This is a genomic window from Sporosarcina contaminans (assembly GCF_042679045.1).
Classification (GTDB): domain Bacteria; phylum Bacillota; class Bacilli; order Bacillales_A; family Planococcaceae; genus Sporosarcina; species Sporosarcina contaminans.
The window spans coordinates 55,229-97,676 of the sequence record NZ_JBHTLT010000047.1; the positions used below are offsets into that span (position 1 = coordinate 55,229).

A 42,448-nucleotide genomic window follows, 5' to 3' on the forward strand; every position below is an offset into this window, starting at 1 on the left:
ATCGAAGTTGAAAGCTTCTACTTTGTTCATTTCCACAGCATGCCTCAGTCGATATGGAACGTGATCGATGGCGATTACACGTTTTGCGCCTTTCATCCAAGAAAATTTTTGGGCCATTAAACCAACTGGTCCACAACCTAAAACAGCTACAGTATCCCCTTGTTTTACACCGGCATTTTCTACACTCCAATAGGCAGTCGGCAAAACATCAGACAAGAACAGAAGGGCTTCATCCGGCAATTCACAAGACTCAGGAATGACAAAAGGTGTGAAATTCCCGTAAGGAACGCGTAAATATTCAGCTTGTCCACCTGAGTAATCCCCGTAGCGCTCCGTGAATCCGAAATAACCACCCGTATCCACATGTGGATTTCGGTTCGAATGATCGCATTGGCTTTCCATTTGATGCTCACAATAAAAACATTGTCCACAAGAAATATTGAACGGAATGACGACACGGTCGCCTTTTTTCACTTTCGTCACATTCGGTCCGATCTCTTCAACGATTCCCATCGGTTCATGGCCGATGACGTAATCTTTATAGGTCGGCAAAGCTCCTAAATAAATATGCAAATCAGATCCGCAAATGGCGGTGGATGTAATTTTGACGATAATATCATCCGGTTTTTCGATTTTCGGAGCATCCACCTTTTTCACTTGGATGTCTTTCACACCTTGGAATGTTACAGCTTTCATTGAATCCCTCCTCATAACTATATCCCTTATAATTCCCCGCAATAGTAGATATAGTCGTGAGAAATGGAAAGAATCATTTTAAATAAAAGTTTTCCGTGTAGTAGGGCTGAGACTTTTCATTGAAAGCAACTCCGATGCCTAAATGGCTATAGTCTTTTATTAAGATATTATCTCGATGGCCTTTTGAGTTCATAAGACCTTCGTGGGCAAAAATACTGCTCGATTGGCCGTATGCTAAGTTTTCCCCAGCTTTGCGGAAGGAAATATGATCCTCTTTCATCCGGTCAAATGGGGATTGTCCTTTCAAATTATCATGGGCGAAATAATCATTGATCGCCATATCCATACTATGCTTGCGTGCTGTTACGGAAATTGTGTCGTCCCATTGCAAAATAGAACGTCCATGCCTAACGCGTGCAGCATTCGTTAAATCGAACAGCTGCTGTTCGAAGCCGTTACGCAAAGAGACGTCTCCTTCCGCGTACATGCCGACTTTTTTATGCTCCAAAGTTGTCGTCACTAACTGGATTGCTGTGACGGTATCTTGCTCGTGAAGATCATAAAACACATAAGCGTATAGATCGCCTAATTTAAATAAGTCCATTCCTTCATTTTCCTGGAATACAAAGACGTTTAACCCTTTTCGGATTTCTTTTAACGGTTCTCCCAATGCTTCCCGTACTTCGGGTTTCGGTGTGCCGTATTGAACGCCGCTTTTTGAAGAAATGAGATCGTCATTCGTATAAATCGCATTCACTTTCCACTTTTCATCAAATGAGATCATAACGAAATTTTGATAGTTTTCATGATAGGTGAACCATTCTGTACCGTATTCATTCATAGAATGACTTTGCGGTTCACCTAATTCGGATTTTACTTGCTCTTCCGTAGAGCCGATTTCAATATTGTGAATGGAAAAAGCTGAGTGATCAGGTGCTGATAAGGAAGGCTTATCCACTTTTTTAGGAATGAATTGTTCCACTTCAGCTGTTTTAGAAGTCAAGAAAGAAAATAGTTTATCCATCGTTGTACGAATCGAGCTCATTGTTTCTGACATCGTTTCTTTAGTAAATGTTTGATCCACTTTATCTTCAACTGAATCTAAGAATGAAAGATCGATGTATTTTGAAACGGGTTCCTCCCATAATGGTTTTGCGATATAGAGTCCTGCTATGAATAAAAGAAATATAAATAGTCTTTTCACGGGATCGCCTCCTCTCTTTCATTGTACCCGCAAAGGCTGCGATGAATACAGCATATGCTTCAGACATCCTATATACGCACGGTTGTCCGTAAGAGTTTCAGGCAGGAGGAAAAGACGGTATACTGATAGGACAATGATGGAACGGAGAATGACTATGACATTATCGAAGAAAATGAAAAATGCGCTTGTAATAGAAGAAAACGAGCCGCTGTTCATCTGCCCGAACTGCGGATTGGATATGAAGCTTATCGATCGGGCAAGCCTCGTTTGCGGGAATGGTCATTCATTTGATTTGTCGAAGAACGGCTATGTCAATCTGTCGCCGCAAGCACATGCGACAAAGTACGATCAATCTTTGTTCGAGGCGAGGACTGAAGTGATGCGGAGCGGATTTTTTGAGCCGGTTATTGAGCAGATCGTTTCCCGGTTGGATGCGCAGTTCGAAAATCGGGAACGGCCACTTCTTTTGGATGCTGGTTGTGGGGAGGGCACGCATTTATCGATCATTCATTCCCGGTTGAAGGGCAATGCAACAGGAGCGGGAATCGACATTTCGAAAGAAGGGATAATCGCCGCAGCAAAAAATTATCCAGGTTATGTATGGAGTGTGGCAGACCTTGCGAATTGTCCATTTCAAGATGGCAAATTCGATGCCGTATTAAATATATTATCTCCTGCGAATTACGCAGAATTTGGACGTATTCTATGTTCGGACGGCTATATGATGAAAGTTGTACCGGAGAGCAAATATTTGGTGGAATTACGTGAAATCTTTCATGACGGTGAGAAAAAGGAGGATACGAATTTTTTAGAATGTTTCAGCCAATATTTCGATGAAGTTGAAACAGAGCAGATCACTTACCGTTTTTCATTGTCAGAATCATTATTAGCTTCGCTTATTCGCATGACGCCGCTAACATGGAATGCTGATGAAGCGAAAATTGGACAGGCAATGCAAGCCGGTTTGCATGAAATGACAGTCGACTTAAGAATTCTTTCTGGCTATAAGAGGCGTCATTGACGAGAGGAGCTGTGTTGGATGTTTGGTGGAATTAGCGCAATTCCAAGTTGGTTTTATATATTGGCGATTGTAGTTGTAATTTTAATTGTCGTTTTTATTGAATTTAAAACGAGATAGGGGAGATTTCATTGGCTGAAAAGAAGGGCAAGCGGCAAAAGCCGAAATTGTCGGCAGAGCATGAACGGATGAACATTGAAGATATTTGGGGAAAGGATCGCTTCGTTGAAAAGGTCCGTTTTGAAGGGGGAACGGTGTATGGGGGAGAAGAGGAACGGTTCGTTTTCGATGATTGCTTATTCAAAGATGTGTCTTTCTCAAGTGCTGAGATGAAAGGTGCAGAATTTGTAGATGTCGTTTTTGAACGATGCGATTTTTCGAATGCGGTATTTGAAAACGCAGTGTTCCGCCGATGCGAAATCATTCATTCCAAACTGACAGGCGCAGATTTTTCAAGTGGAAAATTGGCCCATGTTCTTTTTACGGAATGCGAAGGACGTTATATGAACTTCAATTTCTCGGAGTTGAAGGAAGTGGATTATACAGATTGCAATTTGACGGATTCCGACTTTTACGAGTGTAATTTTGCACAAGTTCGTTTTGAAGGCTGCAAATTAGAGAACAGCAATTTCTCAGAAACGGATTTGGAAGGGGTCGACTTATCCGGAAATACATACGATCGCATCGAAGTGAGCTTGCCGAAAATCGCGGGCTGCATCGTCTCCAAAGAGCAGGCGATCGGGTTTGCACAAGTATTGGGTTTAATGGTGAAAGAAGATTGATGGTATACTAAAATCACTTTGAAACAGAAAGCGTGGCAAAAAATCGATGTTAACATTCGAACAAAAACAAAAAATTATAGAAGAGACATTCCCGGAACTTTCGAAGAAGGAAGTGTCCATGAAACGGCTCAACTACCATTATGAAGAGAGTTTGTACGAAAAAACGGTCGTCGTTCAGCATTTGCATCCGAACGGCAATGGCTTCGTATATGTGGAAGGCATTGAAGGATACGAACCTGATGGACGCGGCCTCGTCAATATCCGGGAAGCGACCGAAGAAGAATTGATTCAAACGATAAATGACGCAATCCATGCATTATCGACTGAAGAAGAGGAAGAGGAACCGCTTGAAGAAATCTGGCAGAACGCCGAAGGACAAAAGCTAACACTGCTTGAGGAAGACGGGTTCTTCAATGTTTACCACGGCTACAACCTCGAAGATGGCTTCGGAGACTACGAAGAAGCGGTTGACTATTTACACGGAGAAAAGTTTGAACGCATCGTAGGCGGAGGTGATAAAGAATGAAAGGCAGAACGCTCGTCATCGGCCTCGTCCTGTTCGTTCTGATTATCGTAGCAGTCATCTACTTCGCCATGATGGCGCAATTTGAAAAAGATGAAAGCGGAACAACAGTGGAGACAGTGATTGTTGATTGAAAGTGGGGTTTCGGCGCGCATTCAGACGTTGAGTCTGGATGCGTTTTTGGATGTGGTGTGATATTGGGCAGTTGTGGTAATACATTGGGGGGCTATAAGGTAGGATCGTGCGGAATGCTGCCTGGGATTGGGCGGTTGAGCAAGATACCTGATCGTATTGAATGATTGTACTGAAGTATCGGGCAGGCACCTCATCAGAGCGGTTGTTATGCAACATCGAGATCGATGAAGATTTTGCCCAGTTGCAACGCTATTTATCGCAATCAATTTCAAGAAGTATTCCAGTACATATAAAAAAACCACTTTCCGAAGAAAGTGGTTTTGGAATGTAAAAGTTAAATTAGTTTTTAACAACGTTAGTTGCTTGAAGTCCACGTTGACCTTGTTCGATTTCGAAAGTCACGTCTTGGCCTTCTTCAAGAGTTTTGAAGCCGTCGCCTTGGATAGCGGAGAAGTGTACGAATACATCGTCGCCATCTTCACGTTCGATGAAGCCATAACCTTTTTCTGCGTTAAACCATTTTACTTTACCTTGTTCCATGTTTGTTTCCTCCTCGTGCACTAATGGCACATTGTGTTACTATCCTTGCTCAAGTCTTGAAGCGGTCAAGCGATGAATCGTGACCATCACGCCGAACAAAAATAATTCTCCTTTATCATAGCAGAGCTCTTTTCTCAATGCAAGCAAAAAGATTTAAAAAAATATGTCTAAGAGCTGATAGATGATCGCAGCTAATGTAGCTGAGATCGGCAATGTAATAATCCATGTCATAACGATTTTTTTTGCGACATCCCACTTTACGCCTTTAACGCGTTGTGCCGTACCAACGCCCATAATGGATGATGAAATGACGTGAGTCGTGCTGACTGGCAGATGGATCAATGTAGCACCGAAAATGATCATTGCTGAGTTCAAATCCGCAGCTGCGCCATTGACAGGCCTGATTTTCATAATCTTTCCGCCGACTGTTTTAATGATCTTATAACCACCGATGGAAGTTCCGAGCCCCATTGCCGTAGCGGCAGCTATGCGGACCCATAGTTGGATGTCATCACCGGTTTGCAAGTTTGCTGCAATCAATGCCATCGTAATAATCCCCATCGCTTTTTGCGCATCATTCGTACCGTGGGTGAATGATTGCAGCGCGGCAGTTCCGATTTGCAAATAGCGGATTCTTTTATTTGCTTTAAACAAATTCCGGTTTTTTAACAAAACCTTGAACAGGGACATCATGAGAAAACCGCCCGCTATTGCGATGAACGGGGATAGTATAAGGGCTTCCATAATTTTCAGGAAACCGCCGTAGTTTAAAATTCCAAATCCGGCTGCAGAAATGGCAGCGCCTGCGATTGAACCGATCAAGGCGTGGGAGGAACTCGAAGGAATTCCGTAATACCAAGTGATTAAATTCCAGGCAATTGCCGAAATGAGTGCAGCTAAAATAACTAACGATCCATTATCCAATACGAACGGATCAACGATATCTTTTGAAATTGTCTTTGCAACACCAGTAAATGTTAAGGCGCCTATGAAATTCATGACGGCAGCCATGTAAATCGCTGTACGTGGTTTTAACGCCCGCGTTGATACGGATGTCGCAATAGCGTTCGCCGTGTCGTGGAAACCATTGATGAAATCAAATGCCAAAGCAAAAACGACAATTGCTATCGTTAAATACAATACCATATCCATAAAAAAGAGCTCCTTACGCGTTCCGCATAATTATCGTTTCAATTGCATTTGCCACGTCTTGACAATGGTCAGCAATGTCTTCTAATAGTTCATAAACGTCTTTGAACTGGATAATCCGAATCGGATCCTTTTCACGGATAAATAGTTGTTTAATGGACGTACGAAGGACTTCATCGCAAATACGTTCATATTCTTTTATCAAAACAGCGTGATCGCGCATCGCAACCAACTTCTTCCGCGAAAGCAATTCCATCGCCTTCACGATTTCATCCGAACTTTTCACGATGTTATCCATGAATTTTTGTACGTATTCATCGATATCAGTAAGCGAAAACATTTCAAGATTTGCGGAAAAATGTTCGATGCCATCAAGGATATCGTCCATTTTAATTGCTAACTGTAAAATATCTTCTCGCTCAATAGGCGTCATAAATGAAGTGTTCAGCTTCGAAATGAGGTCATGGATCATGTCATCTCCAGTCGTCTCATACTCCTTCAGCCGAATGCTTACTTCCTTCAAGTCTGCAACTGAAGTCACTTTAAAATCATTTGCATAATGCATAGCTTCTCTTACATGCTCAGCAATCGACAGCAGTGCAGCGAAAAAAGGATCAGTTTTACGTTGACTAAACATCTTTCTGCCTCCATCCGTTTCCGGAATCAAATTTCAATGTACCTATCATAGCAAAAATCGACAAAGATAAATACAAATTTAAACACATGATTGTAAAGATAATGTGACAAGAATCGTAAAAAAATTTCATAGAAAATTGAAACTTAACCAGAAGCCATTCGTATATAAATTTAGAAGGTAACTTACTTCCTGCGAAGCGCGCTCGTATGGAATTGGAGGTGAAGATATGGAGCTGTTCGGCATGCCGGTTGTGAACGTCTATTTGACAGTTTTGATCATTGCGGGGTTGGCAACGGTATTGTATTTGTTTTTCAGCGACATTACAGAAGGAATTGGCGAAGCTAGCCCGCTGTTGGATCCAGCAGTTATTTTGGCTTTTATTACTTTTACATCTGCGATTGGATATATTTTGGAAATTGCAACGAAATGGAACCATGCACTCATCTTGGTTATAGCAGCAGGGGTTGCAGCCGCATTGGATTTCCTTTTGTACTTCTTCGTACTCCTACCTTTAAAGTCCGCAGAAGTCTCATTGGCCTATACGGATGATTCTTTGACAGGGCAAGTAGGAAAGGTGATTGTTCCGATACCAGCCGATGGTTATGGGGAAATTGTCATTGACACTGTCAATGGAATCATTTCAAAGCGAGCGGCGGGTTATGAGAATCAAGAGATTGATTACGGGAAAGAAGTATTGATCATTGAGGTAAAGGAAGGGACGTTTATTGTAAAAGAATACGAGCCTTTCCGTTTTAAGTAATTATTCAAAAAGGGGGAAATAAAGATGCCAGGAATTTTTATTGTCATCGGGATTGTCGTATTTATTCTGTTAGCAATCGTACTTGTTTATATTTCCAAGTACAAAACAGTTGGCCCGGATGAGGCATTAATCGTTACGGGTAGTTATTTAGGAAGCAAAAATGTACATACGGATGATTCGGGCAATCGGGTGAAAATCATCCGAGGCGGCGGTACATTCGTATTTCCGATTTTCCAACAATCAGAGCCGCTAAGCTTACTTTCAAGCAAATTGGAAGTAACGACGCCCGAAGTGTATACGGAGCAAGGTGTACCGGTTATGGCGGATGGAACTGCCATCATTAAAATCGGTGGATCCATTTCTGAAATTGCAACAGCAGCAGAACAATTTTTAGGCAAATCGAAAGAGGATCGTGAAAACGAAGCAAAAGAAGTTTTGGAAGGTCATTTACGTTCTATTTTAGGATCGATGACAGTAGAAGAAATTTACAAAAATCGTGATAAGTTCTCGCAAGAAGTTCAACGTGTTGCGACACAGGACCTTGCAAAAATGGGATTAGTCATCGTTTCATTTACAATTAAAGATGTTCGGGATAAAAATGGATACCTTGATTCATTAGGTAAGCCTCGAATTGCGCAAGTGAAGCGTGACGCAGACATTGCGACAGCAGAAGCGGAGAAAGAAACACGCATTAAACGGGCGGAAGCAGATAAGGATGCACAGCGTGCCGAATTGGAACGCGCGACAGAAATCGCAGAAGCGGAAAAGGAAAACCAATTGAAGGTTGCCGAATATCGCCGCGAGCAAGATGTCGCAAAAGCGCGCGCAGACCAAGCGTACGAATTGGAATCCGCACGTGCGAAACAAGAAGTAACTGAACAAGAGATGCAAGTTCGAATCATCGAGCGTCAAAAACAAATTGAATTGGAAGAAAAAGAGATACTACGCCGTGAAAAACAATACGATTCAGAAGTGAAGAAAAAGGCGGATGCGGACCGTTATGCAATCGAACAAAATGCAGCTGCTGATAAATCTCGTCAATTGGCGGAAGCAGATGCTGAGAAATACCGTATCGAAGCGCGTGCAGCTGCCGAAGCTGAAAAGATTAGGCTCGATGGTCTAGCGAAAGCCGATTCACAAAGGGCACAAGGTGAATCCGAAGCAGATGTTATCCGCATGAAAGGTCTTGCAGAAGCGGAAGCAAAACGAAAAATTGCGGAAGCCTTCGAACAATACGGCCAAGCTGCTGTGCTCGATATGATCGTCAGGATGATCCCTGAATACGCGAAACAAGTTGCAAGCCCACTTTCCAACATCGACAAAATTACAGTCGTTGACACAGGCGGTGGCGAAGGCGGCGGTGCCAATAAAGTCACTTCCTATGCCACAAACCTGATGTCAACATTGCAAGAATCATTGAAAGCCTCATCAGGTATCGATGTAAAAGAAATGATGGAAAGCTATGTAGGCAAAAACAATTTACGCCCAAGTATCGACAACTTAACAGAAGAAATCCGCGCCTCCAAATCAGAGACGGCTGCTGAAGAAGAATAATAAGCAATCGACACCCAAACCGCTTGGCGGTTTGGGTGTTCAGCTTGTTGACAAACGCTCGCATACTGCGTTGCTCGTCTCGCTCGTCCCCTCATGAACCTAAGTTCTATTCGGGTCTTCGCTCGACTTCGCGCCTTGTCTGACAAGCGTTTTCAAGCCAAGCTGGGCAAACACCTATCTCATGACTACAAACCTTATTTATAGCACTGCAATAAGTTACGCCAGTAAAATGGTCAGTCGCGCTAGTATTCTACGATGCCCCGCCAGAAGGTAAGCTCTTGCGCCAGAAAATCTCCTCATAGCGCCAGTACCCCTTTATTTCGAGCCAGAAACATCGCCCTTCACGCTAGTATCCATCCCCCCAAACACAACATCTTAAGAATATCTTCATTTTTATCCTCACTGTGCCTTAAGATTTTCCGGCTACAATGAATCCATAGATTACGTTATGGAGGGGTTTTGATGATACGGGTTCGTGAGTTGTCCCATTCATTTAAGATTGGAAAGAAAGACAAGGAGAGAAGGGTGCCTGTTTTGAAGGGGCTTTCTTTTGATATACGTGAAGGAGAGGTTGTTTCGATTGTTGGGCGGAGTGGTTCGGGAAAGTCGACTTTGCTGCATATTATGGCGGGGTTTCTGAAGCCGGATGAAGGTGTGATTGAGGTGGATGGAACAAAGACGTCGCTGTTTGATGAGGCGCAGAGTGCGCAGTTTCGCTTAAAACATTTCGGATTTATTTTTCAGAACTTCCAACTGATGCCGGGTTTGACGGCGTTTGAGAATGTGGAGTTGCCGCTGAAGTTGGGTGGGGTGGCAAAAAGGGAGAGGCGCCGAAAAGTGCAGGAGCTTATGGAGCAAGTTGGTTTGCAGGAGGTTCAGGATCATTATCCGAATGAGTTGTCGGGCGGCCAGCAGCAGCGAGTGAGTATTGCGCGTGCGCTTGTGACGGATCCGCCGATCATTTTTGCGGATGAGCCGACAGGTAGTTTGGATTCGGAGACGGAGCAAGACATTTTACTACTCATTCAATCGCTTAATAAGACGCGTGGCATTACGTTTGTCATTATTACGCATGATGATACGGTTGCGGAAACTGCCGATCGAATTTATCGGATGCATGATGGAGAATTGGTTGAAGGAGGTATTATTCATGCAATTTAAAGATCAGGTCGATTTTGTTAGGCAGCATATTAAAAAAAATAAGCTGCGCGTGTTTATGACGATTTTGGCTGCAACGATGGGTACTGCTTTCCTCATTGTTTTAGCGTCTGTCGGCTTTGGCATTCAAGATACGATTCGCCAGGAAATGTTGAGCAATCGTTTAATTACGGAAATTGATGTGTTTTCAGGTGAATTAGATGAAGCAGATGTAGCGAATTTAAAAAAGCGTGATCATGTGAAGGCGGTTGTTAACCGACAGTCCGTCGGCATTCGCCAAGAAACCAATTTGAATGGTTTTGTAGGTGAACCGAATTTGATCGTTTCCGATTTCGGTGAGGAGGCAAAAGTGGGCTTTGCGCTGAAGGAAGGGCGGCTTCCGGAGAATGAGCATGAAGTCGTTGTCGGCAGCCACTTTGCTGCAGCCTTGTTTGATCCGAAAAAGATGAATACCGAAGGGGAGCCGATTGCGTATAACGGAAAATTATTAGGTGAGCAGTTCATATACAAAATGGGGCTCTATGAAGAGGACGAGCTGTTTGTGGATGAAATACCGCTGACGATCGTTGGCATAGCAAAGGAGCCTTCTAAGGACTGGCTGCAAGACGTGAAAATTTATGCGGATGCATCTGTCAAGCCGAAGCTGACAGAGATTTTCAATTCAAATGTAAGTGACGTGGAAGATGTGGAAACATCGGACTTATTTTATAGTGATGTAAAAATGTATGCCGACCAATTGGAAAATGTTAAGTCAGTTAGCCAAGCGATGAAGGATGAAGGATATTCTGTCTATTCAATTGCGGATGAACTTGAGCAAATGGACGTATTTTTCCTTGCCCTAAAGGCCGGGCTTATATTTGTCGGTACGATCGCGATTTTGATCGCTTCCATCGGTATATTCAATACGATGACGATGGCGGTGACGGAGCGGACAAGGGAAATTGGTGTCATGAAGGCAATTGGTGCGAGCCCGAAATTAATACAAAGATTGTTTTTAATGGAAAGCGCATGGATTGGTGTCTTAGGTACGGTCATTGCAATTATCATCTCCTATGGGGTTAGTTATGTGGCGAACTTTTTATTGCCAATCATCGTAGCATCCGCGTTAGGAGAAGAAGATTTAGGCGGTATGGACGTAACATTCTCGATTATTCCGTGGCAGCTCATTTTAATCGCTTCAGCTATTAGCATTACAGTAGCGATGATTTCAGGCTGGCGACCTGCGCGCAAAGCGACAAAAATCGATGTCATTCAAGCATTGAGACAAGAATTATAAGAATGAAAAATGCAAGGTCTGTAAAAGAGGCCTTGCATTTTTCAATCTCTTTTCCCGCTGAGGAAATTTGTTAATATAGAATAAACGGAATAAAAAGGAGAGCATATGACATATATCAATGAAATGAGAAGTTTAATAGGAAATGCCCCTTTGCTTACTGTTGGGTGTGGCGTTATTATTACAGAAGGAGACGCCATATTGCTGCAGCATAGGACGGATGAGGATAATTGGTGCATTCCTGGTGGTGTGATGGAGTTAGGCGAGACGTTTGAAGAGACGGCAAAGAGAGAGACGTATGAGGAAACGGGGCTCGTAGTGGATGAACTGAAATTATTTGGTCTCTATTCAGGAGAATCGTGCTTTGTGACATATCCGAATGGCGATCAAGTATATAGTGTGCAAGTCATTTTTCAAACAACGTCCTTTTCTGGTGACTTGCTTCAGGACGGCGAGGAAACGAGAGAACATCGGTTTTTCAAAAGCGATGCCTTGCCAGATAACCTGAATCCGAGACAGAAACAATTCATAGTAGAATGGTCGAGAGGCAAAACAAGTCGTTGACTAAAATAACTTACCGGATCATTTCATTTTATTTCCCTTGAAAAAAGGTGCATGATAGAAGAGGGAGTTTTCAATTTATAATTTGAAAGGCGGATGAATGATGGATTATCGTATTGAGCATGACACGTTTGGTGAAATTAAAGTGCCAGCGGATAAATTATGGGGTGCGCAGACGCAACGAAGCAAGCAGAATTTTAAAATTGGCGGAGAGCGCATTCCGCTGGGCGTCATTCGTGCGTTCGCTCATTTGAAAAAATCGGCTGCGATTGCGAGCCACTCATTCGGGAACTTATCTGAAGCAAAAATGAAAGCGATTAAAACGGCCGCTGAAGAAGTGATCGAAGGTAAATGGGACGATCATTTCCCGCTTGTCGTATGGCAAACAGGAAGCGGTACACAATCAAATATGAATATGAACGAAGTGTTGGCAAACCGCGGCAATCAGCTGCTTGAAGAGTGGGGAGAAGAGGATCGACTCCATCCGAATGACGATGTGAATAAATCCCAAAGCTCTAATGATACTTTCCCGACAGCATTGCATGTTGCAGGAGTCATCGCAGTGGAGCGTGAGCTGTTGCCTTCGCTTCAAGAGTTGAAAAAGACGCTGCATGATAAATCAGAAGCATTTATGGATATTATTAAAATCGGTAGAACGCATTTGCAAGATGCGACGCCGCTTACATTAGGACAAGAAATTAGTGGTTGGCACCGGATGCTTGAAAAAACGGAAAAGATGTTGCTTGATAGCGTGCAATCCATGAAAGAATTGGCGATCGGCGGAACTGCTGTTGGTACAGGATTGAACGCGCCTAAAGGCTTCGGCGACAAAGTGGCGGAAGAAATTTCGAAATCAGTTGGCATTGAGTTTACATCAGCATCGAATAAATTCCATTCTCTTACTAGCTATGATGAAGTCGTTTATACACATGGTGCAATGAAAGCACTTGCGGCAGATTTGATGAAAATCGCCAATGACGTGCGCTGGCTTGCCAGTGGACCGCGTTCAGGCATCGGTGAAATTACAATTCCTGAGAATGAACCAGGCAGCTCGATTATGCCTGGTAAAGTAAACCCAACTCAAAGTGAAGCGTTGACAATGGTCGTTGCCCAAGTCATGGGGAATGATGCAACGATCGGTTTTGCAGCGAGCCAAGGAAACTTTGAACTGAACGTATTCAAACCAGTGATCATTTACAACTTCCTGCAATCCGCGAAATTGCTTGCGGACGGCATGCGTAGCTTTAATGACAATTGTGCAGTCGGAATTGAGCCGAATCGCGAGGAAATCGACAATAAAGTGAAAAACTCGCTTATGCTAGTCACGGCGCTGAATCCACATATCGGCTACGAAAACGCAGCGAAAATTGCCAAAACAGCACACAAAGAAGGAACGACTCTAAAAGAAGCCGCACTGAAAACAGGCTTGCTAACAGAAGAACAATTCGATGAGTACGTCGTTCCGTCGAAAATGATTGGACGTTAATATGGATTGCCTGTTCTGCAATATCACAGCCGACCCTGAACAGCAAATTATTTTTGAAACGGATCTTTGCGCGTATATTCAAAAGCCGTCAGAGCAACGAGTGTTGGAAGGCAGCGGTTTAATCGTGCCCAAAAGACATGTTTCTGACGTGTTCGGATTAACAGCCGAAGAATGGCGCGATACGCAGCAATTATTGGTGCGGGCGAAAGCATATTTAGAAGAAATGTATGAACATGAAGGCTACACAGTTGGCTGGAATACGGGAATTGTCGGTGGACAATCGATTCCCCACGCGCATCTTCATGTCATCCCTCGGTTTAGCGATGAGCCGCTATCGGGGAAAGGTATCCGTTATTGGATTAAACAAAAAAACAACAAAAGAGGTACAATGTCCACAAAGTTGTAACTACACTGCACGGCACTATCCGTTATGATGGAAGGACAAGACAATCAAAAGGAGTAGACTTGCATGAAGAAAACCCTTTTATCCATTTTAGCCATCTTTGCGCTTGTCCTTTCCGCATGCGGAAGCAAGACGGCAGACGGCGATCACGAAAAAGAATTGGCGGCAGGAGAGCAAAAGCAATTGCCGAACGGCGATTTGCAGGAAGTGACTGAATCTGCTGCTGTGTTGCCTAAGTTCCTTGACGATAAATCGGAAGACATGAGACTTGTCTATCAAGTTGCGGCAACTGCTTCGGACGTACTATCATATATGCCTTGTTATTGCGGCTGTGCAGAAAGCGCCAATCACGGCAGCAACTTGAACTGTTTTGTTGATGAAATTCGTGAAGACGGCTCAGTCGTCTGGGATGATCATGGCACTCGCTGTCTCGTATGCCTCGAAATAGCAGTGCAATCCGTTCAAATGAAACAAGATGGCAAGTCGATGACAGAAATTCGTACTTTCATCGATGAGCAATATAAAGAAGGTTATGCAGAGCCGACGGACACGCCGATGCCTGCATAATATGACGCCCTGCTTCATAAAAGCGGGGCGTTTTTTTGATGAAGGCAATTTATTTTTCTGAATTTGTATATTGGGCTTTAAATTTCTTTTGAAAGAGCGTATGATGTGGGAATGAAATTTGAAAACCTCAATTTCATTATGAACATGAAGGGGAGATTGTATGGTTTTTGAAGGGAATAACAAAGTTCGCAGAAAAATTTATCAAGCAATCGAAGGATTAACCGATGATGAGTTGAATGGTAAACCTAAAAGCGGAGGATGGTCACCAAAGCAAATTTTGGAGCATCTAACGTTGATGGAAACATATATAGCGGCAAAGATTTTAGAGGAACTGAAAAATCCGGAAAGCGAGCGGGCTTCCAAAAAAATTCTGCTAACAGGAAGCCGTACGGCGAAAGTTGAATTGCCTGAGCCGACAAAGCCTACTGAACAGTACATGAATGCGGCAGAAATCAAAGAAGGGCTGCATAATTCAAGAATCTATTTATTAGACGTCTATGAATCATGTAGTGAGGAAGCGCTTCGCAATAAATCAATGGTGCACCCGACGATTGGGCCAATTCCGTTAATCCAATGGTTTCCGCTAATCGGGATCTATGAAAAATGCCATCTTAAACAGTTGCGAAAAACAATTGATGAATTGAAAATGAATGGAACAGCGACGATCACAGCTGGAGATTTTGATTCATAATTCCCTAATCAATTAAAAAAGCTGTCTGGAAAGTCTCATCGACTTTTCAGGACAGCTTTTTTTGTTTACTTAATATACATATCACTAACTAATAAATCTTTTAAAAGATCCGAAGGAATTTCAAACGTGATTACCCCCATATAACCGGGTGCAATTTCATATTTATCGAAGGAGATGACGAGCTTATGATTATCGGTAATATAAAATGATTGGTCAGGTTGAATGGAAGTGAAAGCACTATCAAATTCGTCTTCTGTGAAATAGATGACGTTTTCATCTTCAGCCATTTGCCGTTCGATTTCCGCTTTAATATAGGCGCTAATCGTCTCGATATAGCGTTCATCTTTAAATAGGCTCGGCAAAGTAATTAAGACGTTATCGACTTTATCGATTGTATCGTACTGCATTGTCGTTGATGAAGATGCCGCCGTATTTACTTGGTATCTTGCGATCGACAAAATCCGGTCGTTATCTGTTAAAACTTCATAACCGGAATCTACCCCTAAATGTCCTCCGCCTTGTTTTTCCAATTCATCAATCTCTTTTTGAAATTGTTCAAAAAGCAATTTGTTTTCTTCAATGTATTTCTCATTCAAAGCAGATTGCAATGTTTCATTTTCCAACCCTTCAATAGCGGGAGTTTTAACATTCGCTTGGTACGTCTTCTCGTCAATCGTTAGTTCTTGCACAGTCAATACTTGAACGATGGAGCCTAATAATGGCACATTGCCCATTGCTTGTGCGAATGAAGGGCTGATATTGATGCTGCCTACGAATAGAGCGGCGGCGGCAGCCGTCCCAATCATCCAATTGCGGAAGAAAGGTCGTTTTTTCTTCACCTTTTTCGCTTCCCGAATAGAATTTTGCACGACTTTATTGAGCTCATCTGGAATATCGATGTTTTCGTACTCCTTCTTTAGCTTTTCAAATTTACTCATATTGATACTCCTCTCCCATATCCACGCGCAATTTCCTTAGCGCCGTATATAATCTTGTTTTCACTGTATTGACATTGTCGCCTGTAATGTCGGCGATTTCTTCGATTTTTAAATCCTCAAAGAAACGTAAAATAATAATTGTTTTATACGTTGGAGGTAAATGGTCGACAGCTTCCTGCAAATCGAAATCCGTTACTTGATTGTCGGATGCTGGTAAATGTACTGTTAATATTTCGTCATCCATGACAGTGACACGTTGATGTTTTCGGATGAAATCAATGGCAGTATTAACAATAATTCGATAAAACCACGTTTTTAAATATTGCACTTCTGAAAGTCGATCGACTGAACGCAATGCTTTTAATATTGCTTCTTGCACAATATCGAGCGCGTTTTCTTTATTTTTTACATAGCTATATGCCAAACGATAATGCGCATGTTGGTGTTCCACGATAAAAGCTTCCACCAGTTCGAACTTTTCATCTTTTGTCATGACTTCGTTCACCTTCTATTCATTCCTCTTGGACTAGAGCCGAATCTCCTTCACAGTTTGTAGACGCCTCCGGAATCGAGCCGGATTTGTTTGCATCGCGATGTCGTCTCATTTAGTTTAACGGGCAACTCTATGTAAAAGTTTTTATATGAATGGATTTCATCACTATTTCTTATTAGTACAGAACCTGAACACAATGACTTCAATTATAGGTGGTGCTATATGTACTCTGTTCGCCAATCCACTTTTGAATTGACAAATACTGTTAACAAGCTCTTCTTACATAATAAGCAATTGTGAATGGGAATCATGAAGAACCTTTTTCCATAATAGAAAAGACGATCTCTCACGTTATCTGAATATGCTATACTTTTGTTACTTATAAGTAAAGGGACGTGTTGTTATGAAAGACTGGCCATTTGTAGCTTCGTGGAGCGGTGGGAAGGATTCTGCGCTTGCTTATTATAGAGCTTTAAAAACCGGAGGCATTTCGAAACGGATATGGACAATGTTGGAAGCGGATGAGGAACGTTCAAAATCGCATGCATTGCCTCCGGAAGTACTTCATGCGCAAGCAGATCGTATTGGTGTCCCGTTCATGACGCGCGGGGCGGATTGGGAAGAGTACGAGACGCAATTTTTAGATGCGATGAAGGAATGTGTAGATGCAGGTATTCCGTACGGTGTTTTCGGGGATATCGACTTGGAGGATCATTTACATTGGGTGAAAGAGACATGTGCCAAAGTTGGGATGGAGGCAATTCACCCATTATGGATGGAACCGCGCCGTAAACTGTTGGAAGAATTTGTACACGAAGGTTTTGAAGCGTATATTGTCGTCGTCAACACGAAAATGATGCCAAGCAAATTTATCGGTCGCAAATTTACGATTGAACTAATGGATGAGTTGGAGGCGCTTGGTATTGATTCCTGTGGAGAATCGGGTGAATTCCATACGATTGTAGTGGATGGGCCGATTTTTAGCAGCCGTGTGCCGATTGTATTTGGGATGCAGCATGAAAGAAACGGTTATTTGTTTTTAAATGTTGAATTGGAGAATGGGATGTAAGAAGCAAAAAATAGCCTATGCCGTATTTAGCGAATATGAATCGCGTTCAAAGGACATATTGTAAAAGAAGGCTATCGATCCAATCAAATTGGAGCAGAAGGAGGTTGGAATTGTGAAAGAACAGCTAACAGAAGCATTTCGCCTATTTTATGAAGAGAGGTTTGATGAGGCGGAGCAGCTTTATCGAGCCTGTCTTTCGGAAGCAGAAGAAGGTTCTCAGGATGCCAAAACAGCGCTTCATGGCTTAGGCTTTACTCTCTCCATGAAAGGCGAATATATAGAAGCTATTGCATGCTATGAAAACCTTCTACTTAGCGCCATTAAAGAACAAAACCATCTTAGTGAAGCTGTTGCACTACACCAAATTGGAATGGTCTGTCGGATGAACAATGACTATGCACTTGCAAAGGACTATTTTCAGAGGGAAAAAAATGTGCGGGAACAAAGCTTATTAGATGACCATATCGGGTTTTCCGCAAATGCATATGAATTCGGACTAATCGCCTTACATGAAAACCGCTTGGAGGAAAGTCTCCAGTACTTTAATGAGGCAATTGAACAAGGAAATCTTGCCAAAGATCATATGTGCATTGCTTGCGCCTATCGAGGAAAAGGCCAGTATTATGAAGCTGCCGAAAATAAAGACGAAGCGAAAGAAAGCTTTCAGAAAAGTGTCCATCATTTTTTAGAAGCAGGAGATGAAAAAGGTGCTGCAGAAGTTCAAGAAATGATACGCTCATTAAATGAGTAGCTTTTGGATAACCGAATGTATTTGTTATTTGCACTGTATCTTTGCAATGAATGATTGTTCCAAGGGTACAGTGCAAATGAATTGTACGTTATAAATTTTATTTATATAATAAAAAAGTTCGCGACATCTTTTGAAAAATCGTAAACAAACGTAAGCTGTGTACGATACAGATAGAGGATAAACAATTTAGATGGGGGAAAAGAACGTACGGATGAAAAACTCAGAAATTGTCTCCTTAATTGAATCGACAATTCAAGTCGTTAATATGGACGTGGAGCTAGTCGTTGAAAAAACTGGTGTGAACATGATGTATGATTTCATTAAAAATGAAGTGGTCGTCGATGTTGATAGGGTTCAAAAAGCATGTAAAGAAATGACGCCGGCCATGCCGCTTACTACTTATATAAAAACAGTAACAATACACGAATTAGGTCATTCAATGGATCGAAAAGCACTTCTTTCCTCTTTGGATAGAGCTGTTGAAATCATTGAGGCCAAAAAGCAGGCAGCTGCTGAAAAAAGACCGAAAGATTTGCCGTTTGTCACAATGCTTTTAGAAGAGCATGAAACAGATATTGCCTTCGAAGAAACGGCATGGGCAAACGCGGAAATTTTAAATCGCTTTTATGGAGTGGTAGATTGGGATAGCTTTGAAAAAGTAAAGGACCATAGCATGGCTACGTATCGTTCAGCTTATGAGGAAGACTACGAAATTTTCGAGCAGCTGAGAGAAACGCAGGAAAATATCATTGCTGTTTATAATTGAACTTATATTTATATAAAAACCGCCATCCGGATATAAATTGGATGGCGGTTTTTGCATAGGCAAAATCATTTAGTGATCTTCTACATCCATTAAGAAAATACGTCTTTCGAAACTACCACGGCTCTTCGCTTTTTCTGACCGAATTTTTTCAATATCCGCTGCAGACAAACCGTAATAATCCGCTGCGGCGTGTATAAGTTCCAACAGATCCGATAGTTCTTCTGCAATATTCATAGTTGTTGTAGCTGTCTCATATTCAGAAAGCTCTTCGTGCATTTTCTTATTCAACTCTACTAAATATTCATCTTCATTCAGAATTCTGAAGTTTGCTGTCTTTCCGTTGTTTTGTATCATTTCCGGAATCAAATCTCGCACTAATTTATTGTAAGTTGGCATAGGCTTATTCCTTCCTACCTAATGTCAAATATCCGGATGCTTTTAATTCCCGCTCTAAAAAAGGATTCGCTTGTAGCATATTTCGGAATGCTTCATATTTCATAAACGCTTCAGGCGCGGGCTGCTTATTCGTCCGGTATGCGCGGATTAAAATGTTTTTCGGCGTATGCTCCATATCGATGAACTCCAATAGCTGTGCGTCATAGCCAACTAAAGATAGCAATTCAGCGCGGATTGAGTCTGTCGCTAAAGCAGAGAAGCGTTCTTTGATCAATCCATGCTGTAGCATGATATCCAATGCTGGTGACTGAATTTGAGAGAACAGCTCATGTTGGCAGCAAGGGACGCTTAAAATGACATTCGCTCCCCATTTCACTGCCCTTGCAAGCGCCATATCTGTTGCGACATCGCATGCATGCAATGTAACGACCATATCGACAGCGGTCTCTTCGTTAAAATCATTAATGTCTCCAACTAAAAACTTCAATTGATCATAGCCGAGGTCTTCTGCGATTCGGTTACATTCCTCGATCACTTCTTTTTTCAGATCCAGCCCTGTTACTTCGATGTCTATGCCCTTTTCAATATGAAGATAGTGGTAGAGCGCGAACGTTAAATACGATTTGCCTGAGCCGAAGTCTAAGATGCGGACAGTGCGGTCTTTTGGCAAATAGTCGAGTGCGTCATCAATAAATTCAATGAAGCGGTTAATTTGCCGGAACTTATCGTGTTTTTGCTTTTTCACTTTACCTTCAGCTGTTTGCACGCCTAATCGAATAAGAAAAGGGTAAGGAGTCTCTCCGTCCAACAAATAGTTTTTCTTCCTGTCATGTGATAAGTCTACTGTTTTTAAGTCCCTCGTTTTCTCAGCTTTCCAAGAAACCTTGAACTTTTTTGTCAGCTGGATATGGATGTTTTCATCTGCAAATTCTGCTTGCAACTGTCTAAACTGCTCTAATAGTTCCGCTATATGCGGACGGATTTCGCTTATTTTGATATTTTCATGTTTCAAGATGCGTTCGTAGTGATATTCAAATTGAATATGGACTTCTTGTTTAATTTCTACAGGCTTCAGTTTCACTTTTCGCAAGTCTGCAGTTTTTGTGCGCGGCTGGCTAATTGTCCCGCGAATGAATGAACCATCTTGAATCCGGTGGACGATTTGATCCACAAGCTCTTCAAATGTCATATGTTCGGACTCCTTTTTAATAAATATGTGTTACTACAATAACAAAAGGAGTTAGCGATTTGCCAACTCCTGAATTGATTATTTGAGAGAGAATCCTTTTTTCTCTAAGAATTCCTTCATATATGTGCGTTTCGGTGCGGATAAAAAGTCCGCCATCTGTTCTGACCATGCAGTGTCCTTTTGATTGGACCCGCGATTCAAGTAATAATCATGCATCGTTTGATCGTAAGATGGAAGGATGTCGTTGTATTTTTCGGCGTTGTAGTTATTTTCATGGATGATTGCTTCAACAGGTAATCTTGGTTTTACTTCATTCGCTTCGTCCGGCACGCCGATAGACATGGCGAACATAGGTGCAACGCCATTTGGCAAGTTTAGCAATTCACTGATCTCTTCAGGAGCATTGCGGATTCCTCCTATGTAGCAAATGCCATATCCTTTCGATTCTGCAGCGATAGCGACATTTTGTGCAAATAGTGCTACGTCAATTGAGCCGACTAACAGATTTTCTACATAAGAAAAGTCTATTTCCTTACCGTTAAGTTCCGCAGCTTTTGCAAGACGGCAATAGTCCGCGCAAAAAATAAGTACTGCTCCAGCCGACAGCATTTGCGATTTATTCTTAGATAGCTCCGCCAATTGTTCACGCTTGCCCATATCAGTGACATGTATGACAGAGTAGGCTTGGACGAAATGGGAGCTTGCCGCATGCTGTCCGGCAGATACAATTTCTTTCAAGTCGTCTTTTGTAAGCGGTATGTCTTTATATTTTCTTACGGATGCGTGTGATTTTAGCAATTCAATGACCATAAAACAACCTCCATTTTTTCGTTATTCTCTATTTGCTGATTATATTCATGTTACACTACGATAAAAATTTAAGAAAGGATGTGCATTAAATTGGGATGGATTGAAAGCATATCGTTGACGACAACGCTCATTGTTTTATTTTTAGTTGTCATTCCGATTACTGTAGCCATCTTCCTTTATTATTATGACAGAAGACAGAAACAGCATGCAATTCTTCGGAATTACCCTGTATTGGGGCGAGTTCGATATGTCTTGGAAAAAACAGGGCCAGAGCTGCGTCAATATTTGTTTGATGATGATAATGGCGGAGAGCCTTTTAACCGGGAAGATTATTTGCATATGGTGTTGCCGGGTAAATACTTGAATAGTGTAATCGGCTTCGGATCGAAACGGGATTTTGAACGTCCTGGCTATTTTATTCGCAATGCTATGTTTACGAAACAGAACGAGGAAATGCGAGTGGATAATGAGACGTTAATTGAAACAATGCGGTACAAAGTCGATGAAGATGGGCTCTTTTCTCGTAAGGAGCATCGAGAAAAGATCCCTGCTTTGCCGTGGCTATTGCCAGAAGAGGATGCGATTGTCATCGGTCCGAACTGCGAACATCCTTTTCGAGTTCGCAGTTTGTTAGGTCAATCGGGCATGAGCTATGGAGCGCTTGGAGAAAATGCAATTACTGCATTATCAAAAGGAATTGGGATGGCGAAAGAAGCTTGGATGAATACGGGAGAAGGCGGTTTGTCACCTTATCATCTAGCAGGCGATGCACATATTATCGCTCAAATCGGTTCAGGACTATTTGGTTTCCGGACAGAGGATGGAGAGTTTAGCTTTGAACGACTTCGTGAAAAGGCTGAAATACCACAAGTTCGGGCATTCGAAATTAAAATGGCACAAGGGGCAAAAATGCGGGGCGGTCATGTAGAAGGTGAAAAAGTAACCGAAGAAATTGCCAAAATCCGAAATGTCGTGCCGTTTACGACAATTAATAGTCCAAACCGTTTCAAACAGTTTAATGACTATCCGACACTTTTTGATTTCATTGAGAAAATCCGCGATCATACAGGCAAACCTGTAGGAATCAAAATCGTTATCGGAGGCAAAGAAGATGCTGAAGAGCTTGCTTCTTTTATGCGGGAGACAGGGAAGGGCCCTGATTTTATTTCACTTGATGGTGCCGAGGGAGGATCGGGTGCTACTTATCAAGATTTAGCGGATAGTGTAGGGCTGCCGCTTAAATCGGCTCTTATATTGTTGGACGATGCACTTAGGAAATTTGAAGTGCGAGATGAAGTGAAAATTATTGCATCCGGCAAAATTACAACGCCTGATAAGGCAGCTATTGCACTGGCAATGGGAGCAGATTTAGTACAAATTGCTCGCGGTTTCATGATATCGGTAGGCTGTATTATGGCACATCGTTGCCATACGAATGAATGTCCTGCAGGTGTCGCAACGACAGACAAACATTTACAAAAAGGGCTTGTCGTCGAAGAGAAGAAATATCGGGTAACCAATTACATTTTGACGATGCGTGAAGGATTGTTCAGAATTGCGGCAGCTGCTGGTCTTGATTCTCCGACAAAATTAGAGCGGCATCATGTCCTTTATAAAGATGAAAGAGGAAGGGTTTTTCCAATTGAATAAGATAACATGCCATTTTGCCTGTGAGTAAAACATGCATTTTGATTAAAAGGTCCTAAGACTGTATCGGAATTTTATGATAATATAAAAGTAACTAAAGTTTCATAGAAAGGGGAATGGTGGATGTCTTTGTTAAATAAAACAGTTGGCGAGATCGTGAGGGAATGGGCGGACTTATTACCGAATCATGAAGCGTATGTTTACCCGAAGTTAAATTTGCGGAAAACCTACAAGGATTTCGATCAGGAAACAGACATGTTAGCGAAGGCATTCATCGGTATGGGGATTCAAAAAGGGGAGCATGTAGCAATATGGTCTGATAATAAGCCGCAATGGCTGCTCAGCCAGTATGCGACGGGCAAAATGGGGGCTGTCCTCGTTACTGTGAACACGAATTACCAGGCGAGAGAACTTGAATATTTATTGAAGCAGTCTGACGCGACGACATTAATTTTGGATGAAGGCTTCAAAGGAACGAGCTATATTGACATTGTTCGTTCAATTTGTCCAAACTTGCTGGAAAACAAAGATGGCGTCGTTACTTCAGAGAAATTGCCAAAATTGAAAAGAATAATTTTGATGACGGATCGGGAAGAGGCAGGCATTTACAAATGGTCCGAGTTTTTGGCACATGCCGAAGGAGTATCCGATGAAACACTAAAGCAGCGTAGTAGTGAAATGTCTCCGGACGATGTAATCAATATCCAGTATACTTCCGGGACGACTGGTTTTCCTAAAGGCGTTATGCTAACGCATCGAAATATTGTAAATAACGGTAAGATTATTGGGGACTGCATGAAGTTAACGGAAAAAGATCGTGTTTGTATTCCGGTACCCTTTTTCCACTGTTTCGGCTGCGTCTTAGGGACAATGGCAGCAGTGACACATGCATCAACGATGGTACTGTTGGAGCAGTTTGATCCGGTAGATGTACTGGAAGCTGTAGAAAGTGAGAAGTGCACTGCGCTCCATGGTGTGCCGACGATGTTTATTGCAGAGTTAAACCATCCTGATTTTAAAAAATATAATACGTCTACATTACGTACAGGCATCATGGCAGGCTCTACTTGTCCAATCGAAGTAATGAAGCGGGTAATCAATGATATGGGGGCAAACGAAATTACGATTTGCTATGGACAGACGGAATCATCACCTGTCATTACACAGACTTTGACAGATGATCCAATTGCAAAAAGAGTGATGACTGTCGGGAAACCGCATCCATATGTTGAAGTGAAAATTATCGACCCGGTTACCGGAGATGAAATGCCTATTGGAAGTCCGGGGGAACTTTGCACGCGAGGCTATCATGTAATGAAAGGGTATTACAATAACGAGGAAGCGACACGTGAAGCGATTGATGAAGATGGCTGGCTCCATACTGGGGATATCGCTGTTATGGATGAAGATGGGTACATCGATATTACCGGACGGATTAAGGATGTCATCATTCGAGGCGGTGAAAATATTTATCCGCGAGAAGTTGAGGAATTTCTCTATACACATCCGGGCATTTCCGACGTCCAAATCGTAGGAGTTCCTGATCCTAAGTATGGTGAGGAAATGATGGCATGGATTATTCCAAAAAAAGGGGCCACCATAGATGAAGAATCCGTACGGTCTTTTTGCAAAGGGAATATTTCATTCCATAAAATCCCGAAGTATATTAAGTTTACTGACGAATATCCAATGACAGCGTCTGGAAAAATCCAAAAATACAAATTGCGTGAAATGGCTCTTGAAGAGTCGGTTACGTATGGAATATAGATTAACAACGAAAGATGAAGGACTGCAGCCTGTAATTTGGCGTGTAGTCCTTTTTTATGCATGAAATTTTCATAAGAAGCCATTCTATTAAAGAGTCATTCATATAACGTTGTTTCAAGTGTTCCATCCATATGGTAAATTGCTAAAACACCATTTTGCGCATTTACATAAGGTTTGGCTCTCTCTAATAATTCATTTTTTGTTTCTTCCTTAAAGATGGCTTTTTCGCCTTCTTTTTTCATTAACACCCAATGGTCATCACGGGCTTTTGCTACATATGTTGGTCGATCGTTGTCATCTCCGGTCACATATTCCCTTGCTTTTGCAGTGGCGATCGAAATCGCACGTCCTTCGTCATAATCTTCCCGTAGCAAAGCATTGGCAATTTCAATCGCTTTGTTTCGTATTTCAGGTTCTAAGTTTTTAAATGAATCGGGGTAATCTGTTCTTGTCCACGGCATAGGGAATCGCCTCCTTATAAAAACAATTCCCGATAGGATTCAAGTTAAACGCCTGTATTTCGATCTTTTTTCCGGAAAGCTAAGAAAGGTTCAAGTGCTCTTTCCGTTTTCATATGAATAAAGGGCACTTTTCGCTCTTCAGGCTGTTTCAGTTGATCCGAAAAGAATTGCGATAATGGGTTCGGATGACCAGCTCCGTTCTCCGCATCGACTTTGCTTGCCGCATAATAAATCTCGCCGATCGTTGACCAATAGGCAGCCCCTAAACACATAGGGCAAGGTTCTCCACTTGCATATAAAACGCAATCTGATAAGTCCACTGTTTGGAGAGCGGAGCAAGCTTCCCGGATGGCAAGTAACTCAGCATGTGCAGATGGATCGTTCTCAATATGCACACGATTTGTTCCTTGCCCAATTATTTTTCCATCTTTTACGACAATCGCGGCGAAAGGTCCACCGCCGTCTTGAACATTTTTAATTGCCATATCGATCGTCGTTTGAAGCCATTCATTATGTGTCATTGTCGAATCCTCCTTGTCGAAATGATTCATTTCCCGGGAAATGAATGTAAATTTATCATACCATGTCTATTTTTAGCTTTGTGGGGTATTGACATTTAAAGTATATACTTTATTGTATAAAAATGATGGTATTAAACAGAAAGTTTGGAGGGGGAATATTGTGACTAACGAATCATATCAGTTAATTTCCATCGCGTTATATATGGCTTTAATGCTTTTCATCGGTTGGTATGCTTTTAGAAAAACATCCAACTTAACGGACTATATGTTAGGCGGGCGTTCTTTAGGTCCTGCTGTTACCGCTTTAAGTGCTGGCGCGGCAGATATGTCAGGCTGGCTGCTAATGGGTCTGCCTGGTGCCATTTATTCTTCAGGTCTTATGGAAGCGTGGCTTGCTATCGGTCTGACAATAGGAGCTTACTTGAACTGGCTCTTAATTGCACCACGTCTTCGTGTATACACGCAAGTTTCCGGTGACTCAATTACAATTCCAAGTTATTTGGAAAACCGTCTGAAAGATACATCACGCTTCTTGCGTATCGCTTCAGGATTAATCATACTTGTCTTTTTTACATTTTACGTTTCTTCAGGAATGGTAGCCGGCGGGAAATTTTTCCAAAGTTCATTTGGGCTTGACTATCATTATGGTTTATTGATTGTGTCAGCAGTTGTTATCGCATATACATTATTTGGCGGATTCTTAGCGGTAAGTTATACAGATGTCGTTCAAGGTTTGGTCATGTTCTTCGCATTGCTATTAGTTCCAATTATCGGGTTAACATTAACAGGTGGATTTAGTGGAACGCTGGAAAGTATTCGTGACGTGAATCCGGATTTCCTTAGCTTGACAAAAGGTGTATCAGTAGCTGCAGTAATTTCATCACTTGCATGGGGACTCGGCTATTTCGGCCAACCGCATATTATCGTTCGTTTCATGGCGATCAAATCGGTAAAAGAAACGAAAAGTGCAAGACGAATCGGGATTGGTTGGATGGCCTTAAGCTTATTCGGAGCGATCGGAACTGCATTAGTTGGTATTGCCTACTATCATCAAAATACGGACGCGACTTTGGTCGACCCTGAAACCGTTTTCATCGCACTTGGTCAAGTATTCTTCTATCCGCTTATCGCAGGGGTGATCCTTGCAGCCGTATTATCAGCGGTTATGAGTACGATTTCTTCACAATTAATTGTAACATCCTCAGCGCTAATTGAAGACTTATACAAAGCTGTCATCAAGTCAGATGCGGATGATAAGCGATATGTTTTCTTAGGAAGAATGGCAGTATTGATCGTATCGATCGTCGCGATCATCTTAGCTTGGCCGAACAAAGAATCTATATTAAAGCTTGTGTCATTTGCATGGGCAGGATTCGGTGCAGCGTTTGGTCCGATTATCGTCTTATCTTTATACTGGAGAAAGATCACTGCTGTAGGTGCTTTATGGGGAATGGTCACAGGCGCAATTACAGTTGGAATTTGGGGCAATATCAAAGTATTAACAGATAACTTGTATGAAATTGTTCCAGGTTTCATTGTTTGCCTTATCGTCACTTACATCGTTAGTTTGATCACATACAAACCGAACGCTGAAATCGAAAAAGAATTCGATGATGCGCTTGAGTTGCTTGAATCTGAAAGGAAATAATGAATAATATCCTCCGGTCTGTTCATTAATGGGCTGGGGGATTTTTAAATTGTAGTGAGGGCATCTCACAAAGTGCCTTGCAATTGGCTTGCAACACAATGTAACTCGCTCGCATTCAAACGATGCGCTATTCATTTGCATTACAATGAAACGCAAACGCAATGTAGAGCTTGTATGACAAGATAAAGCGATAGCTCAACACCTTTCTACCCCCTCCCTTATTATATGAATATCCTAACCTTTTAGTAGTTCATTTTCCCTCATCGGTTGCTGTAAAAAAACATAGGATAATAGTAAGTAGTGATTGGTATGGGAAGGGGGTGGATAATGTGGGGAAGACGTTGTTAAAGATATCTGTCGTATATTTTATGATCGGTATCGCTTTTGGATTGTATATGTCGATGACGCATGTATTTAAACTGACAACGGTTCATGTGCATGTGAATTTATTGGGCTGGATGTCATTGGCTCTAATCGGCTTGATCTATCATTTGTACCCGTCGTTAGAACGAAATAGTTTGGCGAAGGTGCATTTTTGGCTCCATAATATTGGTTTGCCAGTAATGATGATTAGCATTGCAGCGGCTATTTTGGGCGGCCCGTCATTCTTTTTCCCTCTTGCGACAGCTGGAGGAGCGGCTGTTTTGATTGGTATTTTCTGTTTTGGCTTTAATGTTTTATTTAGATTGAAATAATAGACCTTACGATCATCCTCTGGTTGGCGGTTAGGACCGGAGGATTTTTATCGTTGCCAAACAATTGGACTATGGCATCACAATGATCGCCTGGGGGTTCCTTGTATGATACGCTGTTTGAAAGTGCTATTGGTTGTATTCAAGAATACCGTCCGCTCATAGATGGATGGCTGGGAATTGATTGGGGATAAAGGATGCATTCTAATTATGCTCTGATCTTTGTAAAGCATATTGAATAGTATCAATCTAACTTTCGCTGTATCAATTGGATTAACGGACAAGCCTGAATATTGTATAGTGAGAAAAATGGCTGAGGAGGTATGGATTATGAAGTTAGATCATGTTGTTTATTTTACGAACAAGAGTCCCGAAGAAGTTGTTAAGGAGAAGAAAGATGAAGGGAAGCATGTCGTGGAAGGTGGGCGCCACGAGAAGTGGGGAACGCATAACGCATTATTATATGTAAAAAATGCATATGTGGAATGGCTTTCCGTTGAGCATATGGATATTGCTGAGAATGTAGATCATCCATTGACCCGATTATTGCTGCATGATGTTAAGTATGGGGATGGATGGGGAACACTTTGTTTATCAATTGAAGGAATTGAGCGTTTTCGTGACGAAATTGAGAATAAAGGATTTCGGACTTCCGGTGTGATAGATGCTGAACGGAAAACGACTTCAGGCGAATTGAAGAGATGGACAATGCTATTTGTTGAGCAGCCTGTGTCAGGCGAATTGCCTTTCCCGTTTTTCATTGAGTGGGAAGAGAGTGAGGAAGAGCGTCTTGCGAAGCTTCGCGAACAGGGTATTTTGACTGCGGAAAATGAAAATCTTGCAATTCATGAGTGTGTTTTTGCAGTAGAAGATCCGTTGAAGGAGACTGGAGAGTGGGCTGTATTGCTGTCACAAAAAGTTGGCGATGATCATAACATTGTGCTGGAAAACGTCCGCTTGAAATTTGTCCAAGCTGAAGGCGATTTGAAGCGTGAAAGACTGCAAGAAGTTGTGATTGGCGCTGCTGTGGAGTAAGAAGTTGTTTTGTAGCATTGTTGAGCGTTAAATGATTTTTGCGTGAATGGACGCAGATTATGCGGGACTGGGAGACTTTTTGTAGGTGACAGCATTGATTATGCGTTTACAAAGTGAATTATGCGCATTTGGCTTTGTTTATATGCTGATGATGTGTTTAGAATGCTGTACTTTGCAAATCAATGCTGATTCGATCGGATGCTATTGTGTTTAGGAATTGGGTTGTTGTGAAAGGGGATTTTTTATGGAGATACTAGTGGAGTATGCGTTATTAGTAGGCGTACAGGAACAAAATGATGAGCATTTTGAGTATGAGATGGAAGAGCTGAAAAACTTAGCTGAGGCGATCGATGTGACGGTCGTCGGGAGTGTGACGCAAAATTTGGAGCGGCGGAATTCGACTCATTATGTTGGAAAAGGTAAAATCCAAGAGATCCGTCGTTTTTATGAGGAGGCGGGGGCGAATTTAGTTATCTTTAATGATGAATTGTCGCCTTCTCAAATTCGTAACTTAGAGCAAGAGTTAGAGGTGAAGGTAATAGACCGGACGATGCTCATTTTAGATATCTTTGCACGTCGGGCACGGACGCATGAAGCACGGATGCAAGTGGAGTTGGCACAGTTGCAATATTCGCTTCCACGGCTCGTCGGACTGCGTGCTTCATTGAGCAGGCAAGGAGGAGGTACGGGCGGCGGTTTTCAAAATAAAGGTGCCGGTGAAACAAAATTGGAGCTTGATCGCCGGAAAATCGAGGATCAGATTGCAAAGCTTCGCAGGGACCTTGAACAGGTGAAGGAGCAACGGGAAACGCAACGGAAACAGCGAAAGCGGAGCGGGATTCCGGTCGTATCGATTGTCGGCTATACGAATGCAGGAAAGTCAACGTTGCTCAATCAGTTATTACAACGATTCAATGACGACGATACGAAAAACGTGTACGAGGAAGATATGCTGTTCGCGACTTTGGATACGTCAGTCCGTCATTTGAAGCTTCCCGACAAAAAAGAATTTTTGCTAACGGACACAGTCGGGTTCGTTTCCAAGCTGCCTCACCATCTTGTGAAAGCGTTCCGTTCAACGCTTGAAGAAGCGAAAAATGCTGATGTGCTATTGCATGTTGTCGATGTGTCGAATCCGGATTATCCATATATGATGCAAGTGACGAATGAAACATTGCATGAGATTGGCGTGGAAAGCGTCCAAACGATCAATGTATATAATAAATCGGATTTAGCGGAAGTCCCTTATCCGAGGACGAGCGGAAGTACGGTATGGATTTCTGCAAAGGAAGCGGCAGGATTGGACGAGCTGATCGATTTGATTAAGAAAACGGTTTTCGGCCAATATATTACGTGCAAGTTGCTCATTCCATTTGAACGTGGGGACATAGTTTCTTATTTGAATGATAAAGCGAATGTCAAACATACGGAATATGAAGAAGGTGGAACACTTATGACTGTAGAAATGGACAGTAGTGAGAAAACGAAGTTTGAGGAGTATATCGTAAGCCATTAAAAAACTGCACCGCTTCGTTGCGGTGCAGTTCTTATTTATAAAGAGAAAGGGGGTGGGATGGTAATAGTATGCCCGATTCTCAAAAAGTTAAACCTCTTGAAATTGAATTGAATGTAGGCGGGAGAAAATGCCGCCCTTATTCACCAACTCTTCGTATTTGCCGTCCTCGGCGATGCCTTCTTCTGTTACGACAATGACACGGTCTGCATCACGGATTGTCGCGAGGCGGTGAGCGATGACTAATGTCGTTCGATTTTCTGCGAGTTCATTTAAAGATTGTTGGATGATTCGCTCCGTTTCTGTATCTAAAGCTGAAGTTGCTTCATCCAAAATGAGGATCGGCGGGTTTTTTAAAAACATGCGAGCGATGGCGAGGCGTTGTTTTTGTCCACCTGACAGTTTCAAGCCTCTTTCACCGATTTGTGTTTCATAGCCATCAGGCAAGGAAGCGATGAAATCCTCCAAATGAGCTTTTTGTGCCGCTTCGAATACTTCCTCATCTGTTGCATCCAATTTACCGTAAGCAATATTTTCTTTAACGGTCCCTGTGAATAAAAACACATCCTGCTGCACAATTCCGATTTGCGAACGCAATGATTGCTGTGTCATATTGCGGATGTCAATTCCATCGATCGAAATTGCTCCTTCATTTACATCATAAAACCTTGGAATGAGTGAAGAAATCGTTGTTTTACCAGCACCTGAAGGTCCAACAAATGCGATTGTTTCCCCCGCTTTAATCGATAGATTGATGCCGTTTAATACGTCTTTATTGTCATCGTATCTAAAATGGACATCATCGAATAAAATATCACCCTTCAAATGAGAAACGGCGATTGCTCCGGGACGGTCTTGAATTTCAGGTTCTTGTTCAATTAAGTCCCTGAATCTACGGAAACCGGCCATCCCTTTTGGATAGAGCTCTAACAGCGCGCTGATTTTGTCGACAGGCTTAATTAGAATGTTAACGAATAATATGAAACTGACCATTTCCCCGATTGACAGTTTTTCTTTGATTGTAAACCAAGCTCCAACTACTAATACGACGAGTGTAACGAGTCTTGTCATCATATACATGCTTGAGTGAGTCCAAGCCATGACGTTATATGCGACAAGTTTCGCTTTGCGGAAATTGCCATTGTCTGTTTCAAAGCGTGCCATTTCAAAGTTTTCATTTGTAAATGATTTAACGACGCGTGCTCCTGAAACGGAGTCTTCGACACGGGCGTTGACATCCGCGATTTTTCCATACATATTTTGCCATGCTGCATTCATTTTCACGTTACAAAATGTAACGAGCAAAATTAGGAACGGAATCATAAGAATCGCAATAATAGCAAGCTCAGGATTAATTGAGAACATGAGCAAGAAAGCACCGACGATCGTCATAACCGCAATAAAAGCATCTTCCGGCCCGTGATGCGCTAACTCGCCGATGTCAAACAAATCATTCGTAATCCGGCTCATGACATGTCCGGTTTTCGTATTGTCGAAAAACCGGAATGATTGGCGATGCACATGATTGAATAATTGCTGGCGCATATCTGTTTCGATGTTAATTCCTAATTTATGACCTAAATAACTAACGACATATTGAAGGAATGTACTTAACAAATATACAGTGAAAAGCAAAATGCTGACCGTTACGATTCTTCCCCAGTCGCCCGAAGGTAAAAGCTGATCAATAAACCATTGGACAGCCATCGGAAATGCCAATTCCAATAATGCGACAGCTATTGCGCTTGAGAAGTCGATAATGAAAAGTCGTTTGTGTGGTTTATAATACGAAAAGAATTTTTTAAGCATTTACTATTGTTCCTTTCTATAGTTAATTGCTATTATAGCGGAAATTCGTAAAGATAGGTTACTAAAATTTCGAACTCCGAATGATAAAGAAGGAAAAAAGTTTCAGAGAATTCTTCTGTGTAGAAAGAATCAAAAACGATTATTTTCTTAAAACAGTGGAACCCTTTTCCATTCTTCCCGTATGATTAACTGGAAGCAAATAAGTTAGTAGAAAAGGAGAGACCAATGATGAATAAGTGGTTAAAAGGGATGGCAGCAGGAGTTCTTGCACTCGGTTTAGCTGCATGCGGTTCCACAGCAGAGCCTAAAACGGATAGTGAAACAGGAGAAAAAGCCAATGTCACAAATAAGAGCGAGATGACTGCTCAAGAAGTATATAACAAGGCAATGTCTGTCTCTGAAGAGCAAAAGAATATGCATGCTGTTGTTGATGTCGATCAAAAAATCTCTGTACCAAGTGAAGATTTCGAAATGGACAGCAAAATTAAAATGGATATGGACATGATCGTTGAGCCGCTTTCCATGTACCAAAAAATGAGCGTGGACATGGGACCTGATATGGGCAAAATGGATATGGAACTGTATTTAACAGACAGCGAGTTCTATATGCAAGACCCTGAATCCGGTGAATGGTTGAAATTCACAAACGACATGTACGATGAAATCATGGCTGAAATGGGTGGAGAAACTGACCCAACTTTAGACATGGAAATGTTCAATGAGTTCAAGGACGATTTCAAATTCGAACAAACAGATGACGAATATATTTTAACGTTAAGCGCATCTGGCGAAAAATTCAACGAGTTAATGTTAGAACTAATGAACGAAAGCATTCCTGAAGATCTAAGCGCAGAAGAAGCTGAAATCATTGAAAACATGAATGTAAACGGCTTGACGATCGAAATCTTTATCGACAAAGAAACATTCTACACGAATGCATTTAACTTGGATATGGATATGGACATGAAAGTTGAAGAGCAAGAGATGAACATTACGCAAAAAATGAAAGCTGTAATGAGCAAAATCAATGAGATTGACGAGATTGTCGTTCCACAAGAAGTTGTCGACAATGCAATCGATCTCGGTGAAATGTAATAAAGGAAAGCGCCAGCCTCGGCTGGCGTTTTTTTGTGGTAAAAAGTCGTTGGATAGGGATGGCAGGGCTGATGTGAGCTGAAATGTGGCACGGCAATATTTGGAAAGGGGCTGCATAATTGCGAGGAAAGTTAGGTTGGAGAGAGGGGAATATGGCGTTTCCATTTAATTGTAATACAGAAGGAGAAGAAGGGAGTTGCTACTAGGGGCTGCGATGAGTCGAGAAGTTAAGACTTTAAAATCCGGTTATGCGAACGCTACGCTGATTTGTGCGCATTTGAGTGAGGCTTATACATGTTTGGGGAGTTTTTATGCATTACCTCAAAGAAATATGAGTGTGTATATGAGAATATGCGTTTTTGACTGACTTTATGCGTCTTTAAAATGAATTATGCACTTCTACATATGGCATTGGTTCTGCGTGGTATGTGCTGCTTAATCGGCCACGGTTCAATATTTACGAAACTTGCCACAAGTTGCGCAAATACTGAGATTTAGCATGTTAGATCGGTATATTCAGAAGAAAATATCGTTTAATTGATAATCATTTTCAATTATGAGTTGACATGAAATTCTTAACTGATATAATTGGATTTGCGGCTAATTGATAATCGTTTTCATTATAACTGTTCTCATTTAGGCGCAAATATTCGATATCGGAGTTCTTCATGAAGAAACGTTATTTGATTACAGCGCTCATAATACTTTCCTTCCTATCGCTTTTTGTAGGGGTAAGTAGCATTACACCGGCGGATCTACTGGACTTCCAGTCGGAAGAGATGGAAATATTCTTAATCAGCCGTTTGCCTCGTCTAATTGCAATTATATTGGCTGGTGTAGGAATGAGTATTACCGGTCTAATTATGCAACAGTTAAGTCGAAACAAGTTCGTTTCGCCAACAACGGCAGGAACACTGGATGCTACCCGATTAGGGATCTTAGTATCTATGCTTTTATTCGCAAACGCAACGATGTTTGAGAAGATGATCGTGGCATTTGTATTTGCGCTTGCGGGAACGTTATTGTTTATGAAAATTTTGGATCGAATTAAATTTAAGGATGCCATTTTCATTCCGCTTGTCGGGTTGATGTTTGGAAATATCCTTTCTTCGATCACTACTTTTTTCGCCTATAAAGCAGATGTCATCCAAAATATGTCGGCCTGGTTACAAGGTGACTTTTCGATGATCATGAAAGGGCGATATGAAATATTGTACATAAGCATACCCGTCCTCATCATAGCTTACCTGTATGCGAATCGTTTTACGGTCGCCGGTATGGGTGAAGATTTCTCCAAGAACTTGGGACTTGCTTATAAGCGGATTGTCAATATCGGCCTCATTTTAGTCGCTCTAATTACGACTACGGTCATTTTGACAGTAGGGATGATTCCTTTTTTAGGATTGATTATTCCAAACATCGTTTCGATCTTCAAAGGAGATCATTTGAAGAAAACGTTGCCGCATACAGCTTTGTTAGGTGCGAATTTCTTGCTAATATGCGATATTTTGGGAAGGGTGCTCATTTATCCTTATGAAATATCAATTAGCCTTATGGTTGGTGTAATCGGAAGCGGAATCTTCCTCTACTTGTTGTTTAGGAGGAAGGCATATGCGTAATTCAACGAAACTCATTATATTATCGGCGTTTGCCGCAGCAGCTTGTGCGTTGTATTTATTCCAAGGGTTGAACGGAAGCTTTGATTATGCATTGCCTCGTCGCGGTATTAAAGTTTTAGCAATGGCCATTACTGGGGTTGCGATCGCCTATTCAACTGTTGTATTCCAAACGATTACGCATAACCGTATTTTGACACCAAGCATTATGGGACTGGATTCATTATATTTATTGCTGCAAACTGTTATTATTTTCTTTCTTGGTTCTACCCATATAACAGTTGTCAATCAGCATGTGAACTTTGTTTTATCAATTTTAATAATGTTTTTCTTTGCGCTTATTTTGTACCAATTTTTATTCCGCAGGGGAAATCAGCCGATCTATTTCCTATTATTAGTAGGGATTATCTTAGGAACGTTTTTCGGGAGCATCACGACTTTCTTCCAAGTGCTGATCGATCCAAACGAATTTTTACAAGTGCAGGATAAGATGTTCGCAAGTTTTAACAATGTGAATGGAGATTTGGTTTGGTGGGCTGTAGGAATCGTCTTACTGACTTTTGTTTTTGGGTGGAAATGGTTTAACGACCTTGATGTTCTGTCTTTAGGCAGAGACACCGCCATTAACTTAGGTGTTCCTTATGACCGAATCGTTCGTTTAATGCTTATTATTTCAGCTGTGCTTATTGCAGTTTCGACAGCTTTAGTTGGGCCGATTACGTTTTTCGGTTTGATCGTCGCCAACTTATCCTATCAATTTTTCAAAACTTACAAACATAAAGTTCTTATAGCAGGTGCATCGGTCATGAGTATTATTGCACTTGTCGGAGGACAATGGGTTGTTGAGCGTGTGTTTACATTCTCGACAACGCTTAGTGTCATTATTAACTTTGTCGGCGGCATCTATTTCATCTATTTACTATTAAGGGAGAGTCGATCCACATGATCCAAGTTCGAGAGTTGTCTAAATTCTATGGGAAGAAAGCCGTTGTGGAAAAAGTAAATGTCGATATTCACCGAGGTAAAATTACTTCTTTCATCGGCCCAAATGGGGCGGGTAAGTCGACATTGCTTTCAATGGTAAGTCGTTTAATTGATGCGGACACTGGAGAAGTGCTTGTAGATAATGATCATGTCCGGAAAATGAAGTCCAATGAGTTTTCGAAACGGGTTTCCATTTTGAAACAGTCCAATTTCATGAATGTGCGGCTGACGATCCGTGAATTGGTTTCATTTGGTCGATTCCCGTACTCTCGCGGCAAGCTGACTGCGGAAGATATTCGCATCGTTGAGCAAGCTATGGATTATATGGGATTGATGGATATGCAGCATGATTATATGGATGAACTGTCTGGCGGGCAACGTCAACGGGCATTTATCGCTATGGTTATCGCACAAGATACGGATTATATATTGTTAGATGAACCGCTTAATAACTTGGATATGAAGCATTCCGTGCAAATCATGAAAATTTTGCGCAGATTGGTTGATGATTTAGGGAAGACCGTCGTCATCGTATTGCATGACATTAACTTCGCGTCTGTCTATTCAGATCGGATTGTTGCTTTAAAAGACGGTAGGATTGTCAAAGACGGACCGACGCATGACATTATCAATTCAGATGCATTAAGAGAAATTTACGATATGGAAATACCAATTAAAAAAATGAATAATTGCCGTATATGTGTTTATTTTAATTCATAAAAAGGATGGTTAGAATGAAAAAGATTTCATTTACTCTGCTATTGGCAGCATTTCTACTAGTGCTTTCAGCTTGCGGCTCTAAAGATAATAATGAGGGCAATAACAGCAGTAACAGCGATAAAGCAGAAGAGCAACAAGTAATTTCTGTAGAACATGAATTAAGTGACAAAGCTGTAGAAGTTCCGAAAAACCCGAAAAAAGTTGTTGTTTTTGACTTTGGTACGCTTGATACGTTGGATGAGTTAGGAATTGATGCAGTTGCAGGATTGCCTAGAACGAATATCCCAAGCTATCTTTCTAAATTCGATGATGATAAATATACAAACGTTGGGAGCTTAAAAGAGCCTGACTTCGAAGCAATCCATGCTTTAAATCCAGATTTAATTATTATTTCTGGCCGTCAATCTGCTATGTATGATGAATTCACGGAAATCGCACCTACGATTTACGTAGGAGTCGATAATGAGAACTATATGGAATCTTTTAAACATAACATTGAAGTAATCGGTGAAATCTTTGGCAAAGAAGATCAAGTTAAAGATGAACTAGCGGCAATCGATGAAGATATTGCTGCAATTAATGAAAAAACATCTGGAACGGAAGACAAAGCGCTTATCATTTTGGCTAATGAAGGGAAAACAAGCGCTTACGGTTCAAAATCACGATTCGGCATTATCCATGATGTATTCGGGTTTAAACAATCGGATGAGGGAATAGAAGCTTCTACACACGGCCAAGGAGTTACATTTGAATATGTTTTAGAGAAAAACCCGGATATTCTTTTCGTAATTGACCGTAGTGCAGCTGTAGGTGGAGAAATCGGCGCGAAAGAGACTGTTGAAAATGAGCTTGTGAAAAAAACCTCTGCCTATGAAAACGGTAAAATTATTTATCTTGATCCAGACTACTGGTACCTATCTGGCGGCGGACTTCAGTCTATTAAAGAGATGGTAAGAGAAGTCGAAACAGCGCTATAATATTTGATTACATGAAGAAACGTTCTTAGGGCCGTCTATCGGCTTCTCGGAACGTTTCTTTTTCGTTTGGATTAGTATATTATCATAATACCGTCGTAACATATGGTTATGATAATATAGGTTAAAAAGATGAACGTGAGGTGGAAAGATGGGGAAATCGGTCAGGGTAAAGGCACCTACAGTTGAATCGGCTGTCGACATCGCTTTAGAAGAGTTAGGATTGAAGCTTGAAGATGTCGAAGTAGATGTAATCGTAAACCCAGGTTCAGGCGTATACGGCCTTAAAAATAGATTGGCGGAAGTATGTGTAACGCAATTACAAGTAAAGGTGCCTGTCATGCCTTCGGGAACTGCAGAAGCGGCAACTGGTGCACGAATTATCGGGAAACGGGTAGAGGTTGTTGCAGATGCACCTAATTTTCCCGTTATCATACCTAAAAATAACGTGACAGTCTTGAAAAATGGAGTTGCGATAAAAGATCGCTTTATCGCATATCCGGAAGATGATATCCGAATCCGTATGAACGATGAAATTTCACCTCCTCAATTTTCGATTACTTTAATTGAACAAAATATCATCGCCATAATAAGAGTGACGCCAGGCATGCGGATTAAGCGGACATTACAAAATACAGATTTTAGTGACATACTTCATATAGAAGCTCATGAGGAAATTGAGCTGTTCAACAATTTAGAGGCGGAACAGATTATCGAAAAGCTTTCTGAATTAGGAATTACTGAGAGGTTGAATTTGAAAGCGATTGAAGAAGCGACAGAGACGCTCATCGACTTTGAAGCAATCGTAGCGAGAGGTCATTTGCCAGTGGAGGGCATTAATGGCGATATTCAACTTTACGTAAAAACGAATGGGGATACTTGCAACAAACAAGAAAAAGTTGACTATCGGGAAATGAATCGCATTATTTCTGTCCAGAAAAATGAGCGGATAGCAGCTTATTTGCCTGCGGTAGCGGGTGTGGATGGTATGGATCTTTTCGGCAATAAAGTGCCGACGGATCCGGTTCAAGATTTGGATATCCGGTTAGGCGACCATGTTGAAATGAGGGATAATGAAATCTATGCCTTGTCATCAGGTATATTTCATTTAGAGAATCACGGTTCTTATATAAAAATAGACGTACAACACGAATACATACATGAAGGAAATGTCGATCTATCAAGCGGCAATATCCGTTTTACCGGCGATGTAATGATAAGCAAAGATGTCACTCCCTCAATGTGTGTAAGTGCTACTGGGAAAGTGTGCATTGGAGGATCTGTCCGTAAGGCGACTATAGAATCGGAGCAATCTGCTTATATCGAGGGAAATGTTTTCTCTTCAACTGTTACGGTCGGTAAAAAAGAGACGGATTTGTCGGAGATTTCTTCGCTTTTACAAGGGTTGATCGTTTATTTTGAACAGATTGCTGAAACGATTCGGCAAATCATTCATATCCGTGGAATTGGCATGGATGAAATTGATGCGAGAGAATTAAAAGATCTGTTCAGAATTATTTTAAAGGATCGGTATTTTGATTATCAGAAAGAGAAGCAGCTGTTTTTACAGAAGGTTGATTTGCATCAAGCAGATTTAGCGCCTGAATGGACAGACTTCATAAGTAAATTGGATGGACTTTTTACGGATACGTCTTTGACAATCATTCGGAATGCTGCACAATTCGAAGAGTTCTTAGATAATGGGCGAGTGCTTTATAGTCAAATTTCTGCTCCGGATGCGAACAGGCCTGTATTGAAATTACCTTATGCGGTGAATAGCATTTTGTCTTGCAGCGGCATAATCGATGTTACAGAAAAAGGGCTACACAATTGTACAGTTTCTGCCACGGAGAAGGTTTTTATAGAAGGTGTATGCCGAGGGGGAGAAATGTATGCTGAGCAAAAGGTATCCATTCAAGAAGCAGGCTCCTCGAACGGTGTAAAGACAGTTATTAAAACGGGCGAGGGTGGAATTATTTCAATCGGTCTTGCCCACTACGGAACGGAAATTTGGTTAGGTGAACGTGTATACCATTTTTACGAAGACAAGTTAGGTGTCCATGCCCGCATTGTCGGTAATGAGCTTTTAATTGAATGAATGTTGAAAACATTCCGTGTGAAACGATAGACCTTGTCGCCTGATCGTGTCAATAGTATAATGACATGTGTCATGACACTACTAAACGAAGGGTAGACGGATTGTGAATAAAAAGAATGAGCCGATTTCACGCAATAAATTATTAGTTATCTCGGGGACTGGCTGGTTGTTTGATGCGATGGATGTCGGCATATTGTCATTTGTAATCGCTGCAGTAGCAGTTGATTGGCATTTATCGACTGAACAAATGGGCTGGATCGGCAGTGTCAATTCGATCGGCATGGCGGTTGGCGCTTTTGGATTCGGACTTTTGGCAGACCGAATCGGGCGTAAGTCGGTATTCATGCTGACATTGGTATTATTTTCGCTTGCGAGCGGATTATCAGCATTGACGACATCGTTGACAATTTTTTTGCTTTTGCGCTTCTTAGTTGGAGCTGGACTTGGTGGAGAGTTGCCGGTCGCTTCCACGTTAGTTTCCGAAAGCGTGTCGGCTAAAGAACGTGGGAAAGTAGTCGTGCTGCTTGAAAGCTTCTGGGCGGCCGGATGGCTATTGGCTGCATTAATTGCTTACTTTGTCATTCCAGAGTTCGGATGGCGCATTGCATTAATATTAACGGCTTTGCCGGCCTTTTATGCGATTTATCTACGGCGGAATTTACCGGACTCACCGAAATTCGAAAGAGACGGAAAGCCGAAGCAATCATTTAGGCAACGATTGAAGATCGTTTGGTCAAAGCCGTATGCACGTAGGACGCTGACACTATGGATTGTTTGGTTTATGGTCGTCTTTTCTTATTACGGGATGTTTTTATGGCTACCAAGCGTGATGGTCATGAAAGGTTTCGATATGATTCAAAGCTTCGGATATGTGCTGCTTATGACGCTTGCTCAGCTGCCCGGATATTTTACAGCGGCGTATTTGATAGAGAGGGCTGGGCGAAAATTTGTCCTCTCGACTTATTTGATCGGAACGGCGTTGAGTGCGTTAGTCTTTGGGAATGCGGAGTCGTTGACATTATTGTTATTCTCCGGGGCTTTTCTGTCGTTCTTCAATTTAGGGGCTTGGGGCGCGCTATACGCTTACTCTCCGGAGCAATATCCGACTTCTGTCCGGGCGACAGGTTCAGGCATCGCGGCTGCTGTCGGCCGAATTGGCGGTATTTTTGGACCATTGTTGGTCGGTTGGATGCTGCAGGCAGGCTATGGTTTTGGAATTATTTTTGGCATCTTCTGCGGTTCGATACTTGTAGCAGTTTTTGCAGTTGTTTTTTTAGGTGTCGAAACGAAGCAAGTTGAATTGGAATAATAGTAAATCACAATAAGGCTATAAAACATTGCAGTAGAGATGCTGGGATGTTTTATAGCTTTTTTTATATTGTCTAAGTCGTTAGTTGAAATGAAATAGTAAGAACTGCATTTTTTTAGTTTGATTAGACGATTAATGAAAGAAGTTTTTTATGAGTATGCCATTCTACTCATAATGTTTAGGGTCAAATGGTGTAATTTTGTTGAAATAGTCAGTTATCCTTTGCAATATAAACAGAGGATATTTATAGTAGAAAGTTGAAAATTGATAGGAGAGATAACGATGACTAAGAAATTTCAAATTTTAATTGGCCTCATGATGGTGTTTGCGCTTGCTGCATGCAGCAACTTCAAAGACAATGAGGAAACTTCAGCGCCAAAAAATGAAACTCCGGCAGTCGCTGCTGAAGAAAGCGCTAATGAGAATGAAGTGAATGAAGAAGAAAAAGAGAAAGCGGAGGACGAAGAGGATGAAAACGAATTGGCAGATGATGAGTCCATCGGCGTGACGATGGAGGAATTTACAAAAGTTTTCAATGAAAAATCCGCTGAGGCAAACTTGGATTTTACAATTGGCGATATGGAGTGGGAAGATACAGAACAAGGGCTGAAAGCGACTACGATTGAACTGCACGAAGATGTCCATTTAAATGGGCTTGTAAAGGAAGATGGCGGAGATTTAAAAGCAGTTTTATTGGAAGTGGGTGGCTACGAGTCCCGGGAGCAAACAATCGGTTTAGTGCAAGCAATTATCGAATCCGCTAATCCGAACGTTAGCGATGCAGAAACGAAAGGCTTGTTAAAAGAGCTTGGATTGTCTGATCCGAAGCAAGATGGCGACGACTCCGAAAAGTTTATTGACAAAAATGGACTTCAATATTTACTTAGCAATGAATCAGGAAATTGGCTCGAGTTTATGATTGGCAATCAAAACGATCCGGACATTAAAGAAATATTAGAAGGCTAATTGACAGGGGGCTGTCCAATAAGTCCCTAAAATAGAACAGGTGG

At 41.7% G+C, this 42,448-nt stretch carries 43 protein-coding genes (1 of these 43 only partly in view); 30 read left to right on the forward strand and 13 right to left on the reverse strand.

Going from position 1 to position 42,448, the window contains the following annotated elements; translation table 11 throughout:
* Positions 1-696: the 5' portion of a zinc-dependent alcohol dehydrogenase gene (locus ACFQ38_RS10530; protein WP_336823820.1), read on the reverse strand. It extends 444 nt beyond the left edge of the window; only the first 696 of its 1,140 coding nucleotides appear in the window; its start codon is at positions 694-696; its stop codon lies off the left edge, out of view.
* A 73-nt stretch (positions 697-769) separates the two neighbouring features.
* Positions 770-1,900, reverse strand: coding sequence for a CAP domain-containing protein (locus ACFQ38_RS10535; RefSeq protein ID WP_381480710.1), 1,131 nt, complete (start codon positions 1,898-1,900; stop codon positions 770-772).
* Positions 1,901-2,054: 154 nt separating this feature from the next.
* Between ACFQ38_RS10535 and ACFQ38_RS10540 the strand changes: the two genes are divergently transcribed.
* The 4 genes from ACFQ38_RS10540 to ACFQ38_RS10555 all read left to right on the forward strand — a co-directional run bounded on the left by ACFQ38_RS10540 (position 2,055) and on the right by ACFQ38_RS10555 (position 4,357).
* A complete protein-coding gene (locus tag ACFQ38_RS10540) occupies positions 2,055-2,921 on the forward strand; it encodes a methyltransferase domain-containing protein (protein ID WP_381480713.1) in 867 nt (288 codons plus the stop codon).
* Positions 2,922-3,049: 128 nt separating this feature from the next.
* Positions 3,050-3,700, forward strand: a complete 651-nt coding sequence (locus ACFQ38_RS10545) for a pentapeptide repeat-containing protein (RefSeq protein ID WP_336823817.1) — start codon at positions 3,050-3,052, stop codon at positions 3,698-3,700.
* A gap of 46 nt (positions 3,701-3,746) precedes the next feature.
* Positions 3,747-4,226, forward strand: coding sequence for a hypothetical protein (locus ACFQ38_RS10550; protein ID WP_336823816.1), 480 nt, complete (start codon positions 3,747-3,749; stop codon positions 4,224-4,226).
* On the forward strand, positions 4,223-4,357 hold the full coding sequence (locus tag ACFQ38_RS10555; RefSeq protein ID WP_336823815.1) for a hypothetical protein: 135 nt from the start codon (positions 4,223-4,225) through the stop codon (positions 4,355-4,357). The genes ACFQ38_RS10550 and ACFQ38_RS10555 overlap by 4 nt, the downstream gene beginning before the upstream one ends.
* A gap of 340 nt (positions 4,358-4,697) precedes the next feature.
* Here the strand turns inward: ACFQ38_RS10555 and ACFQ38_RS10560 are convergent, their stop codons facing one another.
* The 3 genes from ACFQ38_RS10560 to ACFQ38_RS10570 form a co-directional block, all read right to left on the reverse strand.
* Positions 4,698-4,898, reverse strand: a complete 201-nt coding sequence (locus ACFQ38_RS10560; protein ID WP_336823814.1) for a cold-shock protein — start codon at positions 4,896-4,898, stop codon at positions 4,698-4,700.
* Between the two features lie 153 nt (positions 4,899-5,051).
* On the reverse strand, positions 5,052-6,050 hold the full coding sequence (locus ACFQ38_RS10565) for an inorganic phosphate transporter (protein ID WP_336823813.1): 999 nt from the start codon (positions 6,048-6,050) through the stop codon (positions 5,052-5,054).
* Positions 6,051-6,063: 13 nt separating this feature from the next.
* On the reverse strand, positions 6,064-6,684 hold the full coding sequence (locus tag ACFQ38_RS10570; RefSeq protein WP_336823812.1) for a DUF47 domain-containing protein: 621 nt from the start codon (positions 6,682-6,684) through the stop codon (positions 6,064-6,066).
* Between the two features lie 226 nt (positions 6,685-6,910).
* Between ACFQ38_RS10570 and ACFQ38_RS10575 the strand changes: the two genes are divergently transcribed.
* The 9 genes from ACFQ38_RS10575 to ACFQ38_RS10615 all read left to right on the forward strand — a co-directional run bounded on the left by ACFQ38_RS10575 (position 6,911) and on the right by ACFQ38_RS10615 (position 15,137).
* The gene (locus ACFQ38_RS10575; RefSeq protein WP_336823811.1) at positions 6,911-7,444 is read left to right on the forward strand and encodes a hypothetical protein; all 534 of its coding nucleotides are present in this window, start codon (positions 6,911-6,913) and stop codon (positions 7,442-7,444) included.
* 24 nt (positions 7,445-7,468) lie between these two features.
* A complete protein-coding gene (locus tag ACFQ38_RS10580) occupies positions 7,469-8,998 on the forward strand; it encodes a flotillin family protein (protein ID WP_336823810.1) in 1,530 nt (509 codons plus the stop codon).
* Positions 8,999-9,460: 462 nt separating this feature from the next.
* Positions 9,461-10,159, forward strand: coding sequence for an ABC transporter ATP-binding protein (locus ACFQ38_RS10585; RefSeq protein ID WP_336823809.1), 699 nt, complete (start codon positions 9,461-9,463; stop codon positions 10,157-10,159).
* A complete protein-coding gene (locus ACFQ38_RS10590; RefSeq protein ID WP_381480719.1) occupies positions 10,149-11,432 on the forward strand; it encodes an ABC transporter permease in 1,284 nt (427 codons plus the stop codon). Before ACFQ38_RS10585 ends, ACFQ38_RS10590 begins: the two co-directional genes overlap by 11 nt.
* Positions 11,433-11,537: 105 nt before the next feature.
* The gene (locus tag ACFQ38_RS10595) at positions 11,538-11,993 is read left to right on the forward strand and encodes an NUDIX hydrolase (RefSeq protein WP_381480721.1); all 456 of its coding nucleotides are present in this window, start codon (positions 11,538-11,540) and stop codon (positions 11,991-11,993) included.
* Between the two features lie 100 nt (positions 11,994-12,093).
* Complete coding sequence (gene fumC / locus ACFQ38_RS10600) at positions 12,094-13,476, forward strand: class II fumarate hydratase (protein ID WP_336823806.1); 1,383 nt, start codon at positions 12,094-12,096, stop codon at positions 13,474-13,476.
* Position 13,477: 1 nt separating this feature from the next.
* The gene (locus tag ACFQ38_RS10605) at positions 13,478-13,882 is read left to right on the forward strand and encodes an HIT family protein (protein WP_336823805.1); all 405 of its coding nucleotides are present in this window, start codon (positions 13,478-13,480) and stop codon (positions 13,880-13,882) included.
* A 63-nt stretch (positions 13,883-13,945) separates the two neighbouring features.
* The gene (locus ACFQ38_RS10610; RefSeq protein WP_336823804.1) at positions 13,946-14,446 is read left to right on the forward strand and encodes a PCYCGC motif-containing (lipo)protein; all 501 of its coding nucleotides are present in this window, start codon (positions 13,946-13,948) and stop codon (positions 14,444-14,446) included.
* 160 nt (positions 14,447-14,606) lie between these two features.
* Positions 14,607-15,137 (forward strand): DinB family protein, encoded by a 531-nt coding sequence (locus ACFQ38_RS10615; RefSeq protein ID WP_381480724.1) that lies wholly within the window; start codon positions 14,607-14,609, stop codon positions 15,135-15,137.
* A 65-nt stretch (positions 15,138-15,202) separates the two neighbouring features.
* Here the strand turns inward: ACFQ38_RS10615 and ACFQ38_RS10620 are convergent, their stop codons facing one another.
* Both ACFQ38_RS10620 and ACFQ38_RS10625 read right to left on the reverse strand, forming a co-directional pair.
* Positions 15,203-16,075: a DUF3298 domain-containing protein gene (locus ACFQ38_RS10620; RefSeq protein WP_336823802.1), complete on the reverse strand. Its 873-nt coding sequence runs from the start codon at positions 16,073-16,075 to the stop codon at positions 15,203-15,205.
* Positions 16,068-16,568, reverse strand: a complete 501-nt coding sequence (locus tag ACFQ38_RS10625; RefSeq protein WP_336823801.1) for an RNA polymerase sigma factor — start codon at positions 16,566-16,568, stop codon at positions 16,068-16,070. The genes ACFQ38_RS10620 and ACFQ38_RS10625 overlap by 8 nt, the downstream gene beginning before the upstream one ends.
* Before the next feature lie 403 nt (positions 16,569-16,971).
* Between ACFQ38_RS10625 and ACFQ38_RS10630 the strand changes: the two genes are divergently transcribed.
* The 3 genes from ACFQ38_RS10630 to ACFQ38_RS10640 all read left to right on the forward strand — a co-directional run bounded on the left by ACFQ38_RS10630 (position 16,972) and on the right by ACFQ38_RS10640 (position 19,154).
* Positions 16,972-17,637 carry a Dph6-related ATP pyrophosphatase gene (locus tag ACFQ38_RS10630; protein ID WP_381480728.1) on the forward strand — a complete coding sequence of 222 codons (666 nt, stop codon included), beginning with the start codon at positions 16,972-16,974 and terminating at the stop codon, positions 17,635-17,637.
* Between the two features lie 112 nt (positions 17,638-17,749).
* Entirely contained in the window at positions 17,750-18,388 is a 639-nt protein-coding gene (locus ACFQ38_RS10635; RefSeq protein WP_381480731.1) for a tetratricopeptide repeat protein, read from the forward strand.
* 190 nt (positions 18,389-18,578) lie between these two features.
* Positions 18,579-19,154, forward strand: a complete 576-nt coding sequence (locus ACFQ38_RS10640; protein WP_381480733.1) for an integrase — start codon at positions 18,579-18,581, stop codon at positions 19,152-19,154.
* Positions 19,155-19,223: 69 nt separating this feature from the next.
* On the opposite strand, the gene ACFQ38_RS10645 is transcribed toward ACFQ38_RS10640, so the two are convergent.
* The 3 genes from ACFQ38_RS10645 to nfsA form a co-directional block, all read right to left on the reverse strand.
* On the reverse strand, positions 19,224-19,550 hold the full coding sequence (locus ACFQ38_RS10645; protein ID WP_381480736.1) for a phosphoribosyl-ATP pyrophosphohydrolase: 327 nt from the start codon (positions 19,548-19,550) through the stop codon (positions 19,224-19,226).
* A gap of 4 nt (positions 19,551-19,554) precedes the next feature.
* The gene (locus ACFQ38_RS10650) at positions 19,555-20,739 is read right to left on the reverse strand and encodes a class I SAM-dependent methyltransferase (protein ID WP_381480738.1); all 1,185 of its coding nucleotides are present in this window, start codon (positions 20,737-20,739) and stop codon (positions 19,555-19,557) included.
* A gap of 78 nt (positions 20,740-20,817) precedes the next feature.
* Positions 20,818-21,549 (reverse strand): oxygen-insensitive NADPH nitroreductase, encoded by a 732-nt coding sequence (gene nfsA / locus ACFQ38_RS10655; RefSeq protein ID WP_381480740.1) that lies wholly within the window; start codon positions 21,547-21,549, stop codon positions 20,818-20,820.
* A 90-nt stretch (positions 21,550-21,639) separates the two neighbouring features.
* Here nfsA and ACFQ38_RS10660 point away from each other — a divergent pair, with 90 nt between their 5' ends.
* Both ACFQ38_RS10660 and ACFQ38_RS10665 read left to right on the forward strand, forming a co-directional pair.
* Positions 21,640-23,199, forward strand: a complete 1,560-nt coding sequence (locus ACFQ38_RS10660; RefSeq protein WP_336823794.1) for an FMN-binding glutamate synthase family protein — start codon at positions 21,640-21,642, stop codon at positions 23,197-23,199.
* Between the two features lie 120 nt (positions 23,200-23,319).
* Complete coding sequence (locus tag ACFQ38_RS10665; protein ID WP_336823793.1) at positions 23,320-24,963, forward strand: AMP-binding protein; 1,644 nt, start codon at positions 23,320-23,322, stop codon at positions 24,961-24,963.
* Positions 24,964-25,058: 95 nt separating this feature from the next.
* Here ACFQ38_RS10665 and ACFQ38_RS10670 read toward each other — a convergent pair whose 3' ends face one another.
* Entirely contained in the window at positions 25,059-25,424 is a 366-nt protein-coding gene (locus ACFQ38_RS10670; RefSeq protein WP_336823792.1) for a DUF2188 domain-containing protein, read from the reverse strand.
* Between the two features lie 44 nt (positions 25,425-25,468).
* Positions 25,469-25,945 (reverse strand): nucleoside deaminase, encoded by a 477-nt coding sequence (locus ACFQ38_RS10675; RefSeq protein ID WP_336823791.1) that lies wholly within the window; start codon positions 25,943-25,945, stop codon positions 25,469-25,471.
* A gap of 160 nt (positions 25,946-26,105) precedes the next feature.
* Between ACFQ38_RS10675 and putP the strand changes: the two genes are divergently transcribed.
* The 4 genes from putP to hflX all read left to right on the forward strand — a co-directional run bounded on the left by putP (position 26,106) and on the right by hflX (position 30,836).
* Positions 26,106-27,593: a sodium/proline symporter PutP gene (gene putP, locus ACFQ38_RS10680; protein WP_381480745.1), complete on the forward strand. Its 1,488-nt coding sequence runs from the start codon at positions 26,106-26,108 to the stop codon at positions 27,591-27,593.
* Between the two features lie 329 nt (positions 27,594-27,922).
* Complete coding sequence (locus ACFQ38_RS10685) at positions 27,923-28,288, forward strand: DUF2871 family protein (RefSeq protein WP_336823789.1); 366 nt, start codon at positions 27,923-27,925, stop codon at positions 28,286-28,288.
* A gap of 327 nt (positions 28,289-28,615) precedes the next feature.
* Positions 28,616-29,320, forward strand: a complete 705-nt coding sequence (locus ACFQ38_RS10690; protein ID WP_381480748.1) for a VOC family protein — start codon at positions 28,616-28,618, stop codon at positions 29,318-29,320.
* 244 nt (positions 29,321-29,564) lie between these two features.
* Positions 29,565-30,836 (forward strand): GTPase HflX, encoded by a 1,272-nt coding sequence (gene hflX, locus ACFQ38_RS10695; protein WP_336823787.1) that lies wholly within the window; start codon positions 29,565-29,567, stop codon positions 30,834-30,836.
* Between the two features lie 87 nt (positions 30,837-30,923).
* Here hflX and ACFQ38_RS10700 read toward each other — a convergent pair whose 3' ends face one another.
* Positions 30,924-32,642, reverse strand: coding sequence for an ABC transporter ATP-binding protein (locus tag ACFQ38_RS10700; protein WP_381480752.1), 1,719 nt, complete (start codon positions 32,640-32,642; stop codon positions 30,924-30,926).
* Between the two features lie 228 nt (positions 32,643-32,870).
* On the opposite strand from ACFQ38_RS10700, the gene ACFQ38_RS10705 reads away from it, so the two are divergent.
* The 8 genes from ACFQ38_RS10705 (at position 32,871) to ACFQ38_RS10740 (ending at position 42,404) form a co-directional block, all read left to right on the forward strand.
* Positions 32,871-33,737: a DUF6612 family protein gene (locus ACFQ38_RS10705; protein WP_381480755.1), complete on the forward strand. Its 867-nt coding sequence runs from the start codon at positions 32,871-32,873 to the stop codon at positions 33,735-33,737.
* A 668-nt stretch (positions 33,738-34,405) separates the two neighbouring features.
* Positions 34,406-35,356, forward strand: a complete 951-nt coding sequence (locus ACFQ38_RS10710; RefSeq protein WP_336823784.1) for an ABC transporter permease — start codon at positions 34,406-34,408, stop codon at positions 35,354-35,356.
* Positions 35,349-36,299, forward strand: a complete 951-nt coding sequence (locus tag ACFQ38_RS10715; RefSeq protein WP_381480757.1) for an iron chelate uptake ABC transporter family permease subunit — start codon at positions 35,349-35,351, stop codon at positions 36,297-36,299. The genes ACFQ38_RS10710 and ACFQ38_RS10715 overlap by 8 nt, the downstream gene beginning before the upstream one ends.
* Positions 36,296-37,057: an iron ABC transporter ATP-binding protein gene (locus tag ACFQ38_RS10720; RefSeq protein WP_336823782.1), complete on the forward strand. Its 762-nt coding sequence runs from the start codon at positions 36,296-36,298 to the stop codon at positions 37,055-37,057. The genes ACFQ38_RS10715 and ACFQ38_RS10720 overlap by 4 nt, the downstream gene beginning before the upstream one ends.
* 14 nt (positions 37,058-37,071) lie before the next feature.
* Positions 37,072-38,034 (forward strand): siderophore ABC transporter substrate-binding protein, encoded by a 963-nt coding sequence (locus tag ACFQ38_RS10725; RefSeq protein ID WP_336823781.1) that lies wholly within the window; start codon positions 37,072-37,074, stop codon positions 38,032-38,034.
* Positions 38,035-38,182: 148 nt separating this feature from the next.
* Positions 38,183-40,129, forward strand: a complete 1,947-nt coding sequence (locus ACFQ38_RS10730) for a flagellar assembly protein A (RefSeq protein WP_381480761.1) — start codon at positions 38,183-38,185, stop codon at positions 40,127-40,129.
* 103 nt (positions 40,130-40,232) lie between these two features.
* The gene (locus tag ACFQ38_RS10735; protein ID WP_336823779.1) at positions 40,233-41,438 is read left to right on the forward strand and encodes an MFS transporter; all 1,206 of its coding nucleotides are present in this window, start codon (positions 40,233-40,235) and stop codon (positions 41,436-41,438) included.
* A 282-nt stretch (positions 41,439-41,720) separates the two neighbouring features.
* Positions 41,721-42,404, forward strand: a complete 684-nt coding sequence (locus ACFQ38_RS10740) for a hypothetical protein (RefSeq protein ID WP_381480763.1) — start codon at positions 41,721-41,723, stop codon at positions 42,402-42,404.
* The last annotated feature ends 44 nt before the right edge of the window (positions 42,405-42,448 follow it).

Excerpts from the sequence above, each read along its gene's own strand:
- ACFQ38_RS10540 (WP_381480713.1), top strand. The coding sequence starts at position 2,055 with ATGACATTATCGAAGAAAATGAAAAATGCGCTTGTAATAGAAGAAAAC.
- ACFQ38_RS10550 (WP_336823816.1), top strand. The coding sequence starts at position 3,747 with ATGTTAACATTCGAACAAAAACAAAAAATTATAGAAGAGACATTCCCG.
- ACFQ38_RS10555 (WP_336823815.1), top strand. The coding sequence starts at position 4,223 with ATGAAAGGCAGAACGCTCGTCATCGGCCTCGTCCTGTTCGTTCTGATT.
- ACFQ38_RS10560 (WP_336823814.1), bottom strand. The coding sequence starts at position 4,898 with ATGGAACAAGGTAAAGTAAAATGGTTTAACGCAGAAAAAGGTTATGGC.
- ACFQ38_RS10565 (WP_336823813.1), bottom strand. The coding sequence starts at position 6,050 with ATGGATATGGTATTGTATTTAACGATAGCAATTGTCGTTTTTGCTTTG.
- ACFQ38_RS10570 (WP_336823812.1), bottom strand. The coding sequence starts at position 6,684 with ATGTTTAGTCAACGTAAAACTGATCCTTTTTTCGCTGCACTGCTGTCG.
- ACFQ38_RS10575 (WP_336823811.1), top strand. The coding sequence starts at position 6,911 with ATGGAGCTGTTCGGCATGCCGGTTGTGAACGTCTATTTGACAGTTTTG.
- ACFQ38_RS10580 (WP_336823810.1), top strand. The coding sequence starts at position 7,469 with ATGCCAGGAATTTTTATTGTCATCGGGATTGTCGTATTTATTCTGTTA.
- ACFQ38_RS10585 (WP_336823809.1), top strand. The coding sequence starts at position 9,461 with ATGATACGGGTTCGTGAGTTGTCCCATTCATTTAAGATTGGAAAGAAA.
- ACFQ38_RS10590 (WP_381480719.1), top strand. The coding sequence starts at position 10,149 with ATGCAATTTAAAGATCAGGTCGATTTTGTTAGGCAGCATATTAAAAAA.
- ACFQ38_RS10595 (WP_381480721.1), top strand. The coding sequence starts at position 11,538 with ATGACATATATCAATGAAATGAGAAGTTTAATAGGAAATGCCCCTTTG.
- fumC (WP_336823806.1), top strand. The coding sequence starts at position 12,094 with ATGGATTATCGTATTGAGCATGACACGTTTGGTGAAATTAAAGTGCCA.
- ACFQ38_RS10605 (WP_336823805.1), top strand. The coding sequence starts at position 13,478 with ATGGATTGCCTGTTCTGCAATATCACAGCCGACCCTGAACAGCAAATT.
- ACFQ38_RS10610 (WP_336823804.1), top strand. The coding sequence starts at position 13,946 with ATGAAGAAAACCCTTTTATCCATTTTAGCCATCTTTGCGCTTGTCCTT.
- ACFQ38_RS10615 (WP_381480724.1), top strand. The coding sequence starts at position 14,607 with ATGGTTTTTGAAGGGAATAACAAAGTTCGCAGAAAAATTTATCAAGCA.
- ACFQ38_RS10620 (WP_336823802.1), bottom strand. The coding sequence starts at position 16,075 with ATGAGTAAATTTGAAAAGCTAAAGAAGGAGTACGAAAACATCGATATT.
- ACFQ38_RS10625 (WP_336823801.1), bottom strand. The coding sequence starts at position 16,568 with ATGACAAAAGATGAAAAGTTCGAACTGGTGGAAGCTTTTATCGTGGAA.
- ACFQ38_RS10630 (WP_381480728.1), top strand. The coding sequence starts at position 16,972 with ATGAAAGACTGGCCATTTGTAGCTTCGTGGAGCGGTGGGAAGGATTCT.
- ACFQ38_RS10640 (WP_381480733.1), top strand. The coding sequence starts at position 18,579 with ATGGGGGAAAAGAACGTACGGATGAAAAACTCAGAAATTGTCTCCTTA.
- ACFQ38_RS10645 (WP_381480736.1), bottom strand. The coding sequence starts at position 19,550 with ATGCCAACTTACAATAAATTAGTGCGAGATTTGATTCCGGAAATGATA.
- ACFQ38_RS10650 (WP_381480738.1), bottom strand. The coding sequence starts at position 20,739 with ATGACATTTGAAGAGCTTGTGGATCAAATCGTCCACCGGATTCAAGAT.
- nfsA (WP_381480740.1), bottom strand. The coding sequence starts at position 21,549 with ATGGTCATTGAATTGCTAAAATCACACGCATCCGTAAGAAAATATAAA.
- ACFQ38_RS10665 (WP_336823793.1), top strand. The coding sequence starts at position 23,320 with ATGTCTTTGTTAAATAAAACAGTTGGCGAGATCGTGAGGGAATGGGCG.
- ACFQ38_RS10670 (WP_336823792.1), bottom strand. The coding sequence starts at position 25,424 with ATGCCGTGGACAAGAACAGATTACCCCGATTCATTTAAAAACTTAGAA.
- ACFQ38_RS10675 (WP_336823791.1), bottom strand. The coding sequence starts at position 25,945 with ATGACACATAATGAATGGCTTCAAACGACGATCGATATGGCAATTAAA.
- ACFQ38_RS10690 (WP_381480748.1), top strand. The coding sequence starts at position 28,616 with ATGAAGTTAGATCATGTTGTTTATTTTACGAACAAGAGTCCCGAAGAA.
- hflX (WP_336823787.1), top strand. The coding sequence starts at position 29,565 with ATGGAGATACTAGTGGAGTATGCGTTATTAGTAGGCGTACAGGAACAA.
- ACFQ38_RS10700 (WP_381480752.1), bottom strand. The coding sequence starts at position 32,642 with ATGCTTAAAAAATTCTTTTCGTATTATAAACCACACAAACGACTTTTC.
- ACFQ38_RS10705 (WP_381480755.1), top strand. The coding sequence starts at position 32,871 with ATGAATAAGTGGTTAAAAGGGATGGCAGCAGGAGTTCTTGCACTCGGT.
- ACFQ38_RS10710 (WP_336823784.1), top strand. The coding sequence starts at position 34,406 with ATGAAGAAACGTTATTTGATTACAGCGCTCATAATACTTTCCTTCCTA.
- ACFQ38_RS10715 (WP_381480757.1), top strand. The coding sequence starts at position 35,349 with ATGCGTAATTCAACGAAACTCATTATATTATCGGCGTTTGCCGCAGCA.
- ACFQ38_RS10720 (WP_336823782.1), top strand. The coding sequence starts at position 36,296 with ATGATCCAAGTTCGAGAGTTGTCTAAATTCTATGGGAAGAAAGCCGTT.
- ACFQ38_RS10725 (WP_336823781.1), top strand. The coding sequence starts at position 37,072 with ATGAAAAAGATTTCATTTACTCTGCTATTGGCAGCATTTCTACTAGTG.
- ACFQ38_RS10730 (WP_381480761.1), top strand. The coding sequence starts at position 38,183 with ATGGGGAAATCGGTCAGGGTAAAGGCACCTACAGTTGAATCGGCTGTC.
- ACFQ38_RS10740 (WP_381480763.1), top strand. The coding sequence starts at position 41,721 with ATGACTAAGAAATTTCAAATTTTAATTGGCCTCATGATGGTGTTTGCG.